The 57,485-nt window shown below is 57.5% G+C and carries 51 protein-coding genes, 2 tRNA genes and 3 pseudogenes (2 of these 56 cut by a window edge); 31 read left to right on the top strand and 25 right to left on the bottom strand.

Annotated elements, in window-relative coordinates; all coding sequences use genetic code 11:
- Together CGLAMM_RS00800 and CGLAMM_RS00795 are read right to left on the bottom strand one after the other, a co-directional pair.
- Window positions 1–628, bottom strand: the 5' portion of a protein-coding gene (locus tag CGLAMM_RS00800) for an AI-2E family transporter (RefSeq protein ID WP_394820049.1). 521 nt of this gene lie to the left of the window's left edge; 628 of the gene's 1,149 nt are visible here — the first part of the coding sequence; it begins with the start codon at window positions 626–628; its stop codon lies beyond the left edge, outside the window.
- A gap of 155 nt (window positions 629–783) precedes the next feature.
- A complete protein-coding gene (locus CGLAMM_RS00795) occupies window positions 784–2,670 on the bottom strand; it encodes an ABC-F family ATP-binding cassette domain-containing protein (RefSeq protein WP_394820048.1) in 1,887 nt (628 codons plus the stop codon).
- A gap of 114 nt (window positions 2,671–2,784) precedes the next feature.
- Between CGLAMM_RS00795 and ndk the strand changes: the two genes are divergently transcribed.
- Window positions 2,785–3,207, top strand: coding sequence for a nucleoside-diphosphate kinase (ndk, locus tag CGLAMM_RS00790; RefSeq protein WP_394820047.1), 423 nt, complete (start codon window positions 2,785–2,787; stop codon window positions 3,205–3,207).
- A gap of 58 nt (window positions 3,208–3,265) precedes the next feature.
- Here the strand turns inward: ndk and purN are convergent, their stop codons facing one another.
- Both purN and purM read right to left on the bottom strand, forming a co-directional pair.
- Window positions 3,266–3,859, bottom strand: a complete 594-nt coding sequence (gene purN / locus CGLAMM_RS00785; protein ID WP_394820046.1) for a phosphoribosylglycinamide formyltransferase — start codon at window positions 3,857–3,859, stop codon at window positions 3,266–3,268.
- Complete coding sequence (purM, locus tag CGLAMM_RS00780) at window positions 3,856–4,887, bottom strand: phosphoribosylformylglycinamidine cyclo-ligase (RefSeq protein ID WP_418115352.1); 1,032 nt, start codon at window positions 4,885–4,887, stop codon at window positions 3,856–3,858. The genes purN and purM overlap by 4 nt, the downstream gene beginning before the upstream one ends.
- A gap of 167 nt (window positions 4,888–5,054) precedes the next feature.
- Here purM and CGLAMM_RS00775 point away from each other — a divergent pair, with 167 nt between their 5' ends.
- The 3 genes from CGLAMM_RS00775 to CGLAMM_RS00765 all read left to right on the top strand — a co-directional run bounded on the left by CGLAMM_RS00775 (window position 5,055) and on the right by CGLAMM_RS00765 (window position 9,724).
- Window positions 5,055–5,774 carry an HdaA/DnaA family protein gene (locus CGLAMM_RS00775; RefSeq protein WP_418115244.1) on the top strand — a complete coding sequence of 240 codons (720 nt, stop codon included), beginning with the start codon at window positions 5,055–5,057 and terminating at the stop codon, window positions 5,772–5,774.
- 246 nt (window positions 5,775–6,020) lie between these two features.
- Entirely contained in the window at window positions 6,021–8,204 is a 2,184-nt protein-coding gene (locus tag CGLAMM_RS00770) for an RNA degradosome polyphosphate kinase (protein WP_394820111.1), read from the top strand.
- Window positions 8,201–9,724, top strand: a complete 1,524-nt coding sequence (locus tag CGLAMM_RS00765; RefSeq protein ID WP_394820044.1) for a Ppx/GppA phosphatase family protein — start codon at window positions 8,201–8,203, stop codon at window positions 9,722–9,724. The genes CGLAMM_RS00770 and CGLAMM_RS00765 overlap by 4 nt, the downstream gene beginning before the upstream one ends.
- 81 nt (window positions 9,725–9,805) lie before the next feature.
- Here the strand turns inward: CGLAMM_RS00765 and aptA are convergent, their stop codons facing one another.
- The 4 genes from aptA to lysA all read right to left on the bottom strand — a co-directional run bounded on the left by aptA (window position 9,806) and on the right by lysA (window position 15,613).
- Entirely contained in the window at window positions 9,806–11,128 is a 1,323-nt protein-coding gene (aptA, locus tag CGLAMM_RS00760; protein ID WP_394820043.1) for an omega-aminotransferase AptA, read from the bottom strand.
- Window positions 11,129–11,361: 233 nt separating this feature from the next.
- Entirely contained in the window at window positions 11,362–11,559 is a 198-nt protein-coding gene (locus CGLAMM_RS00755; protein ID WP_418115243.1) for a hypothetical protein, read from the bottom strand.
- 56 nt (window positions 11,560–11,615) lie between these two features.
- Window positions 11,616–14,291 (bottom strand): DUF4175 family protein, encoded by a 2,676-nt coding sequence (locus tag CGLAMM_RS00750; protein WP_394820042.1) that lies wholly within the window; start codon window positions 14,289–14,291, stop codon window positions 11,616–11,618.
- Window positions 14,288–15,613, bottom strand: a complete 1,326-nt coding sequence (lysA, locus tag CGLAMM_RS00745) for a diaminopimelate decarboxylase (protein ID WP_394820041.1) — start codon at window positions 15,611–15,613, stop codon at window positions 14,288–14,290. The genes CGLAMM_RS00750 and lysA overlap by 4 nt, the downstream gene beginning before the upstream one ends.
- A 132-nt stretch (window positions 15,614–15,745) precedes the next feature.
- Here lysA and CGLAMM_RS00740 point away from each other — a divergent pair, with 132 nt between their 5' ends.
- A complete protein-coding gene (locus tag CGLAMM_RS00740) occupies window positions 15,746–16,456 on the top strand; it encodes a trypsin-like serine peptidase (protein WP_418115242.1) in 711 nt (236 codons plus the stop codon).
- Between the two features lie 170 nt (window positions 16,457–16,626).
- Here CGLAMM_RS00740 and CGLAMM_RS00735 read toward each other — a convergent pair whose 3' ends face one another.
- From CGLAMM_RS00735 to CGLAMM_RS00720, 4 genes are all read right to left on the bottom strand, one after another.
- Window positions 16,627–18,345 carry a DUF6119 family protein gene (locus tag CGLAMM_RS00735; RefSeq protein WP_394820039.1) on the bottom strand — a complete coding sequence of 573 codons (1,719 nt, stop codon included), beginning with the start codon at window positions 18,343–18,345 and terminating at the stop codon, window positions 16,627–16,629.
- Window positions 18,346–19,060: 715 nt separating this feature from the next.
- Window positions 19,061–19,137, bottom strand: a tRNA-Arg gene (locus tag CGLAMM_RS00730).
- Between the two features lie 30 nt (window positions 19,138–19,167).
- Window positions 19,168–19,244: transfer RNA gene (locus tag CGLAMM_RS00725), tRNA-Arg, on the bottom strand.
- A 119-nt stretch (window positions 19,245–19,363) separates the two neighbouring features.
- The gene (locus CGLAMM_RS00720) at window positions 19,364–19,759 is read right to left on the bottom strand and encodes a hypothetical protein (protein ID WP_394820038.1); all 396 of its coding nucleotides are present in this window, start codon (window positions 19,757–19,759) and stop codon (window positions 19,364–19,366) included.
- A gap of 162 nt (window positions 19,760–19,921) precedes the next feature.
- On the opposite strand from CGLAMM_RS00720, the gene guaA reads away from it, so the two are divergent.
- The gene (guaA, locus tag CGLAMM_RS00715) at window positions 19,922–21,517 is read left to right on the top strand and encodes a glutamine-hydrolyzing GMP synthase (RefSeq protein WP_418115241.1); all 1,596 of its coding nucleotides are present in this window, start codon (window positions 19,922–19,924) and stop codon (window positions 21,515–21,517) included.
- A 314-nt stretch (window positions 21,518–21,831) separates the two neighbouring features.
- Window positions 21,832–23,985 (top strand): KAP family P-loop NTPase fold protein, encoded by a 2,154-nt coding sequence (locus CGLAMM_RS00710; protein ID WP_394820037.1) that lies wholly within the window; start codon window positions 21,832–21,834, stop codon window positions 23,983–23,985.
- A 3-nt stretch (window positions 23,986–23,988) separates the two neighbouring features.
- Here CGLAMM_RS00710 and CGLAMM_RS00705 read toward each other — a convergent pair whose 3' ends face one another.
- A complete protein-coding gene (locus tag CGLAMM_RS00705) occupies window positions 23,989–24,111 on the bottom strand; it encodes a hypothetical protein (protein WP_394820036.1) in 123 nt (40 codons plus the stop codon).
- Window positions 24,112–24,391: 280 nt separating this feature from the next.
- On the opposite strand from CGLAMM_RS00705, the gene CGLAMM_RS00700 reads away from it, so the two are divergent.
- Complete coding sequence (locus CGLAMM_RS00700; protein ID WP_418115240.1) at window positions 24,392–24,589, top strand: ArsC/Spx/MgsR family protein; 198 nt, start codon at window positions 24,392–24,394, stop codon at window positions 24,587–24,589.
- Between the two features lie 7 nt (window positions 24,590–24,596).
- On the opposite strand, the gene CGLAMM_RS00695 is transcribed toward CGLAMM_RS00700, so the two are convergent.
- A complete protein-coding gene (locus tag CGLAMM_RS00695) occupies window positions 24,597–25,163 on the bottom strand; it encodes an HNH endonuclease (RefSeq protein WP_394820034.1) in 567 nt (188 codons plus the stop codon).
- On the opposite strand from CGLAMM_RS00695, the gene gluQRS reads away from it, so the two are divergent.
- A complete protein-coding gene (gene gluQRS / locus CGLAMM_RS00690; protein WP_418115239.1) occupies window positions 25,162–26,115 on the top strand; it encodes a tRNA glutamyl-Q(34) synthetase GluQRS in 954 nt (317 codons plus the stop codon). The two genes, CGLAMM_RS00695 and gluQRS, sit on opposite strands and share 2 nt — an antisense overlap.
- On the opposite strand, the gene CGLAMM_RS00685 is transcribed toward gluQRS, so the two are convergent.
- Window positions 26,100–26,237 carry a lipoprotein gene (locus CGLAMM_RS00685; RefSeq protein WP_394820032.1) on the bottom strand — a complete coding sequence of 46 codons (138 nt, stop codon included), beginning with the start codon at window positions 26,235–26,237 and terminating at the stop codon, window positions 26,100–26,102. The genes gluQRS and CGLAMM_RS00685 overlap by 16 nt on opposite strands.
- Window positions 26,237–27,643, bottom strand: a complete 1,407-nt coding sequence (gene argH / locus CGLAMM_RS00680; RefSeq protein ID WP_394820031.1) for an argininosuccinate lyase — start codon at window positions 27,641–27,643, stop codon at window positions 26,237–26,239. The genes CGLAMM_RS00685 and argH overlap by 1 nt, the downstream gene beginning before the upstream one ends.
- Before the next feature lie 68 nt (window positions 27,644–27,711).
- Here argH and CGLAMM_RS00675 point away from each other — a divergent pair, with 68 nt between their 5' ends.
- From CGLAMM_RS00675 to CGLAMM_RS00605, 15 genes and pseudogenes are all read left to right on the top strand, one after another.
- A complete protein-coding gene (locus tag CGLAMM_RS00675; RefSeq protein ID WP_394820030.1) occupies window positions 27,712–28,506 on the top strand; it encodes an N-formylglutamate amidohydrolase in 795 nt (264 codons plus the stop codon).
- Complete coding sequence (locus CGLAMM_RS00670; protein WP_394820029.1) at window positions 28,422–29,348, top strand: shikimate dehydrogenase; 927 nt, start codon at window positions 28,422–28,424, stop codon at window positions 29,346–29,348. Before CGLAMM_RS00675 ends, CGLAMM_RS00670 begins: the two co-directional genes overlap by 85 nt.
- Complete coding sequence (coaE, locus tag CGLAMM_RS00665; RefSeq protein WP_394820028.1) at window positions 29,345–29,932, top strand: dephospho-CoA kinase; 588 nt, start codon at window positions 29,345–29,347, stop codon at window positions 29,930–29,932. Before CGLAMM_RS00670 ends, coaE begins: the two co-directional genes overlap by 4 nt.
- A gap of 1 nt (window position 29,933) precedes the next feature.
- Window positions 29,934–30,609 (top strand): annotated as a pseudogene (gene dnaQ, locus CGLAMM_RS00660) (DNA polymerase III subunit epsilon).
- A gap of 118 nt (window positions 30,610–30,727) precedes the next feature.
- Complete coding sequence (locus CGLAMM_RS00655) at window positions 30,728–31,630, top strand: glycosyltransferase family 9 protein (protein ID WP_394820027.1); 903 nt, start codon at window positions 30,728–30,730, stop codon at window positions 31,628–31,630.
- Window positions 31,581–32,207, top strand: coding sequence for a glycosyltransferase family protein (locus CGLAMM_RS00650; protein WP_418115238.1), 627 nt, complete (start codon window positions 31,581–31,583; stop codon window positions 32,205–32,207). The genes CGLAMM_RS00655 and CGLAMM_RS00650 overlap by 50 nt, the downstream gene beginning before the upstream one ends.
- Window positions 32,138–32,677: a glycosyltransferase gene (locus tag CGLAMM_RS00645; RefSeq protein ID WP_418115351.1), complete on the top strand. Its 540-nt coding sequence runs from the start codon at window positions 32,138–32,140 to the stop codon at window positions 32,675–32,677. Before CGLAMM_RS00650 ends, CGLAMM_RS00645 begins: the two co-directional genes overlap by 70 nt.
- A pseudogene (gene asnB, locus CGLAMM_RS00640) lies at window positions 32,678–34,416 on the top strand (asparagine synthase (glutamine-hydrolyzing)). It abuts the gene before it with no gap.
- A 16-nt stretch (window positions 34,417–34,432) separates the two neighbouring features.
- Window positions 34,433–35,752 carry a dihydroorotase gene (locus CGLAMM_RS00635; RefSeq protein ID WP_418115237.1) on the top strand — a complete coding sequence of 440 codons (1,320 nt, stop codon included), beginning with the start codon at window positions 34,433–34,435 and terminating at the stop codon, window positions 35,750–35,752.
- A gap of 35 nt (window positions 35,753–35,787) precedes the next feature.
- Window positions 35,788–36,168 (top strand): hypothetical protein, encoded by a 381-nt coding sequence (locus CGLAMM_RS00630; RefSeq protein ID WP_394820023.1) that lies wholly within the window; start codon window positions 35,788–35,790, stop codon window positions 36,166–36,168.
- A 95-nt stretch (window positions 36,169–36,263) separates the two neighbouring features.
- Window positions 36,264–37,001: a tetratricopeptide repeat protein gene (locus CGLAMM_RS00625; RefSeq protein ID WP_418115236.1), complete on the top strand. Its 738-nt coding sequence runs from the start codon at window positions 36,264–36,266 to the stop codon at window positions 36,999–37,001.
- Window positions 36,994–38,385, top strand: coding sequence for a PQQ-like beta-propeller repeat protein (locus tag CGLAMM_RS00620; protein WP_394820021.1), 1,392 nt, complete (start codon window positions 36,994–36,996; stop codon window positions 38,383–38,385). The genes CGLAMM_RS00625 and CGLAMM_RS00620 overlap by 8 nt, the downstream gene beginning before the upstream one ends.
- A 5-nt stretch (window positions 38,386–38,390) precedes the next feature.
- Window positions 38,391–39,809: a ribosome biogenesis GTPase Der gene (gene der, locus CGLAMM_RS00615; protein WP_394820020.1), complete on the top strand. Its 1,419-nt coding sequence runs from the start codon at window positions 38,391–38,393 to the stop codon at window positions 39,807–39,809.
- A 182-nt stretch (window positions 39,810–39,991) separates the two neighbouring features.
- A complete protein-coding gene (locus tag CGLAMM_RS00610) occupies window positions 39,992–40,756 on the top strand; it encodes a dienelactone hydrolase family protein (protein ID WP_394820019.1) in 765 nt (254 codons plus the stop codon).
- The gene (locus CGLAMM_RS00605; protein ID WP_418115235.1) at window positions 40,746–42,131 is read left to right on the top strand and encodes an MFS transporter; all 1,386 of its coding nucleotides are present in this window, start codon (window positions 40,746–40,748) and stop codon (window positions 42,129–42,131) included. The genes CGLAMM_RS00610 and CGLAMM_RS00605 overlap by 11 nt, the downstream gene beginning before the upstream one ends.
- Before the next feature lie 22 nt (window positions 42,132–42,153).
- Here the strand turns inward: CGLAMM_RS00605 and ubiA are convergent, their stop codons facing one another.
- The gene (gene ubiA / locus CGLAMM_RS00600) at window positions 42,154–43,071 is read right to left on the bottom strand and encodes a 4-hydroxybenzoate octaprenyltransferase (RefSeq protein WP_418115234.1); all 918 of its coding nucleotides are present in this window, start codon (window positions 43,069–43,071) and stop codon (window positions 42,154–42,156) included.
- A gap of 66 nt (window positions 43,072–43,137) precedes the next feature.
- On the opposite strand from ubiA, the gene CGLAMM_RS00595 reads away from it, so the two are divergent.
- The 3 genes from CGLAMM_RS00595 (at window position 43,138) to CGLAMM_RS00585 (ending at window position 45,967) form a co-directional block, all read left to right on the top strand.
- Window positions 43,138–43,866, top strand: coding sequence for an RsmE family RNA methyltransferase (locus tag CGLAMM_RS00595; protein ID WP_394820018.1), 729 nt, complete (start codon window positions 43,138–43,140; stop codon window positions 43,864–43,866).
- Window positions 43,867–43,930: 64 nt separating this feature from the next.
- Window positions 43,931–45,313 (top strand): glutamate--cysteine ligase, encoded by a 1,383-nt coding sequence (locus CGLAMM_RS00590; protein WP_394820017.1) that lies wholly within the window; start codon window positions 43,931–43,933, stop codon window positions 45,311–45,313.
- Window positions 45,314–45,349: 36 nt separating this feature from the next.
- The gene (locus CGLAMM_RS00585) at window positions 45,350–45,967 is read left to right on the top strand and encodes a LolA family protein (protein ID WP_394820016.1); all 618 of its coding nucleotides are present in this window, start codon (window positions 45,350–45,352) and stop codon (window positions 45,965–45,967) included.
- On the opposite strand, the pseudogene rsmI reads toward CGLAMM_RS00585, so the two are convergent.
- Window positions 45,952–46,856 (bottom strand): annotated as a pseudogene (gene rsmI / locus CGLAMM_RS00580) (16S rRNA (cytidine(1402)-2'-O)-methyltransferase). The gene CGLAMM_RS00585 and the pseudogene rsmI sit on opposite strands and share 16 nt — an antisense overlap.
- A gap of 125 nt (window positions 46,857–46,981) precedes the next feature.
- Between rsmI and CGLAMM_RS00575 the strand changes: the two are divergent.
- Window positions 46,982–48,271: a penicillin-binding protein activator gene (locus tag CGLAMM_RS00575; protein WP_394820014.1), complete on the top strand. Its 1,290-nt coding sequence runs from the start codon at window positions 46,982–46,984 to the stop codon at window positions 48,269–48,271.
- A gap of 58 nt (window positions 48,272–48,329) precedes the next feature.
- Here CGLAMM_RS00575 and CGLAMM_RS00570 read toward each other — a convergent pair whose 3' ends face one another.
- From CGLAMM_RS00570 to pdxH, 6 genes are all read right to left on the bottom strand, one after another.
- The gene (locus CGLAMM_RS00570; protein WP_394820013.1) at window positions 48,330–48,653 is read right to left on the bottom strand and encodes a hypothetical protein; all 324 of its coding nucleotides are present in this window, start codon (window positions 48,651–48,653) and stop codon (window positions 48,330–48,332) included.
- Window positions 48,654–48,889: 236 nt separating this feature from the next.
- Window positions 48,890–49,819 (bottom strand): lysophospholipid acyltransferase family protein, encoded by a 930-nt coding sequence (locus CGLAMM_RS00565; protein ID WP_394820012.1) that lies wholly within the window; start codon window positions 49,817–49,819, stop codon window positions 48,890–48,892.
- A gap of 2 nt (window positions 49,820–49,821) precedes the next feature.
- Window positions 49,822–50,805, bottom strand: a complete 984-nt coding sequence (gene lpxK / locus CGLAMM_RS00560) for a tetraacyldisaccharide 4'-kinase (protein WP_418115233.1) — start codon at window positions 50,803–50,805, stop codon at window positions 49,822–49,824.
- Window positions 50,802–52,760 carry a glycosyltransferase N-terminal domain-containing protein gene (locus CGLAMM_RS00555; protein ID WP_394820011.1) on the bottom strand — a complete coding sequence of 653 codons (1,959 nt, stop codon included), beginning with the start codon at window positions 52,758–52,760 and terminating at the stop codon, window positions 50,802–50,804. Before CGLAMM_RS00555 ends, lpxK begins: the two co-directional genes overlap by 4 nt.
- A 75-nt stretch (window positions 52,761–52,835) precedes the next feature.
- Window positions 52,836–53,717 (bottom strand): universal stress protein, encoded by an 882-nt coding sequence (locus tag CGLAMM_RS00550; RefSeq protein ID WP_394820010.1) that lies wholly within the window; start codon window positions 53,715–53,717, stop codon window positions 52,836–52,838.
- Window positions 53,718–53,910: 193 nt separating this feature from the next.
- The gene (gene pdxH / locus CGLAMM_RS00545) at window positions 53,911–54,531 is read right to left on the bottom strand and encodes a pyridoxamine 5'-phosphate oxidase (RefSeq protein ID WP_394820009.1); all 621 of its coding nucleotides are present in this window, start codon (window positions 54,529–54,531) and stop codon (window positions 53,911–53,913) included.
- Between the two features lie 135 nt (window positions 54,532–54,666).
- Here pdxH and fabI point away from each other — a divergent pair, with 135 nt between their 5' ends.
- Entirely contained in the window at window positions 54,667–55,509 is an 843-nt protein-coding gene (gene fabI, locus CGLAMM_RS00540; protein ID WP_394820008.1) for an enoyl-ACP reductase FabI, read from the top strand.
- Window positions 55,510–55,517: 8 nt separating this feature from the next.
- Window positions 55,518–56,636: a chorismate synthase gene (aroC, locus tag CGLAMM_RS00535; protein ID WP_394820007.1), complete on the top strand. Its 1,119-nt coding sequence runs from the start codon at window positions 55,518–55,520 to the stop codon at window positions 56,634–56,636.
- A gap of 13 nt (window positions 56,637–56,649) precedes the next feature.
- On the opposite strand, the gene CGLAMM_RS00530 is transcribed toward aroC, so the two are convergent.
- Window positions 56,650–57,084, bottom strand: coding sequence for an OsmC family protein (locus tag CGLAMM_RS00530; RefSeq protein WP_394820006.1), 435 nt, complete (start codon window positions 57,082–57,084; stop codon window positions 56,650–56,652).
- A gap of 352 nt (window positions 57,085–57,436) precedes the next feature.
- On the opposite strand from CGLAMM_RS00530, the gene CGLAMM_RS00525 reads away from it, so the two are divergent.
- Window positions 57,437–57,485: the 5' end (the start) of a ribonucleoside-diphosphate reductase subunit alpha gene (locus CGLAMM_RS00525; RefSeq protein ID WP_394820109.1), read on the top strand. The gene runs 1,847 nt beyond the window's last position; 49 of the gene's 1,896 nt are visible here — the first part of the coding sequence; the start codon lies at window positions 57,437–57,439; the stop codon falls past the right edge of the window.

The raw sequence follows: 57,485 nt of genomic DNA, 5'->3' as shown, positions 1-57,485 counted from the left end.
GTGTGTGCCCGGCCGTCACCATCAAACCCCTGATGGCGGGACGTTGCGCAGGCGGCACAAGGCGCAGCAGACCATCCACATAGACATGCGGCGTCAGGGCGAAATAAAGTCCGGAGATCAGAATAACCGCCATCGTGCCCAACACGCCGAAAGCACTGGTCAAAATACCGGTAACGGAATTCGCCAGCCCCGCGCCGAAAGAAGGGCCGCCCCCCGCGTCGCTCCCTCCGAGACTTTGCGGAAGGTGCGCGAGCGCGAACTGGCCCCAGCTGGATGATTTGACCTGACCGCGAAACGCCCCATATTGCGTGATCAAAGCCTGCTTGAGCTTGACAAACTGGTCGCTGATCTGCGGCCCGCTGGAATAAAAGAGAAACGCGATGGCCGCGATAATAAAAAGGGCCACAAGGGCGACTGCCAGTTTATAAGGAAGGCCAATCCGCCTTTTGAGGTAGGCGGCGAGGCCGTGCAGGATCACAGCCATGAGGGTCGCGGCAAAGACGACGACAAGGACATCGCCCAGAAGCCAGATCATGACGATGGAAATCGTGAGGATCAGCGATATGCGCAGAAGCCTGAAAATAAAGGAAAGCTCGGTCGAGGAATTCGGAGCATTAAGCTGGGGCATGATGGGCGAAAGTCCAATCTTAACGTAAGTCGTTAATCCAATGCGCTTCCCGCCGGGAAGGTTCCGTATATGATGTGAAGGTGATCCAATACAGGATGCGATATCTGCCCCGCTTCGGGCGCCCTCACCGCAAGCTGCCCCTTCGACTCATCTTCCTAGAGAATGTTCTGCTCGATTTTTTCGCTCAGGGAAAGCCATTCCTCCTCAAGTCTCGCAATCGCAGCCTCATTTTCCGCCGCGGACTTGTTCACGCGTGTGATCTCCGCCGACGTGCTTTTTTCATAAAAAACCGGGTCGGACATTGTCTGGCGATAGGCGTCCGCTTTTTTGCTGCATTGGGAAAGGGATTTTTCAATCTCCTGCAGGCGTTTTCTGAGAGGAGCCTGCTGCTGACGCGTGGCCGCGCGATCTTTGCGACCCTCTTTCCTGTCCTGATGGCCCAAGATCTGCGCGGCGTTGCCGCCTTGCCCCGCGCCGGAAGCAGTCTGGCGGCGGGCGCGGTAATCATCCAGAGTCCCATCGAAATAAGTGACATGCCCCGATTCAACCAGCCAGTAAAGATCCGTCACCGCCTCAACCAGCCATGTATCGTGAGAAATGAGGATCACCGCGCCCTCAAAACCATTCAGCGCGCGCACAAGCGCCTCACGTGCATCAATATCCAGATGGTTCGTCGGCTCATCCAGCAGGAGGACATGCGGGGCGTCATGCGTGGTAAGGGAAAGGAGAAGCCGCGCCCGCTCACCACCGGACAGGTTCCGCACTTCGGTTTCTGCACGATGGGCGTCCAGCCCGAACCGGGCCAGTTGGGCGCGCGCCTGCTCCTGCGTCATTTTTGGGGCCGTGCGTAAAAGGTGCTGCACGGCGGTTTCTTCCGCTATGAGGTCATCGCTTTGATGCTGCGCGTAATAGCCGACGCGCAATTTGGGCGCACGAAAAAACGTGCCGTCAAACGGGGCCAGAACGCCCGCAATCAGCTTGATGAAGGTTGATTTGCCCTGGCCATTCTGCCCGAGAAGCGCGATGCGGTCGGTTGCATCCAGCCGAAAGGAAAGGTCACGTAGCACGGTGCGCCCCTCATAACCGGTGCTGGCCCCTGTCATGGTCAAAAGTGGCGGCGGAAGAACGCCCGGGTCGGGGAAAGTGAAGGAAGTCGCGCCGGGTTCAATAATGGCTTCCATGGCCGGAAGGCGCTCCAGCGCTTTGAGGCGCGACTGGGCCTGGCGCGCCTTGGTCGCCTTGGCGCGGAAACGGTCAACGAAAGCCTGCATTTGGGCTTTTTGCGCCTCGACCCGCGCCACCTCTCGATTATGCTGGAGGGTCTGCTCCATCCGAATGCGGACGAATTGCGCGTAACCACCGGGCGTGAGGCTGAGTTTTCTTTGTTCCAGATGGGCGATCCCGTCCACGACGTGATCCAGCAATTCCCGATCATGACTGACGATAATCGCCGCGCCCCGGAAGGATTTGAGCCAGCCTTCCAACCACATTGTCGCTTCAATATCGAGATGATTGCTGGGTTCATCAAGAAGGAGCAGATCGGGATCAAGGAAGAGGGCGCAGGCCAGCGCCACACGCATCTGCCACCCACCGGAAAAAGCGTCGATCGGGCGTTGCTGCGCCGCGGCATCGAAGCCCAGTCCGGCCAGGATCGTCGCGGCGCGCGCCGGCGCTGCATGGGCCTGTATGGCGAGAAGACGCTCATGCGCATCGGCCAGTCGGATCGGGTCATCCTCCACCGCCACCTGCGCCATCAACGTCTCCCGCTCCGTATCCGAGGCGAGGACGATGTCGATCAGCGCGCCTTTCCCCTCCGGCAAATGCTGCCGAACGCGCCCGAGCCGCGTGCGCGCCGCCAGGGTGATGTCCCCGCCATCCGGGCTGATATCGCCAGCGATAGCGGCCAGGAGGGTGGATTTACCGGCGCCATTCCGGCCGATCAACCCGATTTTCCGCCCGGGATCCAGCTGAAGACTGGCGTGATCCAGAAGTGTCCGGCCAGCAATGCGCAAAGTGAGTTGGTTGATGGAAAGGATACTCAAGGGGTTTCACTTCAGGGTCGGAGATATTTTCAGGGCGCACAGGCTATCGGTCTGCTCAGAATTGGTCTAGGGGGAAACCATTCTTTGCCTTTAACAATTGATTTGGAGATTTTCATGGCCAAACAGCGGACATTGTCCATCATCAAGCCGGATGCCACGCGCCGCAACCTGACCGGCAAAATCAATGCTGTCTTCGAGGCGGCAGGTCTGCGCATCGTGGCGCAGAAGCGCATTCAGCTGACACAGGCTCAGGCTCAGGCTTTCTACGCCGTCCATGCGGCGCGGCCTTTCTTTAGCAGTCTGGTTGATTCCATGCTTCAGGCCCCGGTCGTTGTGCAGGTGCTTGAGGGTGATAATGCCGTCGCGCATCATCGCGATGTCATGGGCGCCACCAATCCGGCGCAGGCTGCGGAAGGCACGGTGCGGAAACTTTATGCGGAAAGCATTGAGGCGAATTCCGTCCATGGGTCCGACAGTGTCGAGAATGCCGCCAAGGAAATTGCTTTCTTTTTCGCTGAAACAGAAATCCTTCCCTGAAATGCGATCTGTCATGCCGATCGACCCCGTCGGCATGACGGCTCCATGTCAGGTGCGTTTATAATACTGAGGCCTGGTCTGTGATAAACTGGCGCAGCGCGTCCTGATATAAAGCGTGCTCTTTCGGCAAAAGGCGCTCTGACAATGTCTCAGCCGTGTCATCGGGGCGGATATTGATACGGGCCTGCGCGATGACAGGCCCTTCATCGACGCCGGAAGTGACGAGATGTACAGTCGCGCCGTGCGTCGTATCTCCGCTATCAAGAGCACGTTGGTGGGTATGCAGGCCGGGATATTTCGGCAGAAGGCTGGGATGGATGTTGAGCATCCGCCCGGACCATGCCTTAACGAAAAATGGCGTCAGCACCCGCATATAGCCTGCGAGGCAGATAATCCGGGCGCCGGCCTCGCGCAACGCTCTGTCCATGGCGCGCTCATGGCTTTCACGGTCCTGGCGGAAAGGGCGATGATCAATGGCATGTGCGGGGATGCCCTTCGCCCGCGCGATATCGAGTCCCGCCGCATCCGGGTTGTTGCTGAGCACAGCGACGACTTCAGCCGGGTAATCGGGGGCGTCACACGCATTCAGCAACGCCTCCATATTACTGCCGCGCCCACTGATCAGAATGGCGATCGGAAGTTTAGCCCTCATCCGAAAACCAGCTCTCCCTTGAGATTGAAGCCTTCCTGTCCCTCGATGATGCGGCCAATTTCAAAAGCTTCTGTCCCGGCTTCCTGCAGGGCGCTGAGCACATCGCCCGGTCGGGATGTCACCAGCACCATGCCGATCCCACAATTGAAGACTTTCAACATCTCCTCCGGCGCGACAGGCCCGACTTCGGCCAACCAGTTGAAAACGGGCGGAACGGGCCAGCGTCCGGCGGTGACTTCCGCGGTCAGACCTTTCGGCAGAATGCGTGGCAGATTGCCGGGCAGGCCGCCACCCGTAATATGGGCGCAAGCATTGAGCAGGCCTTTTTCATGCAGTGACATGACGTCCCGCACATAGAGCGTTGTCGGTGTCAGAAGCGCCTCGGCAAGGCTGAGCGACGGCGCGAAGGGGGCAGGATCATGCCAGCCCAGCCCTGACCGCGCGACAACCTGCCGCACAAGGGAAAAACCATTGGAATGTACACCGCTTGAGGGCAGCGCGATGAGGGTGTCGCCGGGTTTCACCTCACGCGGCAATAACATGTCGCGTTCCGCCGCGCCGACGCTGAACCCGGCAAGGTCATAATGTCCGGCTGCATACATGCCAGGCATTTCCGCCGTTTCACCCCCAACGAGCGCGCATCCCGACTGACGGCAGGCCGCGGCAATACCTTTCACGACATGTGCCGCGTCAGCGACAGCAAGCTTGCCGGTCGCGAAATAATCCAGGAAGAATAAAGGTTGCGCCCCCTGCACGATAAGGTCATTGACGCACATGGCCACAAGGTCAATGCCAATCGTGTCGTGTCGTCCCGTCTCGATGGCCAGCATGAGCTTCGTGCCGACGCCATCGGTGCAGCTCACAAGCACCGGGTCACGATATCCAGCGGCTTTGAGGTCGAACAACGCGCCGAACCCACCCAGTCCCCCCAGCACGCCGGCGCGATGCGTCTGCCCGGCGGCGGGCTTGATGGCATCGACAAGGGCATCACCTGCCTCTATGCTAACGCCTGCAGCATCATAACTGATCCCGCCTTTCGATGCGGCGGTACCGTCATGCGGCGCGGGGGCATGTTTGTCGGGTTTGGGGGGGTGGTCATGCGTTCAGGCTCACTCGATATGCCGCGGAAAGTCGGATATAACCCGTCCTTTTAACGAAGCCGTCGCGGCTCGGGAAGCGTTGGACTTGAAATTGCATGGAAAACGCAAAAAAAATTCGTCAGCGCCCCGCTGACCCGGCGGCTCAGATGGCTTTTTCGTGGGAAGCACATCGCGGCGCACCATGGCCGAATTTCATCAGCGCGCCGTCAAACGCCGCTGCGCGTAAATGGCTTGCCCAGACGGGCTGGCCGGAGCGTCGCCTCCTGCTCTGGGGCCCGGAGGCGACCGGCAAAACACATTTATTGCATGATTGGGCGCGGCGGCGTCATGGCAAAATCATCACTGCCCGCATGATTGACCCGTCACGGATTGATGACTCCCAACTCTGGGCGATTGACCAGCTTGAACAGGGTTTTGACCCTGTCGCCCTGCTTCACTTTATCAATGCCGCGCGGGAAGGGGGGCGCATCCTCCTTCTGGCTTCCCGCGTCCCGCCTTCCACCTTACTCACCGGTCTTGCTGATCTGAGCAGCCGCCTTCGGGCGATGACAGCGATTGAGGTGCGGCCTGCCGAGGATGATCTGCGCGTCAAACTGGTGATTCAATGGCTCGCCATGCGTCAGATCTGCATCGCACAGGATGTCGCTTCGTGGCTCGTGCATCGCCTGCCGCGCACGAATGCGGCCCTGATGGCCTGCGTTGCGCGATTGGATACGGCGAGTCTGGAAAGTAAACGCGCATTGACGCGGGCCTTTATCACGGAAACCCTGCCTGAGCTTTCCCAGGCTGATGGGGAGGAACTCCCGGTTTTGTGACGGCCGTCCAGGGGGAAGGCGAAGGTTTGGGAAAGGCTTAAGTAAGATGAGAGGCTTCTAACGCAACTTTGGGTCGTGTAACATGTCAGACTTAAAGGGCGTCATGCAGGCTCGACAGGCAGAGTGGCGCTGAGTAAAGGAGCCAATCTGGTGGGAGCGTCAAAAATCCAGGGGGAACAAACGACCACTTTGTCACGCGCAAAGCCGGGTGACGCGGGCTGCGCGTCTGATTTTATCGGGTTATGTATGCAGGGTTCTTCCGACGGGCAACATGATATTTCTTCGCACCCGTCCCGCTTCATTAATCGTGAAATGTCATGGCTGGATTTCAATCAGCGCGTGATCGAGGAAGCGGAGAATCGTCGTCACCCACTTCTGGAACGTTTGCGCTTTCTGTCGATCAGCGCCAGTAATCTGGACGAATTTTTCTCCGTCCGTGTTGCCGGGCTGGTCGGGCAGGTGCGGGAGGGGCTCACGACGCCTTCCGTCGACGGTAAAACGCCTGCGCAGCAACTCGCGGAGGTGCGACGTAAATCCTCCCGACTTTTTGAGACCCAGCAGGATGTCTGGCGGAAGTTGCGACACGAGCTGGCGCAGAGTGGCATTCATCTTCACCGACCGGAAAACCTGTCCGAAGCTGACATTGCTTATTTGGACGCGGTTTTTGAAAAAGAAATTTTCCCTATTCTGACGCCGCTGGCGGTGGACCCGTCTCACCCTGTGCCGTTTATCCCCAATCTCGGCATGGCGCTTGTGCTGCGCCTGAAGGATGAGGCGCGCCCGGATGAGCCGATGGATGCGTTGATTTTACTGCCACAGCAGGTCAACCGCTTTATGCGCCTGCCGGGGGACATGTCGGGCAAAGCCTCCTGCACCGCGGACATCCGGTTCGTGCTGCTGGAGGACGTCATCCGCACCCATATTGACCGTCTCTTTCCCGGGATGCGTGTCCTGGCGAGCGGGGTGCTCCGTGTCATTCGGGATTCCGATGTGGAATTTGAGGATGAGGCGGAGGATCTCGTCCTGTCATATGAGACCGCTTTAAAGCAGCGTCGACGTGGTGTCGGGGTGCACTTGGCTTTCGATGCCTCCCTCCCTTCCTGTCTGCGTGAGGAATTCGCTGAAAAGCTTGGCTCGCCCCCCGATGAGGTGCTGGTGGAGCAGGCGATGATCGGGGTCGTCGATGTCAAACAGATGATCGTCAGTGATCGGCCGGAATTGCAGTTTCCCGCTTTCAAACCGCGCTTCCCGCAGCGCATCCGTGATTATGACGGAGACTGCTTTGCCGCCATCCTCGGCAAAGATATCGTCGTGCATCATCCTTTTGAGAGCTTCGATGTCGTCGTGCAATTCCTCAACCAGGCCGCTGCGGACCCGAATGTTGTGGCGATCAAGCAGACGCTTTACCGCACCTCTCGCGACAGCCCCATCGTCCGGGCGCTGATCGCCGCCGCCGAATCGGGGAAATCCGTCACGGCCATGGTGGAGTTGCGGGCGCGCTTTGATGAGGAGGCGAATATCCGCCTTTCACGGGAGTTGGAGGCGGCGGGCGTGCAAGTCGTGTTCGGGTTCTCGAACCTGAAGACGCATGCCAAAATGAGTCTCGTTGTGCGCTGGGAGGGCAATCAGATGCGCTCTTACGCGCATTTCGGCACGGGGAATTATCATCCCATCACGGCACGCATTTACACGGACCTCTCATTTTTTACCTGTGATCCACGCCTGGCGGGTGATGCGGCGCAGCTTTTCAATTTCATGACAGGTTACGCCAAGCCCAAAGATGTGCATGACATTGCTTTTGCGCCGCTGACACTGCGCAAGACGCTGCTGAAGCTGATTGCAGATGAGATCGACCACGCGAAAGCCGGGCGCCCCGCCCGCATCTGGCTGAAAATGAACAGCCTCGTTGACCCGGAACTGATTGATGCGCTCTACGCAGCCTCCCATGCGGGGGTCAAAATCATCGGGGTGATCCGCGGCATGTGCTGCCTTCGGCCGGGTGTCCCCGGATTGTCGGACCATATCGAGATCCGCTCCATGGTCGGGCGCTTTCTCGAACATTCCCGCATTTTTGCTTTCGGAAACGGACACCGTATGCCTTGCCAGAAAAACAAGGTCTATATTTCCTCCGCTGACTGGATGCCACGTAATATGGACCGCCGGGTGGAGGCGATGGTGCCGATCTATGACCCGACCGTCCATGCGCAGGTGCTGGGACAGGTCGCCGCTTTGGGGATGAAAGACACGTTGCAGAGCTGGACATTACAGCCAGGCGGTAGCTGGCGCCGCGTTCCACCGGGGAAAAAGCCGTTCTCCGCGCATCATTATTTTATGCATAATCCCTCTCTTTCCGGTCGAGGTTCCATGCGGCATGAGGGGACGGACAAGGAAGCGCCGCGCCGACGCAAAAAGCCAGGCGCCCCTTTATGAAGAAACTCCGGGTCGCGCAGAAGGCGGTGAAGGCCAGCGCACCCCCTCACCAACGTCGCGCCGCCGTGATTGACCTGGGGTCAAATTCCGTGCGTCTCGTTATTTTCGAGGGGGTGACACGCAACCCCATCGCGATCTTCAATGAGAAGGCGACATTGAAACTCGGACGTGGCCTGCATGAAACGGGACGCCTGAATGAGGAGGGTTTGAAGCGCGCGCACACTGTCTTGAAGCGGTTCAACGTCATTGCCCGGTCAATGAAGGCGGAACCTTTCGAGATTCTCGCGACGGCGGCCGTGCGGGATGCCGATAACGGGGCGGAATTTATCGAGATCCTGAAAAAACACATGCCGAACGTGGCGATCCGCATTCTGTCCGGCGAGGAGGAAGCCCGATACTCCGCCACCGGCGTGCTTTGCGGCCAGCCCGATGCGGATGGCATTGTGGCGGATATTGGCGGCGGATCTCTCGAATTGATTCACGTCGCACAGCGGAAAATGAAAAAAGCGAGCACGATGCCGCTCGGCGTGATCCGTTTGTCAGACAGGGCGGAGGGGGAGCGTAAAAAAGCCGCTGAGCTTGCCGCGAAGGATATTGGGGGGCAAACCTGGCTGAAGGCCCATCGCGATAAAACACTTTATCTCGTCGGTGGGGCCTTCCGCGCCTTGGCACGCCTTCAGATTGCACGCACGCAATATCCTCTCAATATGGTCCATCTTTACACGCTCCGTCCTGCCGAAGCGGAGGCGCTTTGCGACTGGATCTTATCGACGCCCAGAAAAGCGCTGGAGAAAACGCCCAATCTCTCAAAAAAACGCTTCGACGATGTGCCCTACGCCGCCATTGTCCTTCTGACACTCATGAAGCGGCTGGACCCGGATAAGATTGTTTTTTCGGTCGATGGGTTGCGAGAGGGCTGGTATATGGCGCGCGTCGGGGCGGATGTGGCGGATATTGACCCATGCGACGCCATGGTGAAAGCGCTTGCCTCCCGTCTGGGGCGCGGTTGCCAGTTGCCAGACGCCTTGATTAACTGGACGCAGCCCCTTTTTGAGAAAGATGACCCGACTCAGAAAAATCTCCGCAAAATGGCCTGCCGCCTCTCCGATATCGGCGCTTACGACCATCCCGAATATCGCGCGGAGCAGACCTTCCTCCGTATTTTACATGTAAACGGAGGCGGGTTTGACCACCAGGCACGCGGCTTCATCGCAACGGCGCTTGCGATCCGTTACGAGGCTGACGTTGAGGGACGGTTGCTGTCTGCGGCGCGCGATATCCTTCCCGATGAAGCGTTTGAACGCGCGACACGGCTGGGCAAGGCGCTTCGCCTCGCTTACACAATTTGCGGCGGCACAGAGAGCCTCCTTAAAGGCGCGCGCATTGCAAGAGGGGGCGGGGAGATCGTTCTGGAACTTGACAAGATGGCCTCCTTCGCTCTTGGCTCCAACGTCAAGAATCGCTTGAGCCATCTGGGCGCGGCTTTTGGCGAAGAGACGCGGATCGTGACGGATGCGTGAAATAAACGGTGCATCCCGCGGTCCTGCGTGACCGACGCTGACCCGCCTGGCCGGGTCAGCTCAACGTAACGCTTCATCGTTTCACGAAGTCGTAATCAGGATCCGGCGGATCGTCTCGAAAATCCGGTCAATCTCGTTTTTCTCGATAATCAGGGGTGGCGCGATGCTGAGCGTATTGCCGCTACACCGCAACAGAACCCCTTGCCGGAACGCTGTATCGAACACCTTGTAAATGCGTGACACCTCCCCGTCACCCGGTGCGATTTCGATCCCGGCGACGAGCCCCTCATTGCGGATATCGATGACATGCGGCGCGTCTTTGAGACTATGCGCCGCATCCTCAAAATAAGGTGCGAGGGCGGCGGCACGCTCAAACAAACGTTCATCACGATAGACATTCAACGTCGCGATGGCGGCTGCGCAGGCCACAGGGTGCGCGGAATAAGTATATCCGTGGGGAAGCTCAATGCCGGCCTCCGGTCCCTGCATGAAGCCCGTGAAAATCGTATCTTTAACGGCCACCGCGCCCATCGGGATCGCACCATTGGTGAGGCCCTTCGCCATCGTCATGATATCGGGTCGCACCTGATATTTTTCCGCCGCGAAACTGGCGCCCAATCGTCCGAAACCCGTAATCACTTCATCAAAAATCAGCAAGATGCCATGCTTGTCGCAGATCTCACGCAAACGCTTCAGATAACCGACGGGCGGCAAAAGCACACCGGCAGAACCTGACATCGGCTCCACCATGACGGCGGCGATCGTCGACGGGTCATGCGTAATGAATAACTTCTCCAACGCGTCGGCATATTCAGCACCAAATTTCGGCAGGCCGCGGCTGAAGGCGTTTCGCGATGGGTCATAAGTGTGGGGGAGATGTGCTGCATCCGCCAGAAGCGGGCCGAACTGCTTGCGATTGGAGGAGATACCCCCGACGGAGAGCCCGCCCAGCCCGACACCGTGATAGCCGCGCTCCCGCCCGACGATTTTGGACCGTTCCGCACGGCCATTGGCACGATGATAGGCGATGGCGATTTTAAGTGCCGTATCAGCAGCTTCCGAGCCGGAATTGCAGAAAAATATGTGATCAAGCCCCGGCGGGGTCAAGGCGGATATGCGCCCCGCCGCTTCGAAAGCGAGGGGGTGCGCCATCTGGAAAGTCGGGGCGAAATCAAGTTTGGCCGCCTCACGCTGGATCGCCTCAACAATCGGGGTGCGTGTATGCCCTGCATTGACGCACCAGAGGCCGGCACAGCCATCCAGGACATCCTGACCTTGCGCATCCTTGTAATACATGCCCTTCGCGGAAATGAGCACACGCGGCGCCTGGCGAAATTGTCGATGTGCCGTGAAAGGAAGCCATAATGCATCCCGGTTGGCTCCGTGAATGGCGGTATTTTGCATGGGACATTATTTCCTGACATGACGATATTGGTTTTGTGAGTCGTAAGACGATAGGTCGTTTTTTTGTCATGTCGAACCTGAAAACAACTTCCGTCAATAGAGGAATATGAAAAACGCAATTAAAAGGTTGAAAAGCGCTTGTGCGCGACATCGTGATTTGTGTCAGTGAAGGTTTTCGCGTTTTCAGGTCGCCTTCATCGTTCGGGTAGCACATGCCGCGTTAAATCGCGCCGCTACCGGGAATAGAGGAAAATCAGGAGGATCGACGCGGCTTTTCTGACAATGGCTGCGTCTGCCGCGTTGATGGTCGTGAGAGATGAGCCGATCAGAACGGTTAAGTAACGATATCGTGCGCTGCGAAGGTGCCTTAGACGACTCGATAATCCGAGACATGGCGCGATCCACCCTGTCCCCCTCTCCGAAAATCGCATGCGCTTCCCTGTAAAACGGTCGATGGATGGAAAATGGCCCTGCGCTCAGCGGCTTGTCAGCCGCCGCCTCGCCATGCTTTCAGGAGATCTTCCAGATAATGGCGCTCTCGCGTCGGACGCGCACGGTCAGCGGCGCGGCGTCGGAGTTCTCTCTCCACCTCCAGACGATGCGTGTCACGTTGTTGCAGCGTATGTCCCTGCTCGGACTCGGTTGCGCCTTCCCCATCATTGACTTTGCGGCCCAGAGGGTCCCGCTTTTCCGAAGCGCGATGATTGGCTGAGCCCCCATCGGACTCCTCTTCCGATTGCTCACCACGTCCATCGCCATTTTTCTGCGATCCCGACTCGTCGCCACCAGACTGCATGGTGGGCAGAAGGATAATTGGCCCTTCGCCATGGTGCCTGTCTTTTTGCGCCGCACGTAGGTCATGCCCAAGCTGGGTGAGATCGGCGAGGACGTCTCTCAGGGATTGTGACGCGCCGATATCATCCCGTTGCGCAAGATTGCGGCGAACATTGCCCATATGGTTCTCAGCTTTTTTTAACGTTTCGGGAATTTGCTGCCCGTCGTCGGATATTTCGGCGATGAAAGCACGGAGGACGTCACGCAACGCACCCTGCGTGACAAATTGGGTGCGGCGCTGCTCCTGCCTTTCGGCCTCTTCTTCGTCCGAAAATGATAAAACATCATGAGTGGGAGGGGCGATCGAGACATCCGCGGCACCGAGAGCAAAATTGCGAAGATCGACCGAGTTATCGAAGCGCAATCCCGGCTCTTGCTGCATCTCCCTAAGACGGCGAAACGCCTCGCCGCGGGCTTGCGTCGCATCCAACATGACGGTTTCACGCTGGATAAGATCCTGCACAACGCGGATATGCAGCCGGGCTTTCTGCTGGGTCGCCTCCTGCTTCGCTGCGGCGGCCAGCTCTTCCGGCGTCGCATCGCGGACGCGGCGGGTCATGTCCTCAAGGTCTCGGAGATTTCGGAGGGCCGCGCGCCGGTCTCCCGCAGAAGCGTGATCCTGCAGTCGTTCAAGCAACCGTGTAACAGCGTCATTCCGGCCCGGAACGACATTTCCCATATCGGGAACCATGCCACTTTGTTCCATCGCATGATACATCAGGATCTGCATCCGGCGAGCAATTGCTTTTTTGACGGCGTCAATCCGGTTCTGCCGTGCAATGCCCGCATTCCGGGAAGAGGGGGACGCATCGTCTTCCAGCGCGCGGATCAGGCCATTCTGCGCGCCGCGCAGCGCCAGATTTGCTTCGGCGATAGCGCGGCCCTGCCGTGAGAGGTCATCGAGATACATCGCCATCGACCACAGCCCGTCACCAAAAAGGCCGACATCCACCCCGTCACCGCGCAGGAGACGCAAAGCCAGAAGCGTCACCCCTTTCTCACGCTGATGTGTCAACGTGATGAGGGAAGCCAGCTCCTCCCGTGCCGTCGGGAGCGCCTCCTCACCACGCAAAACCCGATAGCGCAGGGCGATCAGGGCGCGACTGATGGGGTCGTGAAATTTGTAGGCGGGCAGGATGATGTGGCGCGCTTCACTTTCCGCAACATTTCCGCTCACACTCGTCGCTTTCAGGCGCAAGGTTACAGGCTCACCAGCATAAGCGAGGCGACCCGTATCCTCCCGGATAGTTCCCGTAAATGCGTGTTTCCCCGCCGGGGCCGGGTCCGTGAAGATAACGGGTTCCCGGTTTGCCGACCCGCTTTCCGGCGTGATGGAAAGCCCGACCGATGCGACGCCGAAAGGCTGAGACGTTTTATATCGCACTGTGAAAGTGGTAATGTCGGCCTCAATCCTGGGTTTTCCTTCCCAAATAATGGCGGGCGGCGGGTCCGGCAGGAGATGCACGCGCCATACTGCAATGGCGCGCCCGCGCGTGCGCAGCGTCACGTCGCCATCACGCAGAAGCTTCTCCTTCAGACGCCAGGATTGAGGGCCGAGGCGCTCGGTTGAGATCTCGGAATCAACAGCACCGACGAGCCACGGAATGCTGCGCGCCCCGATAATCTGGACTTCCAGAGACGCGCCGGGCGGCACGGTCACGGAGGCGGCGCCGCCTTCATAATAAACGGGTGGACCTGGCGCGTAAGCAGGCGGCGTGATCCAGGCGTGGAGTTCAGGGAGGGGCGTGTCAGCATCGTCCATCCCCGGAATAAATCCGGCTTCCAGTCTCGAAACAGCATGAGGCCCGGCTCGGTAAAGCCCCACTCCAAAAGCCAGAATGCCAATGAGAAGCAGGCAAAACCCCGTGCGTGATATTTGTGGGAGATGGATCGAGGGGCGCAGAATCGCGATGCGTGCCAGGCTGCGCGCGACATGGATTTTCCAGATCGCTCTGGTCGTCGGGTCAACCGGACGATCCTCCATCGTGGCCAGAGGACGCTCATCAAGAGCGCTGCCCTGCTCCAGACGGCGGTCGACATATGTCCCCGCCGGACGCCGCACGCGATTGAGACCGTGTAGCAACAGCCCGGCGAGAAGCGCCACAATCGCGAGCGCCACGGCGGAATGAAGCAGGTCCGGGAGAGATTGCGGCACGCGGAAGAAGCTGATGGCCCCGTAGAAAAGGAAGATGATGGCCGGCCAAACCAGCTTCTCGGCAATGCGCTCGCCAAGAATGACCCCTCGCTGCAGGCGCCGCGCGCGCATGATGCGTGTGAGCGTGTGAGGTGCACGCTGCTGCGCGGGACGAGCAGGGCGCTGACCTGTCATTCAGCCTTGAGCCAGTCAGGCAGACGCTCCGCTTCCCATAGGGCTTCGAGGGTCTGGCGTGGGCGTATTTCAGCGATTTTCCCGTCCTCGATCATGATCTGCGCGGCGAGAGGGCGGGCATTATAGGTGGAACTCATGACCGCCCCGTAGGCGCCTGTGTCCAATATCGCCAGCATATCGCCGCGCGACAGGGGTGGCAGGATGCGATCCGTCGCGAGAATGTCGCCTGTCTCACAAACGGGCCCCGCGAGGGTCTGGGCTTTTTCCGGCCTTTGCGTGGCGCGCGCATGAAGGGGGAGGACATCGTGCCATGCTGCGTATAAAGCCGGGCGGGCGAGGTCGTTCATTGCGGCGTCGATAAACACGAAGTCGCTCCTCGGGGCGGGTTGGGCTTTCACGTCGATCACGCGGGTGAGGAGAATGCCTGTCGGGCCGCTGAGCCACCGCCCGGGTTCGATCGAAATCGCCACATTCAACGGTCCAAGATGCCGCACGATCGCCTGCGCGTAATCAGCGATGTCAGGTGGGCTTTCCTGATGGTAACGTATGCCCAGCCCACCGCCGCAATCGACATGGCTGACCGGCACCCCATCCGCCCGGAGATCCGTGACCATCCCGGCCAATCTCTGACAAGCCGCTTCAAAAGGGGCGATAGATGTGATCTGGCTGCCGATATGCGCGGCAAGACCGATGAAATCGAGGTGCGGGTCCTTGGCGGCCATCCGGCTCAAAGCAGGGGCTTCGCGCCAATCGACCCCGAATTTATCGCCCTCACGCCCGGTGCTGATTTTATCATGCGTCCCGGCATCAATATGCGGGTTGACGCGCAAAGCCACTTTCGGGCGTTTGCCGAGATGCGTCGCCAATGTGATAAGGCGATGAAGCTCCTCACGGCTCTCCACATTGATGACGCCGATTTCTGTTTGGATGGCGAGGGTGAGTTCCGCATCCGTCTTACCCACGCCGGAAAACACAATGTCAGAAGGGGCCATACCTGCCGCAATGGCTTTGCGTAATTCGCCCCCACTGACGACATCGGCACCGAACCCCTCACGTCGAAGGATGGTGAGAGTCGCACGGTGGTCATTCGCCTTGACGGCGTAATGGATGGAGATAGGCTGGCCCCGATCGCTGAAAGCCGCCTTGAGCGCCCGCGCCCGCGCCCGAAGCATGGAGGCGCTGAAGACCCAGCAGGGCGTGTCATATTGCGCGGCAACGTCATGCAGGCGGACGCCATCAAAGAGAAGTGCCGCGTCGGAATCATAACGGAGCCACGGGCGTGATTGGAGTATCTCCGAGAGGGACGGCGATAAATTTGGCATCGGGTGCTTTTGCCCCATCCTCAGGCGCGGTAATTTTGACATTCTTGCGGGAGGCTGTGAAGAGTTAACGCGGTGTTGCTGTGACTTACGCATATACCAGCTTTGACGGATTTTGGGAAAACGCGAATGAGGATGAAGCGCCGGACCCGATGGCATAACATGGTGGCAACGTTGGTGGGTGGGCTGGCGGTCGCCTCCCTGCCCGGGCGCGCCGTGGCCGAACCCGACGGGCTGCGCCCCGTCCATTTTGATAAGCGGCATCGTGTGGATGTCACGCAGCCGCCCTGGCGCGTTATGGGACGCCTTCAGACTGAACTCGGAACGCGTTGCACGGGCTTCCTCATCGCACCCAATGTGGTGATGACCGCGGCACATTGCTTATGGCTGGCGGAAAGCGGGCACTTTACCCGGCCGCATTCCGTGCATTTTCTGCGGGCTTACCATCGCGGCCATTACGCGGCGGAAGCACGCGCCATCCACATCATCATCGCACCCGGCTTTGACCCGACCCGCGCCATCGCCACCGCCCAGGCCGATCGGGCGACGATCGTGTTGGAACGCCCAATGGTTACGAGCGCCGACATCCCACCCATCCTGACGCCGCGCGCGGGGGATGATGCGGCGATTGTGGGTTATGAACAGGACTTCCCCGAAATTGCACGCGGCGACCAGAGTTGCCACGTCACGGCCGTGTCGGGCCGGCTGATCCGCCATAACTGCACCACAACCCACGGCGCAAGCGGCGCCCCGATCATGATCCGGCGGGAAGGGAAGTGGGGGATCGGGGGGATCACAACGCTGTCGGATGGGCGAGGCGGTGGCGCGGGGGTGGGGTTGTGGTAAGGGGGGCTATTACCTACCGAGACGTTGCCGAAAGGTGAAATAAGAGATTTGTAGTCAAAAGTGTTCGGTATCATCTGACGGACCGGCAACGCTCTTTTCAAAGCAAAACGATGCGAGCGTTGGAGACAATAGGCAAGGTTATACACGAATTTTCGGAAAAAACCGCAAGTTTAGTTGCCTGTCGTCACTTTGCGGAACACTACGCTAACTTTGAAATTGCGATCCTCCGTTAAAAACCGGTGGCTCCTCATAAACTCATATTGAGACATGAACGGCAAATCGTTGATCGATAGAGACGGCTTTTCATGAAGTATGCAGAATACGACGCAATATTCTTTTTCATTGATCTCTGCTTTATTCTTAGGAAGAATTTTTAAAAAGTTTGATTTATTTTTCGAAGCATTAATCGGTTCCTCGTCTGATTCGACAAATTTCGCCATTTGAACTCGGCAATCAGCCTCTGTCACAAAAGCGTGAGCGTAAAATCTTCCTTGCGTAAAAATGTGGTTGATTGATGCCGATCCAGAAGTAAAGCGCTTGACGTGAATGATGGATCGATCAGAGTGGAGCAAATCGCACATTTCATACAGCTTTTTCCCTGCAATTTCTAAGCGCGCCCTGTCAAAAAGGTAAAGTTCGGGGCACTTCTGCGCAGCAAAATTATTGAAAATGCACTCGTGATTTTTTCCATCATGACGATCGAAGATGTTGACGTCGGATGGAAGATAGTCCAAGTCAAAAGCGTTATTGAGCCGTTTTAGATACCGATTGACAGTCGCTTTCAATTCCGAAGAGACCTCTCGCCACTGACCTGAAGAGAGGATGTAACTTCGTCCGTCGCGCTCAATTTCGGCAACTACGCATTGATAAGCATTCCATAAACTGCGAGTTTCATCTAATTCCGAACAATAGTTGAAAATGATCCATTTTTTTAGCTTGGGAGCATCTAAATCATCGAGATTTCGACCTCTTATTTTCAATAAGTCTTTGATATTAAGGTCTTCAAAGGTTTCGAGTGAATTTTTCCCCTTTCCACGCTCTCTATAACAAAATGAATAATCATCATCTTTAAGAAAGTGCGGTGGGGCAAGATGTATAGCGTCGAAATTTCCTTCAATAATAGCTTTGCAAAGCAGTCTATCTAACTCTTTGATTATCACAGGATCATTTTCTGCTGGGAAAAGATCGTATACCTTCAGTTCTGTTTCGGTGTAGTCCTTTGAATTAAATCTTTCTTCCAGTTTTCTGCAAACATCAATTAAAAAAGTCCAATCAACATTTTTATCGTTAGGGAAAGCTAGAGAAATACTTTCTTTTCCTTGGAAAGTCTTGATCAAACTCTTGAAATCTTCTTTTACGTGCCCAGAAATCTTGCGAAGTAGTTCTGTTTCACTATCGATATTGAAAACGCCTAAACGGGTCCCTATGCTCGCCTGGCGCTCGGTCTGCCGGCTGATTGCCTCATGCTCTGTGGTTTGAATACGTTTCAACTTTTCTACATCACAAATATTCATGGCGACTTTAATTCCGAAGTCGTAAACAATATGATCTTTGTTAAGAAATATATCGCCATGCTGCCCAAAAACAGCGGCATAGCAGACATCGTTTTCTTCGTTCCCACCGTTTATTTTCAAGGCCATTATCGCACGCGGGTATAAGTTGCTTGCTTGAAACTTGAATTTTTTTTCGAGGCCCGAATTGAGAAACCTCAACCACGGGATTTGATCCTGATTTGCTTTTTTTGCAGGCACCTTCACAAATTTGATATATCCCTCGAAGTCGCCGTTCGGTTCAATGTGTGAAAATTCCGAGAGATCACCCTTCAGAAAAACTTCGAAGTTCGTGTTGTTTTTAATCCTGAAAAGTGTGATTTGCTTCAGACCCGACATACTTTCTTTCTCACCTCGGTCGACCGGTTCGGCGGCTTCCTTCCATTACTTCGCAGCTTTGTTTCTGTCCAAAGTATTAACTGGAAGGGTGTAGTTTCCGCGGAGTTGAGTTTTTAACTCTATACGAAAAACACTTACCTCATTTCGATTTTACAGAACGATTTATTTATATCTTGTTGTATAATTATTTGATATCTGTTCACAATTTCGATTTATTTTGCAGTTATTTCTGATTTTTTAGCCGAAAAATGTTGTAAGATTTCAATAAGTAAGAGTCAAATGGTTACAAGCACATTCGTAATTCTGAAATCCTCGGAATTCGTCGTAATTTAGGACTTAAAACAAGAACGACGCGCAAAAATATTTGTAGCAAGTGATTTTTTCGAGAAAGCTTTTTTACTGCCGCACTTAAGCGTTGGTGGTTTCCATCGAAATCATCTTCATCCAGTAGGATAGTAAACTCAAATGAATACCTTTGAAACTTAGTTCGAAAGATTAAGGTGCAACCCTAAATGATAAAATATTAAATTATAGTTTATGGAAATCGACAGCATAATATTTTAATCTCAAGTTATCGTTACGATTAAATGAGGTGAGACCTGAAATGAACGGCTAGGCGCAATTCCATTTTGAGGGCGAAGCCAGATATAGGGTAAACCCTAACTCCCAATCGCCAGCATATCGCTCAACTACATTTTGGATTTGATTATTAAAATGGCGCACCCGAAAGGACTCGAACCTCTAACCCCCAGATTCGTAGTCTGGTGCTCTATCCAATTGAGCTACGGGTGCCGTGCCTGCATGCAGGACTTATGTCGTTTCTGGCGCACCCGAAAGGACTCGAACCTCTAACCCCCAGATTCGTAGTCTGGTGCTCTATCCAATTGAGCTACGGGTGCGTCGAGGCGGGGTTTTAGAGGCATATCTGGCAAACGGCAAGTGGGAAAAAGCTTTTTCTGCCCTGACGCGCGTTTTTTTCGGCAGGTGGCGGTCAAGGCAGGGCTTTCTGGTGCGGTTTTCAGGCGTGGGTGCGCGTCATGACGATATGGGCGCGGCAGGTTGGGGTGGCGTAGATGCCGCCGATGGCGTTCCCCACCGGGTGTCCTCGGAATACCATGCGGTAGGGCTTATGGTTCGTATCCGGGTGGGTGAAGCTGGCGTTCAGCACGTCATTGGACTTGCCGCGCTCACCGCGCAGCAGAACGGACCCGCCTGCAGGTGCAAACACAATCGTCTTATCCTCGATCTGTAGCAGCGAGTTATCGCCGTCAGGGCATTGTCCCTGTTCGGTCACGAGCGCGCCGGACCATCTGCCGCGCGGGTCTTTGGAAGGTGAGGGCCCCTGCCCGCCGGAACAGGCCGTCAGGGCGATGAAGCTGGCGAAGGCGAGGCGGCACTTGATGGCGTGAGACATGTGACATCCTGATGAAAATATCAAACCTCCCGCCAGCCTATCAGGAAACGCGCCGCAGATCTCAATATCCCTGCGTGAAGTGGCGTGATTCGGATGACGGGTTTATAAGAAAGCTGTATATCGACCCTCTCGACCGCCCTTGCCAAGACGCGAAAGTGAAGAATGAGCCTGCCTGAACCCCGTGCGATGCACGATCTCGACGCCCGACTCCATGAAGACCGCATCCTGATCCTGGATTTCGGCAGTCAGGTGACACAGCTCATCGCCCGGCGCGTGCGGGAGAGCGGGGTTTATTGCGAGATCTGGCCTTTCACGACCGACATCTCCCGGCTTTCCGATTTTGCACCACGCGGGATCATCCTATCCGGCGGGCCTGCAAGTGTGCATGACTCCGATGCGCCCCGCATCCCGGAAGAAATTTTTGCGCTCAACGTGCCGATTTTAGGCATCTGCTACGGCCAGCAGGCGCTGTGCGCGCAGCTTGGCGGGGCCGTCGAATCGCATGAACATCGCGAGTTCGGTCGCGCTTTCATTGAAATCGTCGATGATTGCGCGCTCTTTCGCGGGGCCTGGGCGCGGGGCCATCGGGAGCAGGTCTGGATGAGCCATGGTGACCGCGTCACGAAAATCCCGCCCGGTTTTACGGCGGTTGCGGTTTCTGAAGGGGCGCCCTTCGCGATTATTGCCGATGAGAGCCGCCGGATTTACGGCGTGCAGTTCCACCCCGAAGTCGTGCACACCCCCCATGGGGCGGCCTTGCTGCGCAATTTTACGCATGGCGTGGCGGGGTGCAACGGCACGTGGACGATGGCTGGTTTCCGCGATCTCGAAATTGCGCGTATTCGGCAGCAAGTGGGGGAAGGGCGCGTTATTTGCGGCCTTTCCGGTGGGGTTGATTCGTCGGTTGCGGCCAAGCTGATCCATGAGGCGGTGGGTGATCAACTGACATGCATCTTCGTTGACCCCGGTCTGCTGCGCGCCGGTGAGGCGGAAGAAGTTGTCAAAACTTTCCGCGGGCGGTTCAACATCCAGCTCGTGCATCGTGATGCGTCGGAATTATTCCTCAACGCGCTGGCAGGGGTGACGGACCCGGAGACGAAGCGCAAAACCATCGGGCGCCTGTTTGTCGAAGTTTTTGAGGAGGAGGCCGCAAAACTCGGGGGTGCGCAATTCCTCGCGCAGGGAACTCTTTACCCGGATGTGATTGAATCTGTCAGTTTCACGGGTGGGCCTTCCGTCACCATCAAATCCCACCATAATGTGGGCGGCCTGCCCGAACGCATGAAAATGAGCCTCGTCGAGCCCCTGCGTGAATTATTCAAGGATGAAGTGCGCGCGCTGGGGCGGGAATTGGGCCTGCCGGACATCGTGATCAACCGCCATCCCTTCCCCGGGCCGGGCCTCGCCATCCGCGTGCCGGGCGATATCACGCGTGAGAAGCTGGACCTGCTGCGGAAGGTCGATACGATCTACCTTGAGGAAATCCGCAATGCCGGGCTGTATGATGCGATCTGGCAGGCTTTTGCGGTGCTTCTGCCGGTGCGCACGGTGGGTGTCATGGGCGATGGCCGCACCTACGACCAAGCCTGCGCCCTCCGCGCCGTCACCAGCAGCGACGGCATGACCGCCGAAGTCTACCCCTTCGACTTCGCCTTCCTCAACCGCGTCGCGGGGCGCATTGTCAATGAAGTGCGGGGGATTAACCGGGTGACTTACGACATCACATCGAAGCCGCCGGGGACGATTGAGTGGGAGTAGGGGGGGGTATAAGGTTTCCTCAGTGCATTAGGGCCTGATGCGTAAACTTAAATAGTTGATTGTGCGATCTAAAAGATCGTTCCGAGCGTAAGAGAAAAGGTGCGAACTCTGCCCGCAGGGGCAATTAGATGGTTGAAGTTCAGCGATTCTGAGTGATTGCTAGATCCACCTCTCAATTCACCCGCTCGTCGATTTTTCTACAATCCATGTTTGAAGTTGGACAATATAAATCACGTATAAGCTTTTCTTAAGACACTTCAGCTAGCGTCTGGCGGGGTAAGGCCCGAACGGGCAAGCCTATTTTGGAGAAGATCTTGAGTTACAACCTTAATGATAGTCCGATTGAGGACAAAGTCGACGACCGTTACGGTGTAGCACCCTTCGCAGAAGCGATCGCGATCGACATTTTGAAAGTCAAAGACCCTGCCGGAACTACAATTGCACTCAACGGGACGTGGGGATCGGGAAAAAGTAGCGCGATCAATTTGATCAGAAGCGCCCTGGAAGGAATGGATGGCGCCGATGTAAATGTTACGGAATTCAAGGTTTGGTGGTATAGAGGTGAGGAGGCACTAGCCCTCGCCTTCTTCGAACAATTGGACGACGCGCTTGCGATTGCCTATGGGTTCAAATCTCGAAAGCTCATACGCAAGCTAGGACGAAGCGTTTTGTCAGTTGGACCGATGATAGAAGGAGGTCTTAATTTAACTGGTCGAGTATCACTAGCCAAATTGACTCGCCTCTTCCGCAGACCGATAGAAAGTTATATCGCTGCAAGGAACTCCTTAGAAAAAGTATTTTGTAGGCTAGAAAAATTGCTTCGAAAGAAAAATAGCCGTTTTCTCATCATCTTAGATGATTTGGATCGACTCGCTCCAGAGGAACTTTTAGCAGTTTTTCGATTGATCAAGTCTGTTGGACGATTACCGAACGTGCTTTACCTTCTCGCGATGGACCGGCAACTGGCCGATCGCGTGGTGGCGGAAAAATATCCGTCCGAGGGGCCGCATTTTCTGGAAAAGATCGTCCAAGTCAGTTTTGACATGCCGCCACCAGCGCCGATCGATTTGCGTAACGCTCTGTTCTCCTCAATCGCTTACGACGACCGACTTCAATTAAAAGACAGCCAAAAACCTCGCTTCGGCTTGGTTTTTCGTCAAATTGTTGCTCCGCTGATCACAACGCCGCGCCACGTTGTTCGTTTGCAAAACGCTTTAGCTATGAGTCTGGCCGCTTTAACTGGGAAGATCGACTCAACTGATCTCATCGCGATGGAAGCGATCAGGCTGTATAATCCGGCACTTTACAGGGTAATAAGAGAAAATAAACGTGAGTTGTGCGGAAGCTCGGATATAGGCGGCAATGGAAGCGACGAACGCTATGTAGCAATGCTCGAAAAAGCTAGAGTAGGCGATCTCGAACTCGCAAAAGTTGCTCTTCAACTTCTCTTCCCAAAATCGACGGGCATACGCTATGGACATGATCGCTTGAACCAATGGAACTCTGAAAGACGCGTGTGTATAGAGTCGCACTTCGATACTTATTTGATTATGAGCTTGAGTGAAGATGTTCTCCCGAAAGAAAAGATCGATGAACTGGTCGAGCGAGCGGGTGAGTATGAATTTATCAAAACTGAATTCAGGAGCGCTAGCTTAAGGAGACGGCGTTCAGGTGGATCCTTTGTTCCAATCTACTTGGAGGCATTGAGCTCAAACGCTGAGCAAATTAGAAAAAATGATGTGGCGTCATTGGTCAAGACCTTGTTCGTGATTTTTGATGACATCGATTTCGCTGACGATGCTCAAGCTGATATCCTGAGTATATTCGACAATTTTTCACAATTCTGTCGGCTTATTAGCTCGATGACGCGGAAAAGGTTTGCAACGGAGGAACGGACAATCGTTATTCTCGAAGCAAGCAAAAAAGCGTCTCTAGGTTGTCTCGTAAAATTTGTGAAATGGGCTCATGATGATTACGAGCATGACACCGGTCAACTGGTCGAAGAGTCGGAAGAAAATCTTGTGGCGAAAGACGCGCTGCCAGAACTGAGGGATTTGGCCTTGAGCGCTATTCGTTCGGCAAGAGATAGCGGTGAGCTTGTCGAAAATAAGAACCTAGCATTCATATTACATCGATGGGTGGAGTTCGCGGGTGATGACCCAAGTGAAACTCGCGAGTGGACGAACCTTCTTTTTGATGATCGATCCGCAGTATCAACGCTAATGAGAGCCTTTACGGGGAGTGGTCTAAGCTCAACGAACAAGCTTAACGGTTTACCCGAAGACCAGGTTACGAGATCTTTCAAACACGTTTTCGTTGAAAATATGGCTAAAGTACTCGATCTTAAGCGTTTTCGTAAAGCCGTGACAGATATAGCGAACGACCAAAGCACTGATTTGAAAGAAAGTGACGAGGCGAGAGAGTTCCTCGAACTATGGGATCGCGAGAAAAAGTTTGCTTTCAATTAGAGCTCACATTTTGACGTGCATCGGCTGATTGCGTGGCGTGTCCAGCTTCCCTACAGGTTTGAAGCCTCGAAATTCAACACCATCCTCTTCCAGTCCCTTCGGAAGCGTTGATACAGCGATTTTCATCGTTCGGGTGGCATACGAGCGGGCAACTTCCTGGTAAGATCGTTGGGGCCAATTCAATTCAACCTCAATAGTGTCGGCCGAACTCTCTCGACAAAGGCTCTCCCATGCCCCTCAACGCCACCCCCACCCTTTACGGCATCCCGAACTGCGGCAGCGTCAAAAAAGCGCGGGCGTGGCTGGAGGCGCGCGGGGTCGTTTATCGGTTCGTCGACTTCAAGAAAACGCCCCCACCGACTCCCAACTCACGGATTGGGCGGCAAAACGCGGGTGGGAGGTGCTGTTGAATCGTCGGGGGACGACGTTTCGGGGGTTAGCGGAGGGGGAGAAGGCGGAGCTTGACGCCGCGCGTGCCAAGGCGCTGATGCTGAAATACCCGTCCCTCATTAAACGCCCGGTGCTGGAGCACGGCACGGGCGACGTCACGGTCGGGTTTGACGCCGCCACTTATGAGGCGCTCTTCCCAGCTCAAAGCACGTGAAGAGAACTCAGCTTTCCAGCACGGAATCCCAGTAAAGATAGTCGCGCCAGCTTTCATGCAGGTAATTGGGCGGAAAATGTCGGCCATTCGCCTGCAAACGTCGCGTTGTCGGGCGCATCGGGCGGGAGAGGGGGGTCATGGCGATGTCTTCCGGCATTTTGCCCCCTTTTGCGAGGTTACAAGGGCTACAGGCTGTCACGACATTTTCCCAGCTTGTGCGCCCCCCGCGGCAACGCGGGATAACATGGTCGAAAGTCAGTTCCTGCGCCGGGAGGCGGGCATGGCAATATTGGCAGCGGAAATTATCGCGCAGAAACACATTAAACCGCGTAAAAGCGGGTTGCCGCGCGGTCTCGACAAATTCCTTGAGGGCGATCACACTCGGGACGGTGAGGGTGCAGCTTGGGGAATGCACCTCGACCCCTTCATATTCACTCAACACTGTGACACGATCCAGAAAGACGGCACGTATGGCATCCTGCCATGACCAGAGTGACAGGGGAAAATAGGAGAGTGGGCGGAAATCGGCGTTCAACACCAAAGCGGGATAGTGTCGATAACTGCCTGTAGGCATGCACGTCCTCCCAGCGACCGGCGGGGGAAACGACGCGCACCATTTTTGCATGGCTTTTCGACATCGTCTTGACCGCCACTCCTCACACTATTTCAGTTTTCGCCCGAAAGGGCAAGGAGGGCGCATTTCCGGCCATTTTGTAACGCGTTTTGCGCCCAGCCCGACAGGTTACCTCCATATCGGACATGTGGCGTCCGCGCTTTTCGCCCGGCAGATGGCCGGGCCAGCGGGCCGCTATTTCGTGCGGGTCGAGGATATTGACACCACCCGGTGCCGAGCTGAATTCACGGCTTCCCTATTTGAGGATCTCACCTGGCTCGGCCTGTCATCCGATGCGCCACCTCTTTACCAATCCCGCAACATGCCGCGTTACCAGGCGGCTCTGCGCAATCTGAAGTCACGCCACCTCATTTATCCCTGCACCTGCACGCGGCAGGAGGTCGCGCAAAGGGCGTGCAGGCGGGACCCGGATGGAAGCCCCATATATGACGGACATTGCAGATTACGCGGCGGCAACCCTAACCGTCCGCCCCTCTGGCGGCTTGACATGGCGCGGGCATTGGATGTGATCGGCCACATCCCGGGCTGGCAGGAAGTTGAAGAAGGGTATGTTCCCGGCGCAGCGACATCCTATGGCGATGTGGTCCTCGCGCGGCGGGATCATGGCGTGTCCTACCATCTTTGCGTCACATGTGACGATGCGGACCAAAATGTCACCTGCGTGACGCGCGGGGCCGATCTGCGCGCCGCGACTTCGGTGCATCGGGTGCTGCAACAATTATTGTCTTTCCCGGAACCCGTTTATGCGCATCACCCGCTCGCCTTCGACGAGATGGGACGCAAACTCTCCAAAAGCACCCATGCACCCGCCATCCGGGATATGCGGCGCAACGGGGTTCGGGCGGCTGACATCATCAAAATGGGTGAGGCCGTGCTTCACTCAACCGGGTAATCGCGCGGGAAGATCTGTTCACCCGGCCCGCCCGGACTGTGCGGGGCGCCTTTTTTGCCGCATCCCGATAATGTCACGGCCGTGACGGTGATGATTAGCGAGATGATCAAACCATGTCTCATCATTCTTCTCCCAGAATATCGCACCATCTCTGCGCCTCACGTGCGACATTGTCAGGCGCTGTGCCGCCGAAGCTGCGTCGCGAGGCAAGCGATGACTCAACCGTCAGCACGCCGTAAACTCCCTCATGGATCTCCGGCGCGACTTCCTGCATTTCGGCCAGGGAAAGTTCAGCGAGATCGACCTTCTTTCGCTCCGCGAGGCTGACAAGCTGCCCGGTAATATGATGCGCGGTGCGGAAGGGGAGTTTTAACGCCCGCACCAGCCAGTCCGCCAGGTCCGTCGCGGTTGAGAAGCCGGCCGCGGCGAAGCGACGCATGGTTTCAGGCGCGGCCTTGAGGTCGCGAATCATGCCTTCCATCGCGGCGAGAGACAGGGTCGCGGCTTCCGTCGCGTCAAAAACCGGCTCTTTATCCTCCTGCGAGTCCTTCGCGTAGGCTAGGGGCAGGCCCTTCATGACCATCAGGAGTGAGAGATAATCCCCACTGATGCGGCCGATTTTGGCACGGATCAACTCCGCCGCATCCGGGTTGCGCTTCTGCGGCATAATGGACGAGCCCGTCGTGAACGCATCCGACAAAGTCACGAATTGAAACGGCGCCGAACACCAGATAACGATTTCCTCAGCCAGACGCGATAAATGCATGGCGAGAAGGTTGAGGGCCGAGAGATACTCTAAAGCAAAGTCCCGGTCCGAGACAGCATCAAGTGAGTTGCGTGTCGGCCGGTCAAAACCCAGCGCCCGCGCGGTCATCTCACGGTCAATGGGGAAGGACGTGCCCGCCAGCGCGGCTGAGCCCAGCGGGCATTCATTCAGGCGCGCGCGCGCATCTTCCAGCCGCCCTTTATCCCGCGCCAGCATCTCCACATAAGTCAGCAGATGGTGCCCGAATGTGATGGGTTGCGCGACCTGCAAGTGGGTGAAGCCCGGCATCGGGGTGGCAGCATGTTCATTTGCGCGCTGGGCGAGGGCGCGCATCAGGGACGTGACCTGCGCTGACAGGCCGTCAATCGCATCCCGCGTCCACAGGCGGAAATCCGTCGCAACCTGGTCATTGCGTGATCGCGCCGTGTGCAGACGCTTCCCGGCTTCACCGATTTTTTCTGACAGGCGCGCTTCGATATTCATGTGGATATCTTCAAGCGCCGCTGAAAATTCGAAGCGCCCTTCCGCGATCTCCGCGGCGATCGCGTTCAGCCCGTCCTCGATGGCTTCAGCATCGTCTGAGGAGATAATCCCCACATGCGCAAGCATCTTTGCATGGGCGAGGGACCCACGGATATCCTGCCGCCAGAGGCGCTGGTCAAAACCGATCGATGCATTGATATCGCGCATGATGTCGGCAGGGCCACCGGCAAAACGGCCGCCCCATTGTGGATTGGCAAGGCAGGATTTATAATCAGGCACGTTCAATTCCAAAACTTGCGAGGAGTGTTCGGCAGCAACGTAATGTTTTCACGCCGATCACGCAATTCATGACTTCAGCACCCCTTTTGCCGGATGACGCGCCCGCGCCTTTCATCCTTCACCCCGCGACGACTGACGTGCCGTTCATTCTCGTCTGTGACCATGCGGGGAAGCGCATCCCGCAAGGATTGGGTGATCTCGGCGTGTCGGCGGCGGATCGTACGCGGCACATTGCCTGGGATATCGGCATTGCCGGGGTCGCGCGGCGCCTGCACGCGGCATTGGGCGCAACCTTGATTGAGCAGGTTTACTCCCGCCTCGTCATCGACTGTAACCGGGCGCCGGGTCACGCAACCTCCATCCCGCGTGAGTCGGATCAAACGGTTATCAACGGAAACCACCATCTGAGTGACGATGAGCGGCGTCAGCGCGAGCGGGAGATTTTCCGTCCCTATCATGATTGCATCGCGCAGCAGCTCGCCACCATTGATCCGCAGAAATGCGCCATGATCTCCCTGCATAGCTTCACGCCCGTCTGGCAGGGGCAGAGCCGGGCCTGGGATGCGGGGGTGCTTTTCCATAAAGATGCCGCTTCCGCTGACATCATGCACCAGCTTCTTGTCGAGAGGGGCGGATGGGTCGTCGGAAAAAACGAACCCTATCGGATGACGGCGACTTCAGATTATACGATACCTTATCACGCGGAGACGCGCGGGATGCCTTATCTTGAAATCGAGATCAGGCAGGATCTCATCGCAGACGAGGCAGGACAGGAAAATTGGGCAGCGATCCTGACGCAGTTATTGCCGATATATTGGCGCAGATGGACCGCGAGCGCCCCGACTCAGCGCGCTTACGTCTGACGGAATCTTTCGGCGGCACCCTTCCACGGCTTGCGGGTGTCGTGGGTTGGCCGCTTGACCATTCATTATCACCCGCGCTGCATAATGGCTGGCTCCGGCGTTATCATATTTCCGGACGTTACCTGAAACTTCCTCTCTCGCCGGAAAATTTCAAAGCCGGAATTAAGTTGCTCCAGCACCTCGGTTTTCGGGGCGTCAATGTCACCATTCCGCATAAGGAAGACGCGTTTCAGATCGCAACCCGGCTAACGGAGATCGCGCGGCGATGCGGGTCCGCCAATACGTTGGTTTTTGGCGACGATGGTGAGATCTTCGGGGACAGCACGGATGGAACCGGGTTCTGTGAGAACCTTCGCGCGCATGGCGTCGCGCTTCATGGGCGCGCGCTCATCCTCGGCGCGGGGGGCGCAGCGCGCGCGATCTGCGCGGCTTTGATGGAGAAAGGCAGTGACGTCAGCATCGCCAACCGCTCCGTCACGCGCGCTAAAGCTTTGAGCGCGCAGCTGCATGGTCTCCGCCATGTCAGTTGGGATGACTGGCCGTCTCACCTTGGTGCGGTCGATTTACTGGTCAATACGACCTCTCTGGGCATGCAGGGCGCCGCGGATTATGACTGGGAAAGTGCCTTATCGAAGGCGCGGGATGATCTCAGCGTCGCCGACATCGTTTATGTCCCGCTGGAGACGTCACTTCTTCGCCAGGCGCGACGGCGCGGATTGCGGACGGTTGACGGGCTGGGGATGCTGATTGAGCAGGCGCGGGTCGGGTTTCGCACCTGGTTCGGGAAGGACCCCCAGGCGGATGATGCCACGCGTCGCGCCCTCCTCGGAGCGCTCGGGTGATCGTTATCGGCCTGACCGGTGCGACGGGGGCGGGTAAGTCCACGATCGCCGCGCGCCTGCGTCGCAAGGGCTGGCCGGTTTTCGATGCGGATAAAGTGGTGCACCGTATGCAGGGTCGCGGTGGCGTTGCTGTCGGGATGATCGGGCAGCTCTGGCCCGATGTCATCATCCACGGCGCCGTGGATCGCGCGCGGCTGCGTCGACATGTTACCCAGGATCGCCACGCGCTGAAAAAGCTTGAGCGAATCATGCACCCTCTTGTGAAAGAGTCGCGCAAGAAATTCCTTTGCTCCATGCGGGCGGCGCATCAGAGAGTTTGCGTCCTCGATATTCCTCTCCTGATCGAGACCAACGCGCATAAAGATTGCGATCTTGTGATCGTCGCAGAGGCGCCTTTGGCCGCGCGTGTGGCGCGCATCCATCGTCGCGGTAAAATGACGGGTGCGGAGGCGCGCGTTTTACTGGCGCGTCAGGCCACGGATGAAGCGCGTCGACGCGTGGCGGACATTGTCATTCACACGGGCTTATCGCAGGGTGACGCGGTCAGGATGCTGAAAAAGGCCCTTTTCAGACTGGGATTATAAAATGAAGCGATCAGTACTTTTCGATACGGAGACAACAGGGCTTGACCCCGCGACGGGGGACCGCGTCATTGAGATCGCCGCCATTGAACTGATCGATGATCTACCGACGGGTGAGGTCTATCACACGCTCGTGGACCCGGAGCGGGATGTCCCGCCTGAATCAACCCGCGTCCACGGTTTCACGCGGGATGACCTTGTCGGAAAGCCAAAATTCGGGGAGATTGCGCAGGGTTTTCTCGATTTCATCGGGGGGATAAACTCATCGCGCATAATGCGCCGTTTGATTTCGGCTTCGTCAATGCGGAGTTGGCTTTATGCAAAAAACCGCCGCTTGATCGTCAGCGCATGGTCGATACGCTGGTCATTGCCAAAAAGCGTTTCCCCGGATTGCCAAATAATCTTGATGCCTTGTGCCGCCGCTATAATATCGATCTTTCCGAGCGCACAACCCACAACGCCTTACTGGATTGCCGCCTCCTCGCCGAAGTCTATGTCGAGCTTATGGGGGTCGTCAACGCGGGTTGGGCCTGACCGTGACGACGGGCGGCGGACGGGTGGTGAAATATGAACGGAACCGTCACCGTCAGGCCCGACTTATACCTCAACCGGACGCCGCGACGGAGGAAGCACATCGTGCTTTTATCGCCCGTATGAAAAATCCTTTATGGGAAAGGTGAGGCCAGGCGTCTAAAAATTGGTTTTTATTTGATTTACATAATGCCAGCCGCAAGCTCATTTCCGGCGTGAAATCCGGTTTCCTGATTTGCGCTTCTCGCCGAGATTGAGGAATTTGTTTTGAAACGACTTTTGTTTATCACGGGTAACCGTCTTGGGGATGTCGTGATCTCCACCGGATTGTTACGCGCGTTTCAAAACCGCTATGGTGATGCGCATGTCACGATCGTCTGTGGGCCGGTTGCCGCCAGCCTGTTTGATTGCTGGCCGGGTGTTGACCGCGTTATTCGACTTGAGAAGAAACGTTTCGACCTCCACTGGCTGAAATTATGGTGGGACTGCTTCCCGACGCGATGGGACCATATTGTTGACCTTCGCGGCTCCGCCATGAGCTATCTTCTTAACGCCAGAGCGCGTTCCATTTCCCGGGGTGGGCGTAAGGCCGGGTTACGACTTCATCATCATGGCGCCCTCCTGCAATGCTGCCCGACACCCCAGCCGGAAGTCCACACGACAGATAAATATCGGGAAAAGGCGGCGTCGCGCCTGCCGAAAGGTCCGGCCTGGATCGCCATTGCGCCAACCGCCAATTGGTGCGGCAAGATCTGGCCCGCATCATCTTTCAGGGCGCTCTGTGAACGTTTCATCCGGGATGGCTACCGGATCGCGGTTTTTTACGGCCCCGGATCACAGGAAAAGGCTCGGGCCGCCCCGTTTCTTGCTGAACCTGCCTGCCATCACGTCGATGTGGGTGGGGACCGCGCCCTGCCTGAAGTGATCGCCATGCTGCAAAGGTGCAGCGCCTTTATCGGTAATGATTCCGGCCTTATGCATCTGGCTGCGGCAGCGGGTACGCCAACCATCGGGCTGTTCGGCCCCTCTCGTGCTTCCGAATATGCGCCTTCCGGCCCCTGTGCGACCTACATTCAGGCGGAAGGCCCGGAGGGTGAGGCACCGATTGACGGGATTTCCGTTGACAAAGTCTTCGACGTCGCTTGCGATTTGCTCCGGCGCGGTCAATAACATTGTGATGACATCGCCGCCCCTACCGCGTATCGCGCACATTATGGCCGGCGCCGCGAGAGGTGGCGCCGAGTTGTTTTTTGAGCGCCTTTCCGTGGCTCAGCACCGTCAGGGTTACCCGGTCAGGGCCTTCATCCGCCCGGATGCCGCGCGCGCGGCACGGCTTGAGGCGGAACATGTCGCTCTCTCGCAATTGCGCTTCCACCGGCACCTGACTTATCTGACGCGGCAGCATCTCAAAAAAAAGCTGACGACATACCGGCCTGACATCGCGGTCGCCTGGATGAACCGTGCGGCAAGGGCAACGCCCCGTGGTCCCTGGGCGCTTGTCGGGCGGCTGGGCGGCTATTATGACCTCAAAAACTACCGCCATTGCGACGCGCTTATCGGCAATACGCGCGGGCTTGTAACATGGATGACGCAGAAAGGCTGGCCGCGGGACAAGGTCTTTTACCTACCCAATTTCGCGAAGGATTTCAGCGATGTCCCCCGCAGCGGCCCAATTTCATCCCCGCCAACGTGCCTTTCCTGCTTGCGATGGGTCGCCTTCATCCGAATAAGGGCTTCGATGTTCTGATCCGCGCGCTGCAGGATGTCCCGCGCGCCCATCTCGTCATCGCCGGTGAGGGCCCGGCGCGCGATGCGCTTCAGGACGTGGCGCGGCAATGCGGTGTGACGTCCCGCGTGCATCTGCCGGGCTGGCTTTCAGACACAGGTCCTTTCCTGCGTGCGTGCGATATTTTTATCTGTTCCTCGCGAATTGAACCTTTGGGCAATATTGTGATTGAGGCCCTGTCCGCCGGTCGGCCTGTCATTGCGGGGGATATTCAGGGTCCGGCGGAAATCCTGCGCGGGACGGAAGACGGACTGATGGCGGAAAGTGAAAACCCGCATGATTTTTCGTTGAAGATAAACGACTTACTGGATGATTCGGATAAAGCACATGCAATTGCCTTCAAGGGTCGGCAGCGTTATGAGCGGGAATTTTCAGCACTGACCGTCCTTGCGCAATGGGACCGATTTTTCCAGCAAATGAGGCCTCGTTAAATGTGCGGCATTGCTGGTTTCCTCGCCAGGCCTGGGACCCAAATCGACATCGATGCCCTTGACCGGATGGAGCGCGCAATCCTGCATCGCGGCCCGGACGGGCGCGGCGCATTTGAGGCACGCGGGGTCGGGCTGCGACATACGCGGCTTTCCATTATTGATCTTGAAGGCGGTGCGCAGCCTCTTATCCATGATCGCCTGGCGCTGGTCGCGAATGGCGAGATCTATAATGATCCCTTATTACGGCAGGATCTGTCTTACATCGCCTTCAAGACGGGAAGCGACTGTGAAGCCCCTCTTTATCTGTGGCCGTGGCTGGGTGCCCATCACGTCGATGCGCTGCGTGGCATGTACGCCATCGCCTTTGTGGATCAAGGGGATGAGGTGGATCGTGCCGCTTTATCGCGCGACCCTTTCGGGATCAGACCCCTCTATTATGTCGAGACACGTCAGGGCATCGCTTTTGCGTCTGAGCCGCAGGCCCTGATTGCTGGCGGGTACGCGGCCGCGTCGTGCCGGCCGGAAGCTGTCACGCAGCTTTTGCAAACCCAGTTTGTCGCTGGATCTGAAACGATTTTCCTCGGGATCAGACGGGCGCGGCCGGGTGAGACGTTAGTCGTCGAAAATGGCGCGATCACGTCACGGCAGTTCAAGCCTGCCATAGAGGGCGATATTGATCGCGGTATGACGGAGGAAGCGGCGCTTAAGGCGCTTGATAAAATTTTATTGGATTCGGTTGCCGTGCATCAGCGCGCGGATGTGCCCAGCGGGCTCTTCCTCTCCGGGGGTGTTGACAGTGCCGCCATTCTCGCGGCGATGGTGCGGCTTGATTCGCGCCGGCCCGTCGCGTGGACAGCGCGCTTCGATACGGGCCCGGTGGATGAAGCCGCGGCCGCGCGCCGTATGGCGGCCGCTTGCGGCGCGGCGCATGAGGTCATCACGATAACGGAGCGGATGTTCTGGGAGGACCTGCCTAAAATCGTGGCGTGCATGGATGACCCCGTGGCGGATTACGCCATCATCCCGACCTGGTTCCTCGCCCGCGCGGCGCGGCGTGACCTGACGGTGGTCCTTAGCGGGGAGGGTGGGGATGAGCTTTTCGGCGGATATGGGCGCTATCGGCGCGCCTGTCGCCCCTGGTGGCGCGGGGGCGGGCGCCACGCTGTAACGGGATCATGAGCGCTGTGCTACCGAAATGGAAGGACACGTCCTGGAAGACGGACCTCTCCGCCGCGCCGGGTGATACGCGCTTTCGTGCCGCGCAGCGGCTCGATATCGCGACCTGGTTGCCGGATGATCTGCTCATCAAACTTGATCGCTGCCTGATGGCGCATGGGATGGAAGGCAGGACGCCTTTACTGGATGTTGAACTGGCGCGGCTGGCCTGGCGTTTGCCCGACCGCCTCAAGACGCGTCACGGGCAGGGCAAATATCTGTTGCGTAAATGGCTTGACCAGCAATGCAGTCAGGCCGATGCTTTTGCGCCGAAACAGGGTTTCACCGTGCCCGTCGGGGCCTGGATGGCAGCGCAAGCCGCGCGATTAGGGCCGCTCCTCCATCAGCAGGCGGCCCTCAAAGCCGCCATGCCGGGTGTCGATATCGGCGCAATCGTGCAGAAGACGGGCGACCGCAAGGCCCGCAAGGCCGCATGGGTTTTGCTGTTTTACGCGCTATGGCATAGAATACATATAGAGGGCGTCCCTTGTGACGGGGATGTTGACGAGGTTCTTGCCAGTTAGGGCTGCCGGGGTTTTTATGCATTATGATCTCATCATCCGACATGGAATATGCGTTTTTGCGTGGGGGGAGGCGTCGGCAGATCTCGGGATAAAAAATGGCAGGATCGAGAGCTTGTCCGTTGCGGCGGGGGACACGGCGGATCACGTCATTGACGCAAAAGGGCTGCATGTTCTGCCGGGGATGATTGACGCCCATGTGCATCTTCGAGACCCGGGTGACCCTGAGGTTGAATCCGTTGCGACGGGCACGAAGGCCGCTGCTTTAGGGGGTATCACGACGGTGCTGGACATGCCCAACACGGCGCCCCCCATCACCTCTTCCGCAGCTTTGGCCGCCAAGCGCAGGACAATCGCGGAGAAAAGCTTCGTCGATATGGGCCAATATGTCGGCGCCACGCGTGAAAATACCCCCGAACTCGCCAGATTGGAGCTTGAATCGGGCGTCTGCGCCATTAAAGTTTTTGCAGGGTCCTCCACGGGCGATCTGATGATTGAAGATGATGCGGGGATCGAGGCGGTTTTGCGCAGCGGGCACCGCCGCGTGGCGTTTCATTCTGAAGATGAATATCGGTTGCAGGAGAGACGACCCCAATTTGAGGTCGGGCAGGATTACGTCAATCACATGCATTGGCGCGACGCAGAGACCGCCTTTCGCGGGACGCGCCGCATCGTTGCGCTTTCCCGCAAGACCGGGCGTCCGGTCCATATCCTGCATACATCGACTTCTGAGGAACTCGCTTACCTCAAAGAGCATCGGGATGTGGCGACGGTTGAAGTGCTCGTCAATCATCTGACGCAATATGCGCCTGAATGTTATGAGCGTCTGGGTGGCCTCGCCGTCATGAATCCGCCGATCCGTGACAAGCAGCATCATGATGCGTCGTGGGAAGCCGTGCGGGATGGGCGGGTTGATGTCGTCTCATCCGACCATGCACCACATTCGCTTGAGGCAAAATGCCGCCCCTGGCTGCAATGTGCCAGCGGGCTGACCGGTGTGCAGACCATCCTCCCGCTCATGCTTGACCACGTCAATGCCGGGCGGCTGTCACTATCGCGTTTGACGGATGTCATGTCATCCGGCCCTGCGCGCGTCTATGGCGTTCCGGATAAAGGCCGTATCGCTGTTGGTTATGACGCGGATTTCTCACTGGTTGATATGCGCAGGAAGCGCACGATCACAAATGACTGGATTGCCACGCCGGTCGGCTGGTCGCCCTTTGACGGTGTTACGGTGACAGGCTGGCCCACAGCGACGATTGTGCGCGGCCATGTCGTCATGCAGGATGATGAGATCCGCGAAGGTCCGAAAGGGCGACTCGTGCATTTTCTGCCGTGACAGATTTGCGGTTAGCGTTTGTATCAGGGGGAATTATGCGTTCAAAATGGCAGTGGGCCGTCATCATCATGACCTTCGCGGCGGGGATGAGCGCTTCACCGCTCCAAGCGGCCGCGGGCCCTTTCGATAAATGCGGGACAGCGCCAGTTGAACCCGATCTGAAACTCGACACGGTCGCGCATTTTAATGAGGCGGTGGATAAGTTTCAAAGTTATCAGAAAGACGCCCGGAAATATGATGATTGCGTCATCAAACAGGCGCGTATTGCTGAGGAAGCCATCAGCACGGATGCCCGCAAGCAGATTGCCGCCATCCATGATCAGGGCATGGCAATCCACAACCGCATTTCCAAGGATTTCGCGGATATGGCGGCGTCCTTCAACAAAGCTTCCGCCAAATTGAAGAAAAGTGGGTGAGTGAGTCGTACGTTAAGGCTTGCTGACGCGTCGCAATTTGACGCACAAGGCGGCAGGTCGGCATATAAGGCGTTTATCGTCACCTTGTTGGATTGATGGGTGATTTCTCCACCCATCTCAAGCGCGCGCAGGAAAGGGACAACGTGTCAGAAGAACTCCTTAAACAGGTCCGATCCGAGATGCGTGCCGAGACGGCCCTCGCCATGGCGCGGCGTCACGCGGCATTATGTATTTCCGTCCTGCTTCTCGCCCTCGTCGGGTTGGGTGTGTGGCAGTGGCACCGTCATGCGCTGAAGCGCGATGCTGCGCAGGCCTCCGCGATTTTTTACGCCGCTTCCCTGACATTGCTGGAATCCGACTCGGATCAGGATGTCAAAAAGGCGATCGCTGATCTCGCCGCGCTGACGAAGAAGGCGCCGGGCCAGATCCGCTACGATGCGGCCATCCAGATGGCGAAAGCGCAGATTCAACAGGGCGACTTCAAAGCCGGGTCCGCAACGCTTCAGCAACTGGCGGATAATACGTCGGCGCCCGCCATCATTCGCGCCTACGCGCGCTATGTCCGCCTCAATGCCGCATCCGCCATGCATGCCCTGCCGGAGACTGAGATTCGCGCCGGTTATGAAGCGCTCGCCCGCGATGGCGGCCCCTGGAAGCCCTATGCGGAAGAGGGGCTTCTATCGACAGATATGGCGTCCCATCTGGATGAAAAGCGTCGGCTTGAGGCCCGCCACCTCGCCAGGGCGCTTGCCGGCAACCCTGAAGTGCCAAACAGCATCCGGCAGCGTGCCGCCACCATGTCAACCATCCTGAAAGCGGGCTTCAATGACTGATCTCCCCCATCATTCTGCGTTGAAATCCTCAAGGCGTGCGTTTTTTGGCGGGTTGACGGCATCGACCGCCTTGTTGACAGGGTGCGGGCTTTTCCGTGACAAACCGAAGCCGCCTATACCGGGCCATCGTGTTGATGTGCTGTCGGGTGGTGCCGGGCTGGTGGTTGACAAGTCGGATCACACGCCCATCAATCTGCCCCCTTCCGAAAATATTTCCTCATGGGCGCAGGCCCATCGCATCCCCTCCCATGAGGCGGTTAACGCACAATGGGCCAGCGACCATCTTGCCTGGTCCCGTTCCATCGGGGCGGGTATCTCAGAACCGGCATTTCTGCATTTTGCCGCCCTCGGCCCGAACGGGCGCGGGGCCATACAGTCACCGCCCATGATTGCCGGGGGGATGATCTACACGCGTGACGCGATCGGCACCGTCCGCGCTTGGGCATGGCCTGGCATGATGTTTAAATGGCGCTTTGTTCCGAAGGGCCGCAAATCCCGCTCGACCGATATTGGCGGTGGCCTCGGCATCGCTGATGGCGTGCTCTATATTGTAGATGGGGTCGGGCAGGTCATTGCCCTCGACGCGGCGTCAGGCACTGAGAAATGGCGCAGCGATCTCGGCGTGCCCGGGCGCTCCAGCCCGACTATCATGGATGGCCGCGTGTTCTTCGGCACGATTGATGAGCGTCTTTTCGCGCTTGATGCGCAGACGGGTCGGCAGCTCTGGAGCTATCAGGCCACGCCGGCTGAAACCGTGATGTTCGGCCAACCCGCCCCGGCGATTGTCAATGGGATTATCGTCGCGGGTTTCGGCAGTGGTGACCTCGTCGCCCTGCGGGCGGAATCCGGCGAGCTGGTCTGGAGTGACAGTCTTGGCGGCTCCAACGGGCAAGGCGCGATCCTTGACCTTGCCTGTGTCCGCGGTGCGCCCGTGATCACCCATCAGACAGTCTATGCTGTCAGCCTTTCAAAAGTGCTCGTGGCCATTGACATGCGCTCCGGGCGTCGATTGTGGGAGAGGGAGGTCAGCGGACAGAATACACCGCTCATTGTTGATGACTGGCTTTATATCATCTCCTCAGACCAACAGATTGCCTGTCTTGACCGACAATCCGGGCATGTGCGTTGGTCACAGAATTTGCGGCGCTTCCAAAATGAGGTGAAAGACAAAGACGCGATCACCTGGTTCGGGCCGATTATGGCGGACGGAAAGCTCGTCTGTGTCTCATCCTTTAAAGATGCAGGCATGGCCGTCGTTGATGCGGGCACGGGCAAGATCCTCTCTGTCACGAAAACATCCAGCCCAACTCTTATTGAACCCATTATCTGCGACGGAAAGCTTCTCGTACTCTCCGTAGACGGAAATTTGAACGCTTACGGATAAAGATCATGCAATCTGGGCAGACTCCCTGCGTCGTTATTGCGGGGCGACCCAATGTCGGCAAATCAACACTCTTCAATCGCCTTGTCGGTCGTCGACAAGCCATCGTCTCGGACATGCCGGGTGTGACGCGCGACTATAAGGAGGGGGAAGCCCGTTTAGGCGGGCGTCTCATCCGCATCGTGGACACGGCAGGGTTGGAGGAAGCCGCGCCGGACACGGTTTTCGGGCGTATGCGCGCTTCATCTGAAACGGCGATCGGCCAGGCGGATCTCATTCTCTTTTGTATCGATGCGCGGGCGGGCGTCACACCGGCGGACCGTCATTTCGCGCAATTTCTACGCCGTCAGAACCGGCCTGTCCTCCTCATCGCCAATAAGGCGGAAGGAAGCGCAGCGCAGACGGAAGTCTATGAATCCTTTGCCTTGGGTCTGGGGACGCCTCTTGCTGTGTCAGCCGAGCATGGCGAGGGGCTCTCCCATTTGATGCGGGAAATTGCGGACCGGCTGAAGGGCGACGAAAAAGATGCGCTGGATGAAGCTGGTGCGCCAGTACGAGATACGGACGCTTCAGACGCCTCGGACGATGAGGTTGAGGCGCCCATCAATACCGGCCCCTTACATCTGGCGATTGTCGGTCGGCCCAATGCCGGCAAGTCGACTCTGGTCAATGCCCTTCTCGGTGCTGAGAGGATGATTACCGGGCCGGAGCCTGGCCTGACGCGCGATTCGATTTCGGTGCAATTTCGGGATCAGAAAGGCGAAGTTCAGCTCGTCGATACGGCGGGGATGCGTAAAAAGGCCCGTGTCGAGGAAAAGCTGGAACGCATTTCCGTCTCCGCCAGTCTTGAAGCCCTCAAGATGGCTGAAGTGGTCGTGCTCGTCATTGATGCCCTGCTTGGCGTGCATGAGCAGGATCTGCAAATTGCCCGACTGATTGAGCGTGAGGGGCGCGCCTGCGTCATCGCCCTCAATAAATGGGATGCGGTCGCCGATCGTGCCGCCACCATGAAAGCCGTCTCGGACCGGTTGGAAATCTCTTTGGCGCAGATGAAGGGCATCCCCGTTATCACCTTTTCAGCCCTGACAGGTGCGGGGATCAACAAGCTCATGCCTGCCGTGCGACAGGTCCATGACATATGGAATTGCCGCGTTTCAACCGGTGAACTGAATCGCTGGTTTGAAGGCGCGCTTGAGCGTCACGCGCCCCCTCTGGTCGATGGGCGCAGGCTTAAGCTTCGTTACATGACGCAGGCTAAAGCGCGGCCGCCGACTTTCATCCTCTTCGGCACGCGGGCTGAGCAAGTGCCGGAAGCTTATCGACGCTACCTCGTCAATGGTTTACGGGAGGCGTTTTACCTGCCCGGTGTGCCAATTCGACTTCAGACACGTGGTACAAAAAATCCTTATGCTCGAGATGGACAATAATCCTCAATAACTTTGGGGCACAGCTCGTATTTTAAGGGTCGTGAAGACGTTATGCATTGTTGCGTCTGCAACAACATTGTAACTTAACTGTCGATCACTTTATCGATAGCTTGCGTAAGTGACATCTAAATGGATGTATGATCTCCTGAGGGCCAGTCAAACACTGTGACAGGAGAATCCACATGCTGATCAAACCAACTGAAGCGGTGGATATCGACACGCCATCCGGGAAAATGCGCACGCATTTATTTCGCCCCGCGCGTGAGGGAAGTTATCCCGCCATCATTCTTTATTCCGAAATCTATCAGATGACAGCGCCGATTGAGCGCCTGGCCGCGATGATCGCCGGACATGGCATGATTGTCGCTGTTCCCGAAGTTTACCACGAATATGAAGCCCCGGGCACCGTCCTGTCATACGACCAGGCAGGGACGGATCGTGGTAATGAGCTGAAATATGAAAAGCCGGTCGCGCAACATGACAGTGATCTGGCAGCACTGATCTCGGTGCTTCGTGAGGATGCGCAGTGTAATGGGCGTTTCGGCGCGTTCGGCGTGTGTCTTGGGGGGCACTTATCTTTCCGCGCGGCGCTGAACCCTGCGATTGAAGCTTCTGTCTGCTTTTACGCAACAGATCTGCACACGGCGACTCTGGGGGCCGGGCGTTCGGATGATTCGCTCCGACGTGCTGCGGAGATCAAAGGTGAAGTCATGATGGTCTGGGGATTGCATGACCCTCATGTCCCTTATGATGGGCGACGACTCATCCGGGATCAGCTTGAAAAAGCCAGGCTGCGCCTCTCCTGGCATGAAGTTGACGGGCAACATGCGTTCCTGCGGGACGGCGCGCCGCGCTTCGATGCCACCCTCTTCCTGTGGGGAATGAGTCAAAGCGTCGCCCTCTACCAACGACATTTCAGTTTGGAGCGGCCGCTTCATGTCGGTTGAGGGCGCGGCGGCGCGATACGGCCTGCCGCGAGGCGTCCGTTATCGTGCGATGTTCGCTGTCGTCCTCGCAGTTTTCATATCGGTTCTGGATTACGCGGTCACAAACGTGGCCCTCCCGACAATTGCCAGAGAGCTTCACGTCACCTCGTCCCAATCCATCTGGGCGATCAACGTCTATCAGCTTGCGGCATTGGCCTTGTTGTTCCCTGTCTCAGCGCTCGGGTCTCGTGTCGGATATGCACGTATGTGCTGTATCGGGATCACGCTGTTTCTGGTGGCGTCCACCCTGGCTGCGTTTACCAGTTCTCTCCTGACATTGACGTTGGCGCGGGCCCTGCAGGGGGCGGGTAGCGCGTGCATTATGGGTGTCAATCTCGCGCTCATACGCTTTATCTATCCTCAGCATACAATTGGTAAAGGCATCGCCCTCAACAGCTTCGCGCTTGGGCTGGGTGTGGCGTGCGGGCCGTCCATCGGGTCGGCTGTTCTTGCGCTTGCTTCCTGGCGATGGATCTATCTGATCAACCTACCACTCGACCTGATCGCGCTGACACTCGCGCTGACTTCCCTCCCGAAGACACCTCTTTCCGAACAGAGGCTCGATTTGAAGGCGATCGCGCTGAGCGCATTGGCCCTGACATTGACGGTTATCGGGTTGGATGCGCTCGTGCATGGTGGCGGGATTTCCGCCATGGGCCTCACCGCGCTCGGATTGATATGTGGGGTCATGCTGGTCCGACGGGAGAAGTTCTCGCAATTTCGAATCGTGCCGACGGATATTTTGCCTATACCGAGGATTTTCGTCGCTTTTATCTGCGGTAATCTGGTCTATATCGCTTCCAATCTTTTCATCATCGCGCTGCCATTCACGTTGGAAGCTGTATTTAATCGATCGCCATCAGAGGTGGGGTTGTTGATCACGCCCTGGGCGCTTTCCATCAGCATAATGTCTTTTGTGATTGGCAAATGGACGGACCGTCTACCCGCGGCTCAGATATGTGCCTTTGGCCTCTTCCTGATGGGGTCAGCATTTCTCCTGCTATGGCTCCTGCCAGAATCAGCCTCGAATTTCTCGATCGCCTGGCGTGTTGCCATCGGCGGATGCGGGTTCGGGCTGTTTCATCCACCGAATAACCGTGTCCTCATGGTCGCCACGCCGCAAGGGCGGGAGGGCGGCGCCTCGGGGCTCGTATCCGTTGAGCGGCTGGGAGGGCAGACAATGGGGGCGTTATGCGTTGCGGCCATCTTCCGCCTCAGCGGACATGAAACGACGATATGTCTGTTGGCAGCCTCCGTTATCGCCTTCGCGGGATCGATCCTCAGTCTCGGCCGGGAATATCTGATCTCATTGGGGGAGCGGACGCGGAGCGCCTGAGGCAGCGCTCCCACGCGGGTCGTTAAATGATGCGACCGAGCAAAAGAGAAGTTGCAAGAACCAAACCATATAAGACATTGCTTTTAAATAATTTAAGGCAATGTGGCGGATCGTTCGGGCGTAGGGTCACAACCTGATATATAAGGATCAACGTCGACATTGCGCCGCAAAGCCAGAAAAGCCCCCCAAGCGACGCCTTGAAGGCGCTAACTGCAAAGAATAATGTCGCGAGAGCATAACAGACTGCGACGAAAATTTTCGCCCTTCCACGCCATAAAAGTGAGGTCGATTTAACGCCGATCCGGGCATCATCCTCAATATCTTGAAAGCCGTAAATCGTATCAAAGCCGAGCTGCCACAGAATCGTGCCAGCATAGAGGCAGAAGGCGGTCATATCGAGCCGCCCGGCCGCGGCGGCATATCCCATCGGGGCGCCAAAGCCGAACGTAAATCCCATGACCAGTTGGGGCCACCATGTGACGCGCTTCGCCGCAGGGTAAAAAGCCACGAGCAGGAGCGCGATCGGCGCAAGATACCAGCAGAGCACGGGCAATTGCGCCAGCACAGCACAGCCCAAAGCCAATAACACAGCCAGAAATAGAAGCGCGTGTCTGACCCGCATATGCCCACTGGCGAGGGGTCTCACCGCTGTGCGTGCGACCTGGGCATCAATTTTCCGATCCCACAAATCATTCACGACACACCCTGCCGAACGCATGACCAACGCGCCAAATGCGAAAAGCAGGATCAGGCGGAGACTGGTCCCATCCATGATAGGGCGCGCCACTAGGATGCCCCAGAAGCCCGGCAGAAACAGCAGCCATGTGCCCACCGGGCGATCAAGCCGCGCCAGAAGAAGGTAGGGGCGGACAGGACGGGGGAAATACCGCACCCAACCCTGGGTCACGACATCTGTATGAAATTGAGGGGCTGAATTCACCTTTTGCTCCACCTATATCATCCCTGCCTCTATACGCTGCTGAGGCCACGTCACAGGGAAGATTGCATGAAGGATAGTCCAAGAGTTTTCGTCCCCCAATCGGAAAAGAGTTTCTCGCCAGGGCTTGAGGAGCGCCTTGACCCCGCGCAGGCGCATTATCTTGGCACAGTGATGCGGCTGACTTCCGGAGATGAGGTGCGGATTTTCAATGCAGGTGACGGTGAATGGTCAGCAGAGATCAATGTGATACGCCGTGGGGAGTGCCGCATCGTGCTTTCATCCTGTCTGCGCCCCGGCCTGATGGCGGGCGAGACACATGGCGCGACGCTCGCTTTCGCGCTTTTGAAACGTGATGCGACGGATCTGGTGATCCGCATGGGCACGGAACTGGGTGTCCGGCATTTCATCCCCCTCGTGACGGAGCGCACAAACACCCATCGTGCGAATCTGTCCCGGCTAAGCGCCATCGCAATCGAGGCCGTGGAGCAATGTGAGCGCCTCGACATCCCTGAGATCGCGCCCATCACGCCGCTTACGTCCTTCCTGCAATCCCGACCGGCGGGCATGCCGGTTGTCGTCGGGTTGGAACGCAGCAACGCGCCTTTCCCGACCCGGATTCTCCCTTCCTACGTTTTTCTCGTCGGCCCGGAGGGTGGATTTTCCGATAGAGAGGTGTCAGAATTGAAAAATCTTAATGATGTTTGCGCCATTTCGCTGGGTGAGACGGTGTTACGCGCAGATACGGCGGCAATAGCGGGGCTTTCCGCATTGTCCATTGTGGCGCAAAATGCCTGAGGGCTTCCTTTTATATGACAACTGAACATTCCATGACCGACCTTGCGGAGTTTTACTGTTAACGATGTCGAACCCTGGTGATCATGACGCAACGCCCATTACGTCCTCCAAGCAGCTTTATGACGTTCTGGCGCGCGGTATAAAGCCGCGATCATCCTGGCGTATCGGCACGGAGCATGAAAAATTCGGTTTCGTCCTCCCCGACGCGCAGGATGGCCGCGCGCCCTACGCCCAGCCAGCTTATCGCCCGAAAGGCATTGAGGCGCTTTTCTCTGCCATCGACGCGGATGGCGCGGAGTGGACACCGATTGAGGATCGTGGCGCCGTGATCGGCATGAAAGGTCAGGGCGCCTCCGACGGGGCCTCCCTGTCGATCGAACCTGCCGGGCAATTTGAACTTTCCGGTGCACCGCTGGAAACGCTTCATGACACCCGGGCCGAAATGCAACGTCATTTCGAGATGATCCGCGCCCCCGCTGAAGCGCTGGGTCTCGGGTTTGCGCCTCTCGGATTTCATCCCACCTTGAAGCGGGATGAGATGATGTTCATGCCAAAGAGCCGTTACGCCATCATGCGGCAATATATGCCGAAAGTCGGCACGCGCGGCTTGGATATGATGACGCGCACCTGCACCGTCCAGGTCAATCTTGATTTCGGCTCTGAGGAGGATATGGCGCGGAAGATGCGGGTCTCACTGGCCTTGCAGCCTCTCGCGACTGCACTTTTCGCCAATTCGCCCTTCGTGGAAGGGCGGCCCAATGACTATCTCAGCAACCGCGCCCTCGTCTGGACGGACACGGATAATGTGCGCAGCGGCATGCCCATGGCATTTTTTGATGATCAGTTCGGCTTTGAGAAATATGTCGATTGGATATTGGATATCCCGATGTATTTCATCATGCGTGACGGGGATATTATTGACGTTACCGGCGCCTCCTTTCGGGAATGGCTGGCTGGGCGCCCTGACCCGCGCCTTGCAAATTATGCGCCATCCATCGGGGATTTTGAGGATCACATCACCACGGCGTTTCCGGATGTGCGCCTGAAGCAGTTTCTGGAGATGCGCGGCGCCGATGCCGGCACGCCGGAAATGATGCTGGCCCAATCCGCCTTATGGGCCGGGCTGCTTTATCATCCCGATATTTTACGGGAGGCGGAGAAATTGGTTCGCCAACATGATTGGCGCACCTATGCGGAATTACGGGCGGCCGTGCCGAAAAGCGCGATGAATGCGTCTTTTCCCGGTGGTTTGCGCAATCTCGCCCGCAACGTGCTCTCTATGGCGGAAGCCGGTTTGAAGGCCCGTCACTTCGGGGAGGAAATCTATCTCCAGCCTCTGATGGAGATCGCTGATGGCGGCCCAACTCAGGCTGAGAAATGGCTGGCGCGCTATCACGGCGCATGGGCGGGCGATGTGCGACGGATTTTCGATGAGGCACGCGTCTAAAGGACAGGGTTGAGCGGCGTGAGGGAGAAAGTGACGATGGTGAAAGCAAAACTCTTCGCATGGGCCGCGTTATGCAGCGCCTTCCTGATTCCTCATGCCTGGGCTGATGAAGGAATGACGCTTCTGCCCACGCAGAAAGGTTGGGTGGCGCGTATCGCGGAGACCGTCCAATCCATCCAATCATCCCGGTCTCATTTTGAACAACTCGCTCCGGATGGCACCGTCTCTCAGGGTACAGTGTGGCTTGATCGTCCCGGCAAAATGCGCTTCGCGTTCGAACGTCCGGAGACGCTCCTCATCGTCGCGAACCATGGCAAGCTCGTCTATCAGGATAAGGAGCTGGAGCAGGTCACCTCTCTGCCTCTCGAGAGCACGCCGCTCAATCTGCTCCTGCAAAGCAAGGTCGCATTCTCAGGTTCGGTTTCCGTAACCGGTTTTCAGGAGGATGGGCGCAATATCCACCTGACGATTGTCCAAAAAGGGAAGGCGGCAGAGGGTAGCCTGACTTTGGACGTTCAGAAATCACCGCTCATCCTGCGTGGATGGCGGGTCGTTGATGCGCAGGGTCAAACGACGCAGGTGACACTCTCTGACACGCAGTTCAATGTCCTGATGCCCGCAAAATTATTTAATCTCCCTCAATCATCGGACTGATCGGACGCTTTTCCGAGCGTCAGGGCGAGGCGGTAGACATCGCGTTTGGGAAGGTCCAACTGCGCTGCAATTGCCGCGGCGGCATCTTTGACAGAATGAGTCTCCAAAGCCGTTTTGAGAAGCGTTTCAAGCTGTTCCGTCGCAGGTGCGGATTTTTCCGCAGGCGCTAATACGATGGTAATCTCGCCGCGCGGTGGGTGGGCTTCAAAATGCGCGATCAGCGCCGATAAGGTCCCGCGTCGCGTTTCCTCAAATTTCTTCGTCATCTCACGGGAGACGGCCCCCATCTCTCGCCCCCGAAGACGTCCCGCATACACATTAAGGTGTCGCAAAGGCGATGCGGGGCTTCATACCAGATCAACGTCGCCTGATAGCCCTGTTGCTCCAACGCGTTGATCTGCGCCAGGGCGCGGCGACGCGGGCCGTCTTTCGGCGGGAGAAAGCCGTAAACGCTGTAAGGCAGGGGCGGGAAGCCGGAGAGGGTCAGCGCCATGCTGGCGGCGTGCGGACCGGGTATGGCCTCAATGCGGATATTTTCAGCAATGGCCTGCCGCGTCAGTCGAAAGCCCGGATCAGAGAGAAGCGGCGTGCCCGCATCGGAAACCAACGCGATATGCGCGCCGCCTTTGAGCTTTTCAATCAGTGATGGGATGCGACGCGATTCGTTGAAATCGTTAAAACTTTGCGTTTTCTGTGCAACGCCGTGCGCTCTGAGGAGTTTTGCGGTGACGCGCGTGTCTTCACACAGGATCAGCTCCGCTATCCTTAATGTTTCCACGGCGCGAAGCGTCATGTCGGCGAGATTGCCGATTGGCGTCGCGACAAGCGATAAACACCCATTGGGATGTTGCGCGCTTGTTGATACAGTGCCGCCATCGGAAGGCGTCATAACGCTGCGCGATATACCGGGGGATTTCTTTGAAGACGATGACAATGCGGACTCCAGATCACACTCAACCTGCGATCAGTCTCTCTTCGCGTGTTTTGCTGCGCTTATGCAAGAGCGCTGCCAGCATGACGGGCCTCGCCCTCATTCTTACAGCGTGCGGCGGTCGTGGCGGTGAAGGGCCCTACATGCAGGGTGGTGCGGGCTTTATGGCGCAGAAGAAGCCGCCGGCAGATATCGTCATGTTCGCGCCTTTAAGTGGGCGGGACCAGCGTATCGGCACCCAGATGGCCAATGCGGCCCGGCTTGCTCTCCCCGGCGCGACAAGCCAGGGTTTGGCGATTGAGGACGAATCGGTCCTCTCCGAATCCGATGATGTCGCGCATGCAGCGCTTGATCGGGGTCAGAAGCTTCAACTCGGCCCCTTACGCGCCTCGCACGTTGAACGCGTGGAGTCGTTGCGTGAGGGGGCGATGACGCCGACCCTGGCCTTTACAAGCAATGACAATGTCTCCCGACCTACGATGTGGGTGATGGGCGTGACGCCGGCGCAGCAGGTGGCGCAATTGGTGGACGCGGCTCAGAAACGCGAGAAACGCTCAAAGTTCGCGGCTTTTCTGCCTGATTCAGCGCTTGGACATGCGCTTGGAGATGCCTTGACACGGGCCTGTGCCACGGGCGGCCTTGCGGCCCCGACCCTCATTTTCCATGACGGCACGGAGGCGGATATCAAGACCAGGCTGGGTGATCTGCTCAAAATGGCGCCTCATAAGGCGGACGCGCCGAAAGCCATGGAGGTGGCCGCGAAGTCTACCGATTCGGAACCTGACGCGATCGACCCGACAGGCGTTAGCACCGCGGATGATGCCGGGAAGCTGGCAGATGCGTCCGGGAAGGTGCCGGATGAGGAAGGATTTGATGCCCTCCTCCTCGGTGATACAGGGTTGACCCTTCAAACGGATATCAATGTCCTCGCCTCCAGCGATGCGGATCTGAAGAAGCTGCGCCTGATGGGGCCAGCCTTATGGCGGAGTTTTTCCGCCAAGCTGGGGAAATTGGGTGGGGCATGGTTTGCAGCGCCTGATCCGAGTTTCCGTCGCGGCTTCGTTGCAAAATATCGGGCGCGCTACGGCGTCGAGCCCTCAATTCTTGCCGATGTCGCCTATGACAGCGCAGCCCTCGCAGGTGCGATGATGCGGGAGGGGGGCGTGATGGGTGCGGCTTCCCTGACGCGCGCAACAGGCTTTGCAGGGGTAGACGGCATTTTTGCCCTCAAGCCGGATGGTACGGTTCGGCGCGGCCTGGCCGTGTTTGAGATTTTGCCGATGGGCGGTTTCAAAATGGCTTTCCCCGCGCCACGTCGTTTTGACGAAGCACCGGCAACGCCAGCAAAGCCGGATATTGCAACCTCCACCTGAATGGGGCCATCATCCCGGCAGGTGGGATGCGCGACTGGTCAATCGTGCGTGACGGTTTTCAGCCCTGAAGGAGAAACGGCTCGGCGCGTCTGACGGGTTTTTCCTTCAGCGCGATGACGGGCCTGATCGCGGCCAGAGCGTGCTCAAAACTCCGATACTCACCGATGACATTGTCGCGGATCGCGTCTGACACCACCCATTTCAGCCCGGCAGGTCCAATGAGATATGCGGGGTCAGCGCTCTCACGCACCCAGACAACAACCTGTCTTTGCACACCCTTTCCGGAAGCGCTGTCGATCGAGACGATGTCTGCGTCGCAGAGCCCCATGCGCTGCCCGGCTTTCAACCATCTTGCGAGATAGGCCAGGTGTCGGTCGGTCACGCGGGCATGAAGCGTGATGACGTTGTTCTCGGGGGGAGGTCGTTTTTATCAGGGCTGGAGGCGTGACGCGGCATTGTTCAGCATTCCTTTTTGACCGAGGATACTGCCAGCTAAGCCTCTAAAACGCGGTTTAACAACCGAAAAACCCATTAACAGGCGATTTTGTGTCATCACACTTTCATGATGTTGCGAAATTACAATGTTCATTTATGCATGGCAGCCATGCATAAACCCGCTCAGGCACGCGGTTTTTCAGATCGCGCGTAAAAATGGCGGGGCCAGCGCCGATGAAGCAACAACCACTGGTCAGGCGCTTCACGAATCCAGGTTTCGAGCTGGTCATTCAGTTGCTGCGTCAGCTTTTCAATGTCCTTTTGCCGCTCACCTGTCGCGACGGGCATAAAAGGTTTCTCCACACGCAGGTGAAGCCGCGCCGGGCCGACTCGCCTCATGACGCCCGGCACGATGATGCATTGATATTTAAGCGCAAAGCTTGCCGTTGCGGAGGCCGTCATAGCTTCCTCACCGAATAAGGTCGCGGCGATGCCATCATTCATTTTCTGATCACCCAGCACGCCGAGTCGTCCGCGGTTTTTAAGATGTGCCATCGCGGCGCGCGCCCCTCTCGCCCCTTTCGGGAACATGGGCACGGCTTGTCCCACCGCTTTCTGCCGGAGGGCGGCAATCAATCTGTTGATGAGGGGGTTGGACGCTTCACGATAAAAAGGTGCAAAAGCGAGGCCATATGAGGCCACAATGGGGGGCAGCATCTCCCAATTACCAATATGGCCGGAGAAGAAGATGATCGGGCCATCGTGATCACGGAGGGCGAGGAGATGTTCCTCTCCCGCGATCGTCCAGCCCGGGCCGGATGCCTCATTTCTTATGAGGCGCGGTAAATGCGGAAGTTCCGCAAGGGTCGCGCCGATATGTCCCCAACTCTTTCCGACCTCATAGGCGCGTTCGGCGTCAGAAAGATGGGGCTGGATCAGGCGCAGATTAATGTCGGCGATCCGCGATACGGGGGCCCACTTCCCGATCATTCTCGCTGTTCCCGCGCCGAGGCGGGATGCTGTCTGCGGCGCCATGCGGGAAAACCCATAAAGCAACGCGCGCGCCAGCGCATATTCCACGCGATGCCCGATCTGTTTCCAACGGCTCGCCACGGTCAATGCTTCCAGGCTTGCCTGAGAAGACGCTCAACCACGTCAGGCCGGTCCCATTTAAGCGCGACATGGATCACTTGCACATGTTCACGAAACCAGGGTGGCAGCTTGACGGCATCTTTTGCGGTGGTGACAAGCTGCATTTCAGCGGATTGGGAGAGGCCGATCAGGCGCTGACAATCGCGATCCGCGTAATCATGATGATCGGGGAAGGAAATCTCCCGCGATGCGGTGATCCCTGACTCCGTCAACATGTTGAAGAATTTTGAGGGGCGCCCGATGCCGGCAAAGGCGATGACGCGCTGTCCCTGTAATCGCCGAAGATCCGTGTCTGGGATGAGCTGGGCGCGCAGGGTGATTTTGCCGGGCGGGATTTCCGCGGCAAGTGATGTTTTGTCATCTCCGATAAGAATGACGGCATCTGCGCTCATCAATCCCCTCTCTGCGTCTTCACGTAAGGGGCCTGCGGGCATGACATGTCGGTTGCCAAGCCCCACCGCGCCATCAATGATGACGAAACGCAGCGTCTTGGCAAGCCCGGGATTTTGCAGTCCGTCATCCATGATGAGGCAATCCGCCCCGGCCCCGATGGCTGCCCAAGCCGTCTGCCGCCGGTCACGGCCGATCCATACGGGCGCATCTCGGGCCAGCATGATCGGCTCATCCCCCGCGTCGCGCGAGGTCATGATGTCTGCATCAATGCGCATGGGGCCTTTCAACCGTGCTTTATAGCCGCGCGATAATATATGCGGCTCATGGCCCTGCGCCTGTAAACGCCGTGTGAGGTCACGCACCACAATGGTTTTGCCCGTCCCCCCGACAGAGAGGTTACCGCAACATATGACGGGCACGGAAACGGTGAGCGGCCGTGTCCGGCTTTGCCGCAATCTGTGCACTGCCTTGAAGAGAAGGGAGAAAGGTGTCAGCAAACGTTGGCGAAACGAGGCGTGCGGCACATACCAGAAACGTGGCGCCGTGAACTTCATAAGCCCGTCATCGCACTGATACGCGAAATCAATGTATTAGCGAGGGACGTGAAACGATCTGATCGGTTTTTATCGCCGATCTTGCCCGGGCCGGATTGATGTGAACGGTCGGTTTCCAAAGTCACCCATGCTGCGAGGCTTTGCGCATCATCGACCGTGGCAAAGCGTGTGCCGAGCTGCTGGTAAGCCTCCGTAAAATTGGCGTGGTAAGGCCCGGTGGCGCAAGGCGCGCCGACATGCAGGGCCTCATAGGGGTTGTGGCCGCCACCTTGTGGAAGCAGCGAGTGACCGATGAAAATAAAATCCGCCAATTGGTAGAAAAGCGCCAGTTCGCCCAACGTATCCGCCACCCAGATGGCATCTTTCTCTCCCGGAATTGCGCCTTGGGCGCGTCGGGGAAAGGGAGGATCGCTGAGTTCAGCGACTTCCGCGCCGCGTTCCGGGTGTCGCGGGATGATAATGCAAAGGAGGTCTTTCACCTTATGCCTCGCCATCGCGACGGCGTCGATGATAATTGGCTCCTCACCGTGATGCGTTGAAGAAACGACAAGCACTGTGCGGCTTCTCAATGCATGGCGCAATGCACTGAGCTCGGCCTCATCGACAGAGGATGGAGGGGCGAGCTCTTTCAGGTCGCCGACACAAAAAACATTTTTCGCGCCAAGGCGGTCAAATTGCGCGGCGTCATCCGCGCCGCGCGACGCGACGAAAGCAAGGCGTTGAAAGACGGGCCACGTCAAAAAGGCGGTCTGTCGCCAGCGCCTGAAGGATTTTTGAGAGAGTCGCGCGTTGAGCAGTCCGACGGGCACCCCAAGCCGGCTGCATTGCCGCAGCCAACCCGGCCATAATTCACTATCTGTCAGGAGGAGCCCGACCGGCTTCCAGTGACGCAGAAATCGCCGCGTCCCTTTCGTTACATCATAGGGCGCGAATTGATGGATCAGCCGCCTGCGATAGCCGTCAGATGTGCGCTCTGCGTATTGCGCCACGGTTTCACATCCGGTCACGGTCGCGGTTGTGATCAGAATCGAGACACGCGGCCAGGCATCAAGAAAGCGTTGCAGCAAGGGTAGGATGGAGCGCACCTCACCGACACTTGCGGCATGGATCCATAAAATATCTCCGTCAGGGCGCGGGACACTGGCCCGGCCGTATCTTTCTTCCAGCCGCCCCGCAATCTCCTTACCGGACTGGACGCGCCTGGTGGCGAGGCGCCGCAGATAGGCGGAAGCGGCGCGGCCGACCCAGGGCCAGATCAGGTCAAGCAAATGGCGACCGCTTGCGCGATAGGCATGGGCGGCCCGTTGATCCGCCGCCGCGATCTGCTGCGCGAGACGATCGGTGGAGGCCCCAGTGGGGAGCGGCATGCCGTGGCAAAGATAACCACGTCCGAAGGGGAGGGGAACACGCATCCGATCCCAAGTTTTGAGCCGCACTGAACGGCAGGCGCCGCCGATCGGCACGCTGACACGGCGTGACAGGCGACCCAGCGCCGCCGCCCCTGCCTGCACGTTTTCCGCCGGGCCACGCGGGCCATCCGGTGTGATGGCCAGCAAAGCGCCGCCCTCCAGCGCCTTCACGCCCGCACGCAGGGCGCGGGCACCCCCTTTATTCTGCCCGCGCTTATTGCTCGAACCCTCAATGCCGATAATATCCCATGGCGCGACCGTGCGGCGGATGAGACGTCCATCACGGTTGCGACTGATCAACACGTTGAGGCGGAGCGCGCCATTCCGGGTGCGCGCCCATTTCCATAAGGCGGGGAGAAGAAGGAGATTCCGGTGCCAGAAAGCGACAATCGCCCCCGGATGGCGAGAGGCCGGGATCTGAATGAGGACGTTACGGCTCGCATGGGGACCGACGATGCGCCAGCGCGTCGTTCTGAGGGCCAAACCGAGATAGGCACGCGCGATGGAAGGCAGGATTTTTCGAGACAGCAGGCGGCGTTTGGACATTTCTGGTTTCAGACAACGGAAAATGTGTAAAATGTGACAAAGTCAGCCTCGTCTTAAGTTAAAAACGCCTGAATGTCACCGCGACATCAATACCGTTAAATGCCCCTCCTCAAGTATATGCCGGGTGACACCACCCAGAATCATCTGCCGCAGGCGTGAGTGGGAATAGGCCCCCATCGTCAGCATATCGGCATTGACCTCCCGACAGGCCCGCAACATGCCTTCCCCCACATTGCGGTCAATGGCCGCGAACTGATGGATCGGGGCGGTGATGCCATGTAATTTCAGATAGGACTGAACGTCGGCACTGGTCGGGCCGCGCCGTTGATATTCATCACTCGTCAGGATGGTCACTTCCTCAGCGTGGCGCAGCCATTTCATGCTGGCTTCGAGGGCCCGGGCACATTCCGGCGTGCCATTCCACCCGATGCAGATGCGGGACCCGGCGCTTTTTGGCGGGGTGGGCGGGGCAATCACCAAAGCGTGTCCACTTTCAAACAGCACACCATGGATGACCTCGGACGCCTTGGGATTTTCCTGCTTTCCGAGGAAAGGAACAATCGTGACATCGCTCAGGCGCGCCCGCCAGATAATGGCTTCATTCGCCGGGGGCTCCGAGAATTCCAGACTCGCCGTGCGCGTTTCCGAGTTTTCCTCACCCATGTGATTTCTCGAGATCTGCGCGATGTGGTGCCGCTCAAGAAACATATTGAAATTCAGGCGGGTTTTAAGCGTCTGACGTTGGCCCTCATGCTCCGCCGCATCCACCATATCCTGTATCAGCGCGCCGGAGAGCCCTTCCCCCGCGAAGGCGGCCGCCTCATTCGGGTCATCGCTGACAAAGACAGCGGAAATATGGGCGTGGAAACGTTGGGCCTGGATGAAAGCAGTCGCGAGGACAGAATCCAGATGGTCTGAGTCATAAAGGGGGACCAGGATGTCTTTAACGCTGTCCATGATGATCAAACTCCATTTTCCCTGCTGAGGTCCGATGCACGACGTGCCGATATCATGCCGTTCAAGGGGCCGCGGGGCAGCTTATCAGCCTGAAAAAATACTTTCCATCGCGTCAGAATGGGTAGGTCCTTCCTATGACCGGGTCAGGGCGTCACTTTGCACCGTGAGGCATCGCCGCGCCGCGTGGCGGCCGTTAAGGGTAAAGTCGCGTCACGCTCCAGGTTTCGTCCTGCGGGGATGATCGTGTCCAGACGGCGCGATCATGCATTCGGAAATCCCGGTCCTGCCAGAATTCCATGAGGGCCGGGTTAACGCGAAAGCCGGACCAGTTATCAGGGCGCGGCGGCTCCGTGGCGGCGTAAAGCGCTTCAGCATCCTTTATGCGTTTTTCATAGATCGCGCGGTCAGCCAGAGGGCGGGATTGATCGGATGCGATGGCGCCGATACGGGATTCGCGGCGTCGACTCGCAAAATATCGATCCGCTTCCGCCGCGCTCACGGCGCTGACATGGCCTTCGATACGGATCTGACGTCGAAGGGACTTCCAGTGGAAAAGCAAGGCCGCATAAGGGTTTTCAGCGAGTTCCCGGCCTTTCCGGCTTTCCAGATTCGTATAGAACACGAAGCCATGCCGGTCATGTCCTTTTAACAGGATGGCGCGGAGGGAAGGGCGGCCCTGAGGGGTCGATGTTGCAAGGTACATCGCGTTTGGGTCATTCGGTTCCGATTTTTCCGCAGCGTGAAGCCATGCATCGAAAATGGAGAAAGGATCAGAAGACAAATCGATCAATGGCGCAGAATCGTGATCAGACATTGTCAACCTCCCCGTTTCCCGATCACCGTAGCATCTGCACACTTGTTTGCCACGCGGTGTTGTGCGACGAAGGCAAAGAAATCCTCAATTTCGTTATATTGTCGAGACAGCAGGCTTACGCAGGGAGTGATATCCATGTCCAATGATGTGTCCGAGACGCCGAAAGGCAACTTGATGGCGGGCAAACGCGGACTCGTTATGGGGGTCGCCAATGATCGGTCAATCGCCTGGGCGATCGCTTCTGCCTGCGCGGCGCAGGGGGCGGAGCTTGCTTTTACCTTTCAGGGTGAGGCGCTGGGCAAGAGGGTGCGGCCTCTCGCTGAGTCCATCGGCGCGTCCCTCGTCGTGCCCTGTGATGTCAGCAGTGATGACGATATCGACGCTGCTTTTGCAGAAATCGAGAAGAAATGGGGCAAAATCGACTTTCTCGTCCATGCGATCGGCTGGGCGGACAAGCAATATCTGCGTGGACGTTATGTCGATACGCCGCGTGATGCTTTCCTGAAAGCCATGGATATTTCCGTCTATTCCTTCACGGCGGTGGCGCAACGCGCGGCGGCCCTCATGAAAGATGGCGGTTCCATCCTGACCATGACCTATTATGGCGCTGAACGCGTCATGCCGCATTATAATGTGATGGGCGTCGCCAAAGCGGCGCTTGAAGCCTCGGTGCGCTATATGTCCACGGATCTTGGCAAGGATAATATCCGGGTCAATGCCATCTCCGCCGGGCCGATCATGACACTCGCCGCGAACGGGATCGGCGATTTCCGCTATATATTGCGTTGGAACCAGCTTAATGCACCGCTTGAGCGCAATGTCACGCTGCAGGATATCGGGGGTTCCGGGCTTTATTTCCTCTCCAGTCTCAGCAGCGGTGTGACGGGGGAGGTGCATCATGTTGATTGCGGCTATCACGTGATCGGGATGAAAAACCCTGATGCGCCGGATATTGCTGTCGTCTCCCCCGAAGGCTGAGCGCGGCCATGTCCTACAACACGTTTGGGCGTCTTTTCCGCGTCACGAGCTGGGGTGAAAGCCACGGCCCCATGATCGGCTGCGTCATTGACGGCTGCCCGCCACGCGTCAAATTGTCGGAGGCGGACATTCAGGCCTATCTGGATGAGCGTAAACCGGGCCGCAGTCGTTTCGTCACCCAAAGGCGTGAGGCGGATCAGGTGCGCATCGTGTCTGGCGTGTTTGACGGGATGACGACGGGGACACCGATCTCCCTCATCATCGAAAATACGGATCAACGCTCCCGAGATTATGGTGACATTTCCACCCGCTATCGGCCCGGCCATGCTGATTACACTTATGACCGGAAATATGGCATCCGGGATTATCGTGGCGGTGGCCGTGCTTCCGCACGGGAGACAGCCTGCCGCGTGGCTGCCGGTGCGGTCGCCCGTAAAGTCATGGCGCATCTTGGCGCGTCGCCTCCGATCATAAGAGGGGCGCTGGCGCAGATCGGTGACATTGCCGCGGATCGCGCCCGTTGGGATTGGGCGGTGACGCGGGATAACGCATTTTTCGCTCCGGACCCGGAAATTGTGCCTTTATGGGAAAAACAGGTCGATGATGTGAGGAAAGCGGGCTCATCCATCGGCGCGGTCATTGAGATCGTCGCTGATTCAGTGCCGGTGGGACTGGGCGCACCCGTAAGCGCTAAGCTTGATGCGGATCTGGCCCATGCGATGATGGGCATTAACGGCGTCAAAGCCGTGGAGATCGGTGACGGTTTTGCTGTGGCCGCTTTACGCGGTGAGGAAAATGCCGATCCGATGCGGCAGGAGAACGGGAAAACCGTCTTTGAGAGCAATCACGCCGGGGGCATCCTGGGTGGTATCTCCTCCGGTCAACCGATCATCGTACGTTTCGCGATCAAGCCGACAAGTTCCATTCTGATCCCTGTCCCGTCCATTACGCGGGATGGTGAGCACATCGAGGTTGCGACGAAAGGCCGGCATGACCCTTGCATCGGCATCCGCGCCGTGCCGGTGGGCGAGGCCATGATGGCATGCGTTCTGCTGGATCATATGTTGATGGACCATGCTCAGCATCATGGGGGCCGGGGGCGGGACCTGCCCCCGGACCAGCCCTGACATCATGACGCCATTATGATGGGTCCAGCCGTGCGCTCAGGGTGATATCCGCGCGGAAAAGCTTGGAGATCGGGCAATTCTCCTTCGTTGTGTTCGCCAATTGCATGAATTTTTCCTGATCGAGATCGGGGGCGGAAACGTGAACCTCAAGAGCGATATGTTTGACCTCAAATCCCTCTCCCGCCTTATCGAGTGAGACAATGGCCTTGGCATCAATCTGTTTTGCCACATGTCCGGCATTTTCAAGCGCCAGGGAGAGGGCCATGGCGTAACACCCTGCCAGGGCGGCGCCAGCAAGCTCTTCCGGATTTGTGCCGGGTTTGCCTTCAAACCGTGTATTGAAACCGTAAGGTTGATCTTTCAGGCTGAGGCTTTCCGTCGAGATCGTCCCATGTCCCGATTTGATGCCGCCTGTCCAATGGGCCTGCGCAGATTTCCGGATGGCCATGTCATTCATCCTTTCTTTTTCAATTTAAAATCCTTGTGACGAGAGAGCCACAACATGCCCGATCTTCAACGCCATATTCAATGTCAGGCCTCATTTTCTGACTCCTAAAAACGACGCAAACGTTTTTTTTAAGAAACTAGAAGCATCTGGAATCTATTCAATAGGGCACTACATATTGTATAGCCATCGGGGCAGACATCACTAGATGTTGCGTCGACCCTCCCACGGTCCGCGATTGCAGTCTTTGCCTGGTTGGCATCAACATAGAGAGTTTAGGAGATGTCAGGTGAGCCTGCAGTCTGAATTGTTTGTCACGGGCGACGCGACTAAAGCAGGAGTCGACGGCGCCATTATGCCGCCACCCCGTATTGAAGTGGCGCCTGAGCCCGATATGTTCGATG

Source organism: Sorlinia euscelidii, from assembly GCF_036452135.1.
GTDB classification, from domain to species: Bacteria; Pseudomonadota; Alphaproteobacteria; order Acetobacterales; family Acetobacteraceae; genus Sorlinia; species Sorlinia euscelidii.
Note: the sequence above shows the minus strand (reverse complement) of the source record. Positions and strands in the feature narration are given on the sequence as shown.

Bases quoted from the DNA above. Each gene is read 5' to 3' on its own strand.
- ndk (WP_394820047.1), top strand. From the start codon at position 2,785: ATGGCCAAACAGCGGACATTGTCCATCATCAAGCCGGATGCCACGCGC.
- purN (WP_394820046.1), bottom strand. From the start codon at position 3,859: ATGAGGGCTAAACTTCCGATCGCCATTCTGATCAGTGGGCGCGGCAGT.
- CGLAMM_RS00775 (WP_418115244.1), top strand. From the start codon at position 5,055: ATGGAAAACGCAAAAAAAATTCGTCAGCGCCCCGCTGACCCGGCGGCT.
- CGLAMM_RS00770 (WP_394820111.1), top strand. From the start codon at position 6,021: ATGCAGGGTTCTTCCGACGGGCAACATGATATTTCTTCGCACCCGTCC.
- CGLAMM_RS00765 (WP_394820044.1), top strand. From the start codon at position 8,201: ATGAAGAAACTCCGGGTCGCGCAGAAGGCGGTGAAGGCCAGCGCACCC.
- aptA (WP_394820043.1), bottom strand. From the start codon at position 11,128: ATGCAAAATACCGCCATTCACGGAGCCAACCGGGATGCATTATGGCTT.
- CGLAMM_RS00755 (WP_418115243.1), bottom strand. From the start codon at position 11,559: ATGCGATTTTCGGAGAGGGGGACAGGGTGGATCGCGCCATGTCTCGGA.
- CGLAMM_RS00750 (WP_394820042.1), bottom strand. From the start codon at position 14,291: ATGACAGGTCAGCGCCCTGCTCGTCCCGCGCAGCAGCGTGCACCTCAC.
- lysA (WP_394820041.1), bottom strand. From the start codon at position 15,613: ATGCCAAATTTATCGCCGTCCCTCTCGGAGATACTCCAATCACGCCCG.
- CGLAMM_RS00740 (WP_418115242.1), top strand. From the start codon at position 15,746: ATGAAGCGCCGGACCCGATGGCATAACATGGTGGCAACGTTGGTGGGT.
- CGLAMM_RS00735 (WP_394820039.1), bottom strand. From the start codon at position 18,345: ATGTCGGGTCTGAAGCAAATCACACTTTTCAGGATTAAAAACAACACG.
- CGLAMM_RS00720 (WP_394820038.1), bottom strand. From the start codon at position 19,759: ATGTCTCACGCCATCAAGTGCCGCCTCGCCTTCGCCAGCTTCATCGCC.
- guaA (WP_418115241.1), top strand. From the start codon at position 19,922: ATGAGCCTGCCTGAACCCCGTGCGATGCACGATCTCGACGCCCGACTC.
- CGLAMM_RS00705 (WP_394820036.1), bottom strand. From the start codon at position 24,111: ATGAAAATCGCTGTATCAACGCTTCCGAAGGGACTGGAAGAGGATGGT.
- gluQRS (WP_418115239.1), top strand. From the start codon at position 25,162: ATGCACGTCCTCCCAGCGACCGGCGGGGGAAACGACGCGCACCATTTT.
- CGLAMM_RS00695 (WP_394820034.1), bottom strand. From the start codon at position 25,163: ATGCCTACAGGCAGTTATCGACACTATCCCGCTTTGGTGTTGAACGCC.
- CGLAMM_RS00685 (WP_394820032.1), bottom strand. From the start codon at position 26,237: ATGAGACATGGTTTGATCATCTCGCTAATCATCACCGTCACGGCCGTG.
- CGLAMM_RS00675 (WP_394820030.1), top strand. From the start codon at position 27,712: ATGACTTCAGCACCCCTTTTGCCGGATGACGCGCCCGCGCCTTTCATC.
- CGLAMM_RS00635 (WP_418115237.1), top strand. From the start codon at position 34,433: ATGCATTATGATCTCATCATCCGACATGGAATATGCGTTTTTGCGTGG.
- CGLAMM_RS00630 (WP_394820023.1), top strand. From the start codon at position 35,788: ATGCGTTCAAAATGGCAGTGGGCCGTCATCATCATGACCTTCGCGGCG.
- CGLAMM_RS00625 (WP_418115236.1), top strand. From the start codon at position 36,264: ATGGGTGATTTCTCCACCCATCTCAAGCGCGCGCAGGAAAGGGACAAC.
- CGLAMM_RS00620 (WP_394820021.1), top strand. From the start codon at position 36,994: ATGACTGATCTCCCCCATCATTCTGCGTTGAAATCCTCAAGGCGTGCG.
- der (WP_394820020.1), top strand. From the start codon at position 38,391: ATGCAATCTGGGCAGACTCCCTGCGTCGTTATTGCGGGGCGACCCAAT.
- CGLAMM_RS00610 (WP_394820019.1), top strand. From the start codon at position 39,992: ATGCTGATCAAACCAACTGAAGCGGTGGATATCGACACGCCATCCGGG.
- CGLAMM_RS00605 (WP_418115235.1), top strand. From the start codon at position 40,746: ATGTCGGTTGAGGGCGCGGCGGCGCGATACGGCCTGCCGCGAGGCGTC.
- CGLAMM_RS00595 (WP_394820018.1), top strand. From the start codon at position 43,138: ATGAAGGATAGTCCAAGAGTTTTCGTCCCCCAATCGGAAAAGAGTTTC.
- CGLAMM_RS00590 (WP_394820017.1), top strand. From the start codon at position 43,931: ATGTCGAACCCTGGTGATCATGACGCAACGCCCATTACGTCCTCCAAG.
- CGLAMM_RS00585 (WP_394820016.1), top strand. From the start codon at position 45,350: ATGGTGAAAGCAAAACTCTTCGCATGGGCCGCGTTATGCAGCGCCTTC.
- CGLAMM_RS00575 (WP_394820014.1), top strand. From the start codon at position 46,982: ATGACGGGCCTCGCCCTCATTCTTACAGCGTGCGGCGGTCGTGGCGGT.
- lpxK (WP_418115233.1), bottom strand. From the start codon at position 50,805: ATGAAGTTCACGGCGCCACGTTTCTGGTATGTGCCGCACGCCTCGTTT.
- CGLAMM_RS00555 (WP_394820011.1), bottom strand. From the start codon at position 52,760: ATGTCCAAACGCCGCCTGCTGTCTCGAAAAATCCTGCCTTCCATCGCG.
- CGLAMM_RS00550 (WP_394820010.1), bottom strand. From the start codon at position 53,717: ATGGACAGCGTTAAAGACATCCTGGTCCCCCTTTATGACTCAGACCAT.
- pdxH (WP_394820009.1), bottom strand. From the start codon at position 54,531: ATGTCTGATCACGATTCTGCGCCATTGATCGATTTGTCTTCTGATCCT.
- fabI (WP_394820008.1), top strand. From the start codon at position 54,667: ATGTCCAATGATGTGTCCGAGACGCCGAAAGGCAACTTGATGGCGGGC.
- aroC (WP_394820007.1), top strand. From the start codon at position 55,518: ATGTCCTACAACACGTTTGGGCGTCTTTTCCGCGTCACGAGCTGGGGT.
- CGLAMM_RS00530 (WP_394820006.1), bottom strand. From the start codon at position 57,084: ATGGCCATCCGGAAATCTGCGCAGGCCCATTGGACAGGCGGCATCAAA.